This window comes from Maritimimonas sp. 2405UD52-3 (genome assembly GCF_056591715.1).
On the sequence record NZ_JBWQOL010000004.1, the window covers coordinates 1 to 57,671 of the forward strand.

Consider the following 57,671-nt stretch of genomic DNA (forward strand, 5'->3'; position numbering starts at 1 on the left):
TTGTACAGTTAGGAGGCGTTGGTGTTGCCGCTACAATGGTAAATGTTTCAGTGGTACATGATGTAGCATCACCAGCTGCATTGTAAGGAGTTATGGTTACAGACACGGTCTCACCATTATCGAAATCATTAGCAAAGTTGTAGGATGTTCCTGAGGTAACATCAAAGTTATTGAGGTTATTGGCAGTCGAAGAGCTCCCTGTGACTGTTAGTCTATATCCATCGGCAGCGTTTGCAGGATTCCATTGCAAGCTATTTAGGTTCATACTTACATTTGCACTTCCATTTAAAGGTGAAATTAATGTTGTACAATTTGTGGTTGTTAGTGAAGAATTTGTAGTAAAAGATTCTACTACACAACCTGTAAAATCACCGTCATCGTAATATGGAGTAATTGTTACATAATATGTTGTATTGGGTAGCAGATCACTATTGAAATTATAAACAGTTACTTTGCCTACATCTTCATTGTCCAATATATCTGTTCCTCCAGAAGTTGTTCCTACAGCAACTTTATAGCCACATGCACCTGGATTTTCATTCCATTCAATACCTGTATTGATAGGTACACCAGTAGCACCATTTATAGGGTTTGCTAAAGTAACACAGCCTTTAGTTGCATTTACTGTAAGTGTAATATCATTACGGATAAGTAATAAGTTTTTTCCATTTGTTCCAGGTGGATTACTATTTTCAAAAGGTACTAAATCGCTCGTTATTTCTGAATGATAAACTCCAGCATCGCAAGTGGTTAAATTTGTTAAAACTAACTCTGGTGAATCATGAGCATCAGTAATCTCAACTCCATCTTTAAACCATTTATAGTGATTTTGTGCACCTCTTACTGTCGTAACTAAGGTTATATCTTCACCAGCATTTCTTGTTGGGTTTTCTATAGCATTAACCTTAGCTTGTGGAGCGTAACTGTATTCTGAAAGAATAGGAATATTATATGCTCCTGGAGCATTTAAATAACTTATAAAATCTAAATGGTCTTCCTCGAGATCTCCGAAATGAAAATAATTATTGTCTATTGTCAATTCAAATCGTCTTGTCCACGGATCAGTTGTGTTAGGTCCTAAGAGAAAAAGATCTGCGAAGTTTTGAATTTTACCCGTTAATAGGTTATGACTAACTTCTAAGTTACCACCTCTTATACCATCGTCACCAGCTCTAATACTATAAAATTGATCTAAGATAGCTGTACCAGGAAACAAATTGTAGTTTAAAATTATAGTGCTTAACTCAAGATTTTGTGTAATATCTAATGATTCTATTTGATTTCTTTCAGCATTTAAATAAGTTAAATCAATATTTTGAGTTAAGTCTAAGCCTGTTGTTGTAAATAGATTATCATCAATGTATAGGGTTCTTAATTTTGTATTTGTAGTGATATCTAATGTTGGTATTTGATTCGTTCCTAAGTTAAGCACTTCTAATTCTGTATTGGTTGAAAGATTTATAGAAGGAAGCAGATTTGTATTTAAATTTAAGTTCTCTAATAAAGTATTTGTTGTTAAGTCGAGTGTAGTTATTTCATTACGACTAGCGTTTAAATCAGTAAGCAAAAGATTTTGAGAAGTATTAATAGTAGGTAAGGCATTGCTACTTACATTAACATCTAACAAATTAACATTTTGTGTTATATCTAAATTTGTCATATAATTACTCGTAGCTCTTAATCTTTCTAATTGAATATTTTGAGTAATATCTAAATTTAAAGGGGTTTGGTTCGAACCATTTTTATTAGATATATCTAGATCTTCTAGCATTGCAGCGTTCTCAAAAGAAATATTGTCAATATTGTGACCTGATATTCGAATTCTGGTAAGTGTATTTGTTATAGGTAGCTGTATGGTCTCAGTATTACTATTTTGAAAAGACAAGTATTCTAAGGCTAAACTATTCGATAAATCGGCATTGACAATATTACCACCTTGAAATGAAGCCGATCTTAAGGTGTTTGGATTATTTGGTAATGTTGCATTAATGACAAGTGTATTACTAAAATTGACACTTAAGGTTAAGGTTTCCAAATTATCATACCCTGAAAAATCTACATTTATATCAGCAAAAATGAGCATATATACATATTCAACTGTATCTGTATTAGGATATATAACAGTAAAAAGGTTTTTGAAATTATATATATGAATGCGTTCAAGTAAAAGATTATTTGATAAGTCTAAAGTGCTTATAGGTGCGCTGTTAGCACCTCCATTAGCTCTCATATCAATTACTCTTAAATTAGTATTAGATGAAACATCTAAATTTGCTAAAACAACGTTTTGATCAAAAACTAATTCTTCTAAGTCTGTAAGATTTGTTAAGGGTAGCGTAGCAAACTGATTGTTATTTAAATTGAGCGAGATCACATTCACAAAAGCTTCTAACCCAGTGAAATCAGTAATATCATTTCTTCCAGCGTTATAAACTGTTACGGCTTGTGCATCTGTATTTAAGATATTCCCATTAAGACCATTCGTGTCAAACCCTTGATCAATTAGGTCTTGTTCAAAATTAGCATCAGTAATTGGAGTAGTCTGTGCTATTAAATTAATAGTAAAAAGCAATAAAATTGCGAATAGACTCGGTCTAATCATGATTTGGTTAACTAGTTGTTATCTGTAAACGAATAGTGTTGAATAATATTTTAATAAATTGATTGTTACAGTCTACTTTTAAATAAACTTTTTAAATAGGTATAGTATGTATTAAAAGGGTTATGAAAACTAATTTTCAATCAAAATATATAAGGTAGTAATGAGAGTTTAAATTTTTGTTTTAAAGCACAGTTTAATTATGTTTTATAAAACCTATTCTTCTTTAGCTCAAAACTTTCTCCTAAATATACCTTACGTACCATTTCATCTTCCGCCAGTTCTTTAGGTGTTCCTTCTTTTAAAATACCACCTTCAAACATCAAATAGGTTTTATCTGTAATGGCTAGTGTTTCCTGAACGTTATGATCCGTAATCAGAATACCTATATTTCTATCTTTTAAGTGTGCTACAATACTTTGAATATCTTCTACGGCAATAGGGTCAACACCCGCAAAAGGTTCATCCAACAAAATAAACTTTGGGTCTGAGGCTAAAGCACGTGCAATTTCTGTGCGTCTTCGTTCACCACCAGATAAAAGGTCGCCTCTGTTTTTACGTACGTGCCCTAAACTAAACTCATCTATCAAAGATTCTAATTTGTCTTTCTGTTCTTTTTTTGAGAGACTGGTAAATTGAAGGACAGCCATAATATTGTCTTCAACGGATAGCTTTCTAAATACCGAAGCTTCCTGTGCAAGATAACCAACACCCTTCTGAGCGCGTTTATACATAGAGTCTTCTGTAATGTCTTCGCTGTCAAGAAAGATCTTTCCTTCGTTTGGTTTGACCATTCCTACTATCATATAAAACGAAGTAGTTTTGCCGGCTCCATTAGGTCCTAAAAGACCAATAATCTCGCCTTGCTCAACTTGTAACGAAATTCCCTTCACCACCTTACGACTTCCATATATTTTTTGAATATTCTCTGCTCTTAATATCATTTATCTGTACTTATCATTTAAACCAATATTATTTAAAATCATTGGTATAATTTTTTCTAATCTTTTCTTACGTGTTTCCTCTCTCTTAGCATTGGCAATATATTCTGAAAACTCTCTTTTTTTAGTAAGAGTTAGGCTATCAAATATATTGGCCAATTGCGTGTTTTCCTGAAATATATCCTGAAGCTCTTTTGGAATAACCAAAGGCTTCTTTTTAGGTTTTATCATTAGCCCTTTCTTTTGATTTTCAATTGCTTCAAGAGTATAATCTAAAATAATACTTTTATCAATTTGATTCATAGTTGTGAATCGTAATTGACGCATTCCTTTTGTTTTGTTTTCTTGGGCATTAATCAATAGATTATGAGGATCTGATAAAAATACGCCTTGAAAAAACCATAAACCGAAGTGAGACTTAAAGGCACTAATACTAACCACATTTTTCTTATCAATTGTGTAGGTAGGGATACCCCATTTTACTGTTTCTTGAAGTTCCGTCGTAAGCAAAAGATCTCTTAAAACCTCAAGTTCTTTTTCATAAGTATCTTGACTTTCTATATACTCTTCAACTGAACCCGCCATTTTCATGATCTACGCTTTTAAGATTAAGCAAAAATATAAAGTTTTAAGTTGTGTGCAGTCTCTTCTCCTTTTTAAGAATCATTTTAGAAATAGAAATGCTAATTTCATATAAAATGACCATTGGTATCGCCACAATAACCTGACTTATTACATCAGGAGGCGTGATTAAAGCAGCAAGTATAAGCACCAATACAAAAGCATATTTACGCTGCTTGCGCAGGAATTCTGGAGTAACCAATCCTAATTTTGTTAGAAAAAAGATGATGATTGGTAGTTCAAACATAAATCCGGCTGAAAGTACACAGGCACGCAACAACCCTATATAAGAACTTAAATCAATATTATTCTTTACCTGGTCTGCAACCAAATAATTTCCTAAAAAATTTACCGATAAAGGTGTAATCACATAATATCCGAACAAGACCCCAAGAAAGAATAAAAAAGAAGATACTATAATAAAGGTTTTTGCATTTTTCCTTTCTTTAGGATATAAGCCAGGTTTGATAAATTTCCATATCTCCCATAAAATATAAGGAAACGCCAAGATAAACCCGGCAGTAATTGACGTCCAGATATGCGCTGAAAATTGACCTGCCATTGTTCTACTTTGAACAATGAAAGGAATACTATCAATGCATAGTCCTTGAGTACCAAACTGCTTTGATACATTACATAAAAATCTATAGGTAGCAAAAGAAGCCTCTTTTGGCAGTAAAATTATTTTGTTGAAAATAAACTCTTTCATAGCAAAAGCCACACCTCCGGTAATAAATACAGCCAATGTTGAGCGTATAAGTGTCCATCTTAATACTTCAAGATGATCCAAAAATGACATTTCGTTTTGTTCGTTAGCCATCTTTAAATAATTCCCTCTTTAAGCAAATCATGTAGATGCACAACACCTAAATATGCATCATTATCAACAACCAAGATTTGTGTGATGTTATAAGCTTCCATGGTTTCCAACGCTTTGACAGCCATAGCTTCCGAAGTAATGGTTTTAGGATTTTCACTCATAATATCTTGAGCAGTTAAACCGTCAATACTTTGATTGTTTTTAAGCATTCTACGAATATCACCATCTGTTATAACACCAACTACTTTACCATTATTTATTACCGCTGTAGTACCTAATCGTTTTTCAGAAATTTCAATAATAACATCGCTAATGATTGCATCTTTTGGTACTTCTGGTTTAGCATCAGAATCAATTAAATCACCAACACGCAAGTATAATCGTTTTCCTAAGGAGCCACCCGGGTGATATTTAGCAAAGTCATCACTGCTAAACCCTCTCATTTCTAATAAGCAAACTGCCAGGGCGTCACCCATAACCAATTGAGCAGTGGTACTTGTTGTAGGCGCCAAATTGTTAGGGCATGCTTCCTGTTCTACATAAGAATTCAAAACAAAATCGGCTTGTTGCCCTAAAAAGGAATCTTTATTACCTGTTATTGCTATGATCTTATTACTAGAATTCTTTATTAATGGAATCAGTACTTTTATCTCTGGGGTGTTTCCGCTTTTAGAAATACACACAACTACGTCATCTTTTTGAACGATACCTAAATCACCATGAATGGCATCTGCTGCATGCATAAAAATAGCGGGTGTTCCTGTTGAATTTAAGGTTGCCACAATTTTATTGGCAATGTTTGCACTTTTACCAATACCAGTTACAACAACCCTACCTTTAGATTTCAGGATAAAATTAACAGCATTTTCAAAGTCTTTATCCAAAAAATTTATTAAATTCGCTATCGCTTTACTTTCAGTTGAAATAGTTTGCTTTGCTATGTCTAGAATATTTTTTTGGACAGTCAAAATTTAGAGATTTTCAAAATAAAATTATTCGTATCTTTAGTTGCAAATGTATCTAAAATAATAGATAAATTTTTATTCACGTGACAAAATTAGACTTACACGGTGCGCTAAAAAAATATTTCGGTTTTTCAAAATTTAAGGGATTACAGGAGCAGGTCATTAATAGTTTACTTGCTGGTGAAAACACCTTTGTAATAATGCCTACAGGTGGCGGCAAGTCTCTGTGTTATCAGTTACCTGCATTGGTAAAGGAAGGAACAGCAATTGTGGTATCACCCTTAATTGCATTGATGAAAAACCAGGTTGATGCTTTACGCGGAATTTCTACAGAGCATGGCATAGCTCATGTACTCAATTCATCTTTGAACAAGACGCAGGTCAACCAAGTGATGGATGACATAAGAAGTGGAGTCACTAAGTTATTGTATGTAGCTCCTGAATCTTTAACTAAAGAAGATTATATTGACTTTTTAAAAGATCAGAATATTTCCTTCGTTGCTATTGATGAAGCACACTGTATTTCTGAATGGGGACATGATTTCAGACCAGAATATAGAAACTTAAAGAATATTATCAAGAAAATTGATGATGTACCAATTATAGGGCTTACAGCAACTGCCACACCTAAAGTACAAGAAGATATATTAAAGAACTTAGGTATGTCTGATGCTACAACCTTTAAAGCTTCATTTAATAGAGCAAATCTTTTTTATGAAGTACGCCCTAAAACAAAAGATGTACAGAAAGATATTATCAAGTTTGTAAGAAAGTATACTGGCAAGTCAGGTATTGTTTATTGCCTGAGTCGTAAAATGGTAGAGGAAATTGCTCAGATATTACAAGTAAATAGTGTGAAAGCAATTCCGTATCATGCAGGCTTAGATGCTAAGACAAGAGCTAAACATCAAGATATGTTTTTAATGGAAGATGCTGATGTTGTAGTGGCAACCATTGCTTTTGGAATGGGCATCGATAAACCAGATGTGCGTTTTGTAATTCATCATGATATTCCTAAGAGTTTAGAAAGTTACTACCAAGAAACCGGTAGGGCAGGTCGTGATGGAGGAGAAGGGTATTGTTTGGCATTTTATGCCTATAAGGATATAGAGAAACTAGAAAAGTTTCTTTCGGGTAAACCTGTGGCGGAACAGGAAATAGGGCATGCTTTATTACAGGAAGTAGTTTCATATGCTGAAACCTCTATGTCTCGCCGTAAGTTCTTACTACATTATTTTGGTGAAGAATTTGACGAAGTGAATGGTGAAGGTGCTGATATGGATGATAACGTCCGTAATCCTAAAAAGAGAAAAGAAGCCAAAGATGATGTAAAGACTTTATTAGAAGTAATTAGAGACACCAATGAAGAATATAAATCTAAAGAGATTGTGAATACCATTGTTGGTAATGAAAATGCCTTATTAAAATCTCGAAAGACCAATGAGCAATCTTTTTTTGGTATAGGTAAGGATAAAGAAGCTGGTCATTGGATGGCGCTGATTCGTCAACTTTTGGTTGCAGGTTTTCTTAGTAAAGAAATAGAGCAATATGGCGTATTGAAGGTTACGTCAAAAGGTCATAATTTTATTAAAAGTCCGGTCTCGTTTATGATGACCGAAGATCACATTTATGATTCTGAAGATGATGCTACTATAGTAACAAATACTAAAAGCTCTGGAGGTGCTGTTGATGAGAAGCTAATGACTATGCTTAAAGACTTGCGTAAAAGTGTAGGTAAAAAGAAAGGAGTGCCGCCCTTCGCTGTTTTTCAAGACCCTTCACTAGAAGATATGACTTTAAAGTACCCAACAAGTATAGAAGAACTTTCAAATGTGCATGGGGTGGGTGATGGTAAAGCTAAAAAATTTGGTCAATCATTTATTGAATTAATCAATAGATATGTAGATGATAATGATATTGTAAAACCTGACGATCTAGTTGTAAAAAGTACGGGTTCTAATTCTGCAATCAAACTTTTTGTTATTCAGAATACCGATAAAAAAATCCCCCTTGAGGATATAGCTAAGGCCAAAGGCTTAGCAATGGCTGAGCTAATCAAAGAAATGGAACGCATTGTATATATGGGCACCAAGCTTAATATTGATTATAGTCTTGATGATCTTCTAGATGAAGATCAACAGGAGGAGATTCATGAATACTTTATGGAAGCTGAGAATGACCGAATACAGGAAGCTCTAGATGAATTTGATGGTGATTATGATGAGGAAGAATTGCGTTTAATGCGTATTAAGTTTATTAGCCAGGTAGCAAACTAGAATTTGTTATTTCAGATATCACAAGATTTGATTTAGTGTCCGATCAAAGTGCTTAAATAAGCCAATCCAAACCCTACCAATACAGCAATAAATTTTTTGATATTAAATTGATGATTTTGAGAACTTTCAAATAAAATGGCTGTGGCTATATGCAAAAAGACACCGATAACAATAGCTATTATTTCTGATTGGTAACTTTTGAAAAAAGCTATATACTCAGGTATGAATGCGCCTAGAGGACTCATGAGTGCAAAAGCGATTAAAATTCCATAAATGCTCATTCTTGAAAGCTGAGAATTCAATAAAAATGTCGTTAGTATTAGTGCAATGGGTATCTTATGAATGATAATACCCCATAATAAGGTTTGATCTTCACTTTCATATAAAGGAATACCCTCAACAAAGGCATGAATACCTATACTAATAAATAATAGCCAAGGAATGCTTTTCAAATCATTATGAATATGAATATGCCCATGTTCAGCACCTCTTGAAAAGTACTCCAGAATTGTTTGTAAAAGTATACCAACAAGTATAAATACCCCAATACCTTCTCTTTGACTTTCATAGGCTTCAGGTATTAAATGTAATACTGTAATAGATAGTAAATAAGCGCCACTGAAAGAGAGTGTTAGTCTTACATTTTTACTTTTAGGCTTAAAGAGAAAAGCTATTAAAAAGCCAATAAAAACGGCTGCTATTAAAACAAAATAGTTCATTCTAAAACCAGGATTAATCTAGGGGAATTTTCTGTATCAAAATCATTGAGATTATAGTCACCAAAAATATGCTTTAATTGTAAGCCTGCCTTAGAAAAATAATATTTAAAAGTGGTAATGTCAATATTACGGACATATTCGGTAAAATGATATTCTTTATTATCTATTTTGAACCGAATATCTTTCACAATAAAATCATCATTTATACTCCTATTGATATAAAAATCAATACCTCCTTTAGTCTGAACTTCCTCCTTAACAATCGTATTTTTTATAAAATCTACATTTAAAAAATCAATAACTAAAACACCACCTTTTTTAAGTCCTTTTTTTAAGATTCTTAAAACATCAATATTAGTTTCTTCATCATCAAAATAACCAAAACTAGTAAATAGGTTTAAAACTGCATCAAATCGGGTGTTAAATTCATGACGCATATCATGCACTTCAAACCTTAATGTATCATTTTCATATTGTTTTGCAAATGCAATACTATTTTCTGAAAGGTCTGCACCAATTACATCATAGCCCAGAGAGTTTAGGTAAACTGCATGTCTGCCCTTCCCGCAAGGAAGGTCTAATATCTTACTTCCTTTTTCAAGACTTAGAGCAGAAGTAAGATTTTGCATAAAAACTTGCGCTTCCTCATCATTTCTATCTTGATAAAGGATATGATAATAGGCTGTATTAAACCAACTTTGAAACCAGTCTTTTTGAACTTCCATGTAAAAAAATGAAGCACAAAAATAAGAAATCAATTTATAGCAGTTTTAATTAGATTACTTTTGTGTTTCAAAGGAAAAAAATGGATCAAAACTTTAAAATGCTGGCTAAGACCATGTATGGTTTAGAAGGTATATTGGCTAAGGAATTGAAAAATCTTGGTGCTATGCAAGTTGCAGAAGGTAGGCGAAGTGTGTCTTTTGTGGGCGATACCGGTTTTATGTATAAAGCAAACCTGGCATTACGTACTGCCATACGCATTTTAAAACCAATCAAGTCTTTTTTTGTTAAGAATGAGCATGACTTATATAAGCAGCTCCAGTTCATAAAATGGGAAAAATACCTATCTGAGAACGATACTTTTGCCATAGACGCAGCAATTTACTCAGATCATTTCACGCATTCACATTATGTATCTCTAAAAACTAAAGATGCTATTGCAGATTATTTTAGGAATAAAACAGGAAAGCGTCCTAGTGTAGATATAAAACACCCGAAAGTTCGATTAAATATACATATACAAAAAGATCAATGTACTGTTTCATTAGATAGTTCTGGTAGCTCACTTCATAAACGTGGGTATAGAAGCAGTACGAATATAGCACCAATCAATGAAGTGCTAGCAGCAGGATTGGTATTACTCTCTGGCTACGATGGATCACAACACTTTATGGATCCTATGTGTGGTAGTGGTACTATTTTAATTGAAGCAGCCATGATTGCCAATAATATACCTGCCAACATCAATAGAAGGGAGTTTGGGTTTGAGCATTGGAAAGACTTTGATGAAGATTTGTTTAATGTGATTAGAGAATCTTTACTAAATAAGATACGGTCATCTGATAAAGAGATTATAGGTTTTGACAAAGCACCTTCAGCAATCAGAAAGGCTGCCGGAAATATTAAAAATGCAAATCTATCTGAGTTTATAAAAATTGAGCATGAGAATTTCTTTAATACAGAAAAAGAAGTTGATGGTAAAACGATAGTATTGTTCAATCCACCTTATGGTGAACGCTTAGAGATTGATGTGCCTATTTTTTATAAGGAAATCGGAAACACCTTAAAGCACGGCTATACCAACACAGATGCTTGGCTAATTACTTCAGATTTTGAACAAGGCTTAAAAAGTGTTGGGCTTCGAACTTCAAAGAAGATTAAACTGTTTAACGGTAAATTAGAATGTAAGTTTGTTAAATACGAAATGTATGAAGGCAGTAAAAAAACCAAAAAACAATTCAATTAAACCATTGAGCATTAGGTGCTAATTTCTACACTAAAATCCTATATAGTTGATAGAAAGTTACGGTTCATAAATCACTTAACAAAAATGTTAAAATGTTGATTTGTTGATAACTAGTGGTTACTCAAAAAAGGAAAATATGAGTTTAAGTTATTGTTTATCAATAAGTTTTGGTGGTTTTAGAATTGAACATATTTAGATTTGTAATTAACAGTAATATTGTTAATAATTGCATTTTACGACACTTTTATCACCATTAGTATTCCACTATTTTTAATGAACGTAATTATGCTAAATGATTTTCACAATGTGAAGGAGTGCTTGTGAATCATTTAGTACCTAAAAGTTTATTGAAAAGAAAAAAATAACGTGAATTCTAGAAGAAAATTTTTTAAAAACTCCGCTTTTACAAGTATAGCAATTATAGCTGCCCCCAATTTAGCCTTTACTAATACTGAACTGTCAGTTACTTTTTCTGAAAACCTCTTAATAGGTAAAACACAACCTAAACTTTATGGCACAGGTTATAAGATGCAGAAAAAAGCGCATCAGGCTTTTTTAGAGATGAATTATGAAGCAAGGCGTCATGGTATGAACATTAGGGTGGTGTCTAGTTATAGAAGCTTTAATCACCAGAACCTCATTTGGACACGTAAGTATAAGCGTTACAGGTCTAAAAATTTGTCTCCTAAAAACGCAGTACTAAATAACATTCGATATACGGCTATTCCTGGAAGCTCCAGACATCATTGGGGTACAGAAATGGATGTAGTGAATGGAAAAATAAAGACATCTAGATATCCTTTAAGTACACGTAACTTTCATGGAAAAGGTATTTATAAATCTTTTAGAGAGTGGATGGATGGAAATGCACATAAATTTGGATACTATCAAGTATATACGAACGATCATACTAGAAAAGGTTTTAAATATGAACCATGGCATTATAGTTTTGCTGAATTAGCAAAACCCATGTTGAAAGATTATAGTGAGCGTGATGTTCAAAATATTTTAAAGAAACAGCCCCTATTAGGCAAACAACACTTTACAGAGTCTTTTCTAGATACCTATACTGAGAATAATATTATGGGAATCAATAAGAGTTTACTCTTCTAAATAATTTTACTATTCATTCAATTATTTGAGGAAAAAAAGCCCAAGTGAATTTACTTGGGCTTTTATTTTTTATAAGAAACGTGAATAAATATTATTTAATAAGTACGCCTATTAATTGCTTTCTAAGAGTTCTACATCATACATCAAATTTAATGATATTGTATTGTATCTCTCAGCGATCTCAGCGCTAATAGCATAAGTGTAATTACCATTGTCTAATGGAGTCTCTCCCACATAATCTATGGGTTGCAAGGTGTATATTTCATCATCAATATGTAACTCAACAAAAGCATATCTGTATGCCAATTCAAATGGTTTGTATTCATAGATTTCTCCTGAACTTAAATCTCCATAGCTTACCAACCCAGTAGAAGTGTCTACTTTAACATTTGAATACTCAAGTAAACTCGCATTTAGAATTCGAATATTTACCTGTTCAACGTTTTCATCGATATCGCTACTGCAACTTGAAAGTATTAAGATTAAAATAAATGATTTAAATAGTTTCATACTTTGGCTTTATGAATTAGACACAAATTCAAATAAAAGGTTGCTCATATTTCATTAAATTTTTCTAGCCTTTTGTTAAATTAAGAAGTGTCTAGAACCTTGGTAATTCTGTAAAATATTTCTTAATATAGCTTAATGCAACTAAGTTTTAGTTATCTCTTAAGTGTGAAAAATTCATATAAAAACTTTATAGCATTTTTCTTTCTTCTTACTTTTCTTAAGTTAAAAATAACAAGCTTTCATTTTTTTTTCGCATCTGGGTGAAGATCATATAACGCTTAACTGTGACGATTGCGAAATGATTTCTACAGCGTATAAGATTACTCCTATTTCCGATAACATTTCTGGGCATTCTTTCAATATTTTTCATAATACTACTTTGAAAGATAATTCTTTAGGTTGATATGAAGAGCCTATTTTTAAAAGTATCGCCTCCCAGACTTTCCTAAATAAACCACCACCTTCTAATTAATAAAAGGGAACTACTTACTTTTCATTTTTGATAGTTGGTTCTATCCTAGTGTCACTATATAATTACAGTTAATTATTTGATAAGCCTCAAAGGAAGTGACTAGAAGTAAGGAATAGCTAAAAATATACCTGTTAATAATTATGCCTATAGTTATAGGGCCATTTGTGTATTTACTTTCTCTTTCTAGGGAAAATAAATTAATAGCACTTAAATACTTAAAAATTATGATTTCAACTAACAATCTTACAAAAATATATGACGATCAAATTACTTTAGATAGACTTAATCTTAAGGTTAAAGAAGGAGAAATTTACTGCTTACTAGGTGCAAATGGCTCTGGAAAGACAACAGTCATAAACTTATTATTGGGTTTTATTGAACCCACTTCTGGTAATACATTTATTAATCAATTAGATATTCCTGAAAATTCTAAGGCAGTAAAAAAATTCATAGCATATATACCAGAAAATCTAATGTTATATCCAAGCTTAAATGCCATTGAAAACTTTGACTATTTCTCAGGTATTGTGGGGAAAAATCTATCAAAGCATGTCTTAAAAGATTATTTGATTGATGCAATGATACACAAACAGATATCTTTAATCCCACGCAACAAACATGTCAATTTATTAGTAAAATAACTTTCTTAAAACAGTTTTGATTTAGAATGTTTCTCCTAATATTCACAATATTGAATATTATGCTTAATCAAGCTTAAAACTAGAGACAAAGAATCACTAATACATTAACTTTTTGATATTATCTAAATAGCCTCTGCTTACCCTGACTACATCCTTGTTTTGCATCGTAATATCATAGCTCTTGGTGTATTTATTAAGTTCTTTAACCCGATTTAAATTAATAATAGATGAGCGATGTACTCGAATAAATACAGTACCATCTAATTTTTTTTCTAAGGTTGAGATGCCGTAATTACTCAGATATGATTTTTCTGAAGTTATCAGTTTCGAATAATCTCCATATGCTTCTATCCTAATGACATCTTCTAGAACTATCGTAATTAACTTGTTCTGTGTCTGTACTAAAATCCTTTCAGGATATTTAGATGAATTAAATAACAAACTTTCAGTTAGATTCCTCGCTTTATTTTCATTGTTATTTTCTACTAATCTATTTACCGCTAACTTAAATCGTTCCTTGGTATAAGGCTTTAGCAAATAATCAACGGCATGCACTTCAAAAGCCTTTAACGCATATTGGTCGTAGGCAGTTGAGAAAATGATCTGTGGCAATTCTTCAAGATGCCTTAACACATCAAAACCGGTGATCCCTGGCATTTGAATGTCTAAAAAAATTAGATCAGGTTTATATTCATTGATTATTTTAACTGCATCAACACCATTATTAGCTTCACCAAGTAGTACTAAATCTGTAAAATCCTTTAAGTACTCTTTGATTAGTTTTCTTCCAGCCTCTTCATCATCAATAATAATTACCTTCTTCATATTGCAAAACTTATTTTCAACCCTTTCGGTGTGTTATCTCTTAGTTGTAGTGTACTTTGATACATTTTTTCTAAGCGCAGGCGCGTATTATTAAGTCCTACACCTTTTTCGAAAGCTTTGATTTTATCGTCGATTCCCACTCCAGTATCAGTAATCTCAAATTGAAGTTTATGCTCTTTCTTTTCTATTTTTATTGTGATTGTGCCGCCCTCAATGAGTGATGATAGACCGTGCTTTACTGAATTTTCAACTAAAGGTTGTAACAACATAGGTGGTACCTTTTCATTTAAAATGCATGGTTCTACATTGATATTTATGTGCAAACGCTCTTGAAAACGTTCTTTTTCAAGGTCTAAATATTTCCTAACAAAGTCTAACTCTTCCTTAAGGGTCACTCTTTCGACTTGAGATGCCTTTAACTGGTAGCGAAATAAGTCAGATAATTCAGCAATCAGATGTCTTGTTTTTTCATTTTCTGAAGGTACCGAAGCGCTTATTGTATTAAAAATATTGTACAAGAAATGAGGATTTAACTGCGCCTTTAAAGCTGATAATTCACTTTTTAAAGCCATGGTTCTCAACTCTCCTTCAAGCTTTAATTTTTTTCTATTTTCTAAGTAGTAATTATAAGCATGTAAAATACTAAATTGCAATACATAAAATAATGCCGGAATGTAAATGTCCCAAACTTCCCCTCTTCCCGTTAAATGCCCAAAGTCTAATGCGTCACTAGCAATATAATAGAATTCCTTCCATACTATTACAAAGGTCGGAAGGAGAATAATATGTAATAATAATCGCTGGTATAATGTCCAACTTTTAAGTCTTCGAAACAGTATCCACCAAATCGGTATTGATAGGAGGAACTTTATTACATAGTCTAAGCCACTATCATCAAAAAAACTTACAGGTTGAAAAAGTGAGTCATCGTCATGTTTATATCCCGCTCTATTATACCATAATGTGGCATGATAGAAGGCAGAAAATATAGCATAAAATGCAATGAAAGAAAGTAATTCTCCATAGCGAATGCTAAAAATTTTTCGTTTCCAAAACGGTATTTTCATGCTATAATATTTGTTCAAATTTAAATGTACTATATTTTTTTCACACCATATTTTCGTTGAATGGGCCTATTTCTTGTTGAATTGTCTAGTCAATTCATCGACGTATTGGGGCATTCGTCCGAATTGAGATGTTTCGATTCTGAAATGATTGCATCTTTGAATTATTAAATTTTTTACGATGAAAACAATTGCTACTTTATTAATCAATCTATTTATTGTTTCTGCCATCTCTGCACAAGATATTCGTGGAAAAATTGAAGATGATAAGAATCAGATCATTCCAACAGCCGTGGTATCTCTGTTCAAAGAAGATGGCAAAACTTTTGTAAAAGCCGTTATCAGTAATGATCAAGGTATTTTTATACTTAAAAACGTTCAAGTGGGTACCTACAACTTGGTTATTGAAATTTTGGGATTTGAAAAGTATGCGTCACCAACTTTTACAATTTTAGAAACTGACAAAAATATGGGTACGATTAAACTAAAGGAAGTCAGTGAAACATTAAATGAGGTTAAAGTCAAAGCAGAAAAGCCTATGATTCAAGTTCAGGCCGATAAAACCGTATTTAACATTCAGAATACAATTAGTGCAGCTGGAGATTCAGGATTTGAGCTTTTACGAAAAGCTCCAGGAGTGATAGTTGACAATAACGATAACCTAATTGTGGAAGGAAAAACTGGCGTATTAATTTACATTGACGATAAACCTTCTGTTTTACGGGGTGATGACTTAGTCAATTACTTAAAAACAATTCAAGCTACAGATGTTGAAGCTATAGAAATTATAACCCAGCCCTCGTCAAAATATGATGCTGAAGGGAATGCTGGCATAATCAACATCAAGTTTAAACGTGATAAAAGTTTAGGCACTAATGGTAGTCTAGCTACAGGACTAACATATGGCGAATTTGCTCGCTATAATAGCTCAGTATCATTTAATAACCGAAACAAAAAAACCAGTTTTTACGGGTCTTTTAGCAATCGTTTTGGCGAAAGTCTCAATTTCATCAACCTCTATAGAACACAGAACAATACTATTTTTGATGCCCAAACAGAGACAATTTTTGATAACAATACTACCAATGCTCGATTAGGGTTTGATTGGTATGCAAGCGAAAAATCGACATTTGGATTTATCGCAACAGGAAATTTTAGTAGATCAGATGCTGACAGTGATTCAAGAACGCCAATCATTCCGATTGGGAATAGTCTACCCGACGAAATATTAGTCGCCGGTAGTGATTCTGAAAATGAAACCACTAATTTATACCTTAACGGAAACTATAAGTTTAAAACTAAAAAGAGTGTGAATTTCAATATTGATGTTGATTATGGTCGTTATGAGCGCGATCGTCAAAACTTACAACCCAATAGATATTTTAACGGAGATGAAACACAGGTCTTAAGTGAGGTTATCAATTTTATGATAACACCAACTGCTATTGATATTTTTACTTCTAAAATTGATTATGAACAGAACCTTTTAAAAGGAAAACTAGGTTTAGGCGTAAAATTCTCAAATATCATAACTGATAATCAATTTGATTTCTTTGATAGGATTAATGGTATTGATATTGTTAATGAAGAACGCACGAATGATTTTGAGTATGATGAAAAGGTAAGTGCAGCATATTTTAACTACAATAGAAAATTAAAAAAATGGAATATACAGTTTGGTTTAAGAATGGAACAAACGAATTCAGATGGTCAATTAACTAGTTTGATTGAAGTTCAAAATGATCGGGTAGAAAGAAAGTATACAGATTGGTTTCCTAGTGGGGGAATTACATATCAAGTGAACCAAAAGAATTCTATGGCATTGACCTATAGTCGAAGGATTCAAAGACCCAATTACCAAAGTCTCAATCCTTTTGAGTATAAAATAGATGAACTATCTTTTAGAAAAGGAAATCCTTTTTTACAGCCGCAATACACCGATAATTTAAAATTATCACATACGTATAACTATAGACTAACGACTTCTATAAGTTATAGTTTTATAAAAGATTATTTTGCGCAAATAACGGAAGCCGTTGGTGGTGATCAAAATTTTATAATTACCAGAAATGTAGCAAATCAAAAAGTGATTAATTTAGGCATTTCGTACCCAACGAAATTCAACAACTGGTGGAGCATCTATTTCAGTGTGAATGCATACAGAAGTATTTTTGAAGCTACCAATGAAGATTTTGTTCCTATCTCTCAGAATACACTTAGTTTATATGCACAAAACACATTTAAACTTCCCAAAGGTTTTCGAGCTGAAGTCTCTGGTTGGTATAGCTCTCCATCTATCTGGGGAGGTACGTATAGAACGAAAAGTTTAGGATCGCTCAACATAGCTTTTCAAAAGAAATTCTTTGATGAAAAGTTAACAGCACGTCTTGCTTTTAATGATATTTTATACTCGTCTCCATGGCAAGGCGACACACAATTTGGTGATCTAACCATTAATGGAGATGGTGGGAATGATAGTAGACAAATACGTTTTAATCTTACCTATAACTTTGGTCGAAATGAAATTAAGAAAGCCAGAAAGCGTAAAACTGGATTAGAAGATGAAAAGAATCGATTGGGAAGTTAAAATTAAAAATTTAATTTAATGAAAAATAATGTAGTTGTGATAGTTTTCTTCATCGTGAGCTTTAGTGCTTTCTCACAGAAAACGTATTTGAGGATTTATAAGAACAAGACGTTAACAGACTTAGTGATGTATCCTCCGGGGACTAAATTTGAGCTTAAAAATGAAAAGGGATACGTTGTTATGAAATATAGTGAAACGCCCAAAATCTTTACCATTGATGGCACATATGAACTTACAGTATTCCCGAAGTATAAAAAGCAAAAAGAAGTGATACGCTTAACAGAAGGCAAAGTTGAATTAGCATTAACTTCAGAATTCACAGACCACAAAAGTGAGAGTATTATGATTGGTAATAGAAAAATTACTGCTCAAAAAGTGTTAACTGATTCTAAAAAAAATAAAGGAAAAAAGAATTTAGTTTTTACCTTAAGTAATGGTATTATTTTTAAATATATAGATGGAAAATACGATGCTACTTTAGGAAATAAATATTTAAGTATTTCGGGAAAGTATATTATTACGAGTGAATTGGGAGAACTTAAATTGAGTTTTAGCCCAATTTCGGGAAGAGTATGGTGGTATTTTGAAGCAAATGACTAAAAAATAAAATATACAAGTTCATACGTTATTGCAAAAAAAATCGCAAATAAATCATAATAAATAGCATTAAAACCAATTTACTCAAATAAATTATTGAATTAGACTAAAGTATTGTACCTAAAAAGAAACCCAAGAGTGTAAATCTTGGGCTTTCGTTTTTGTAGCGAAGGGGGGACTTGAACCCCCGACCTCAGGGTTATGAATCCTGCGCTCTAACCGCCTGAGCTACCTCGCCTTTTTTGCGGTTGCAAATATAACAACATTCTTAGTTCAATCAAGCACCCCGCTTTAAATTTTTTTGAAAAAATTTTTTTTAAAACAAATATTCTATATATTGTCCATCAATGCTAAAAAGTAATACATGTCAGATAAAATAAAATTCGAATTAGAATTTCCTATACATTCTTCACCAGCCTTTCTATATCAATATTTATCAACTCCCGATGGGCTAGGAGAGTGGTTTGCTGATAATGTGAATTCTCGTAGTGACCTTTTTACATTTATATGGGATGATTCTGAAGAACAGGCAAAGCGTGTATCTTACAAAAATAATGAACGCATTCGTTTTAAATGGCTTGAGGAAGACGAGGATACATATTTTGAGTTTAGAATTCAAGTTGATGCAATTACTAAAGATGTTTCCTTAATTGTTACTGCTTTTGCAGATGAAGATGAAGTAGAAGAATCAAAAATGTTTTGGGAAAATCAAGTTGACGAATTAAAGCATACTATTGGTGCATAAATAACATAAATTTTATGATTGTAAAGCCTTGATTCTTCAAGGCTTTTTTTATGTAGTTTTGCAATCTAAATTTCTAAAATGATCAATTACAACGGTACTATTTTATCAGAAAATGAAGTGGCTATTTCTATTCAAAATAGAGCTTTTAAATATGGTGATGCTATTTTTGAAACAATAAAAGTGCAGAATGAAAAGGTTATTTTTTGTGAAGATCATTATTTCAGGCTGATGGCTTCTTCTAGGATGATTCGCATGGAGGTGCCAATGCATTTTACATTAGAATTTTTTGAAGAAGAAGTGCTAAGGCTTATTAAGACAACGGGTCTTAAAAATGCCAGGATTCGTTTTTCTATGTTTAGAAAAGAAGGAGGCTTGTATACCCCTACGTCAAATGTAGTTGATTACCTAATTGAAGCTTCTGAATTAGAAATTGTTATTAAAGATACGTATGAAGTTGAGCTCTATAAAGATCATTATGTTTATTCAGGAATGTTATCTACATTAAAAAGTAATAATCGTTTGATCAACATCATAGCCAGTATTTTTAGAGAGGAAAACGGCTATGATAATTGTCTTTTGCTGAATGAAAAGAAACAATTGGTAGAAGCAATTAACGGAAACATTTTTTTAGTAAAAGATAATTTAGTTTTAACGCCAGCTTTAAGTGAAGGCTGTATTAAAGGTGTTACGCGAAAAAAAATGATAGAAATTATTAAAAAGGATGCTAGTTTAAATATCCAGGAAACTGAAATTGCACCTTTTGAACTTCAAAAAGCAGATGAGGTATTTGTAACTAATGCCATTACAGGTATTCAATCAGTTACAAAGTATAGGAAAAAGTTATACGCTACTGCAATTGCAGCAGGGTTACATAAAAAATTAAATGCTTTAGCTTTATTGGCTTAGTTTAAGGAAGGGTTTTCAGGCGCATTTGCCCACAATTGATATTCACCACCAAATTTCATCAACTCATCTTTCCATAAAGATTTGTACGAAATATCAAAAATATTCTTGTAATTATTATCAATTACTTTCCAAGATGTAGTTTCTAATTCATCTTGTAGTTGATTTTTACTCCAGCCAGAATATCCTAAAAAAAAGCGAATATCATCACCTGAAAGTACACCGGTGTCTAATAAATTTTGAACAGTCTCAAAATCACCACCCCAAAAGATACCATCACCTATTTCAATACTATCAGGAATTAATTCAGGTAGTCTGTGCACAAAGTATAAATTTTCAGTTGCTACAGGCCCGCCTATATACACTTTAAGTTCAGAATTAATATCAGGAATAAGGTCTTGAATAGTAAATTCAGAGGGTTTGTTAATAATAAAACCAATAGCACCATTTTCATTGTGCTCAGATAATAGGACAACCGACCTGTTAAACGAACTGTCATTTAAGATAGAAGGTTCGGCTATTAGCAATTTTCCTTTTTCTGGTTTTAAGTCCTGCATAAACTCCTATTATTCAACTAATATAGATAAAAAATACATACAAAAAAATATCTGCAATAAATAATCCCGGCGAAATAACCGGGATTATATTATAAACGTTTATAATGTCACTATTCGTATTTTCTTTAGCTATTATTTAACATTTACTAATTCTACATCAAAGATCAAAGGGCTATTAGGAGGAATAACATTTCCTGCTCCTCTAGACCCATAAGCTAGGTCAGAAGGAATTACTAATCGTGCTTTATCACCAACTTTCAATAGCTGTATACCTTCATCCCATCCAGAAATAACTTGACCAACACCAATAGCGAAGTCAAGAGGCTGGTTTCTTTTATATGAAGAGTCAAAAACAGTACCATCTAATAACTGTCCTTTATAATGAACAGAAACCATAGCTCCTTTAGTTGCTTGCTTTCCTTCTCCTTCTTGAATTATTTGATAACGCAAGCCACTATCAGTTACTTTAAATCCGGCAGATGCTTCATTTAATGCGTCTTCTTGCGCTTGCCTTTCTGCTGCAATTCTAGCTTCTCTGTTTCCTTCAAAGGCTCTAAATGCTTCTACCGCATTAAAATTTTCTGCATCAGTACCTTTTCGGATAATTTCAACAGAATCAATAGCATCACCTTGTTGAATAGTATCAACGATATCTTGCCCGCTTACTACTTGGCCAAAAACGGTATGTTTATTATCTAACCATGGTGTTTCAACATGTGTAATAAAAAACTGACTACCATTACTACCAGGGCCAGCATTTGCCATTGATAAAATACCAGGTTTATCATGTTTTAGATCAGGGTGAAATTCGTCATCAAATTGATAACCTGGATTCCCAGTACCTGTGCCTTGAGGACAACCTCCTTGGATCATAAAATCTGAGATAACCCTATGGAATTTTAATCCATCATAATATGGTTTTCCTTGTGGTTTTACAGAATTTTCCAGATTACCTTCTGCAAGAGCAACAAAGTTACCTACTGTACCTGGCGTTTTTTCAAATTCTAAATTAATTACTATTTCTCCTTTTGAAGTATTAAACTTCGCATAGATTCCATTTTCCATATATCTTATTTAAGGCTGCAAAGATACTTCAATCTATGGCATAAAAAAAGTGCTTATCAGCTAATTGATAAGCACTTTTTGTAAGGCAAAGATTATTATTTTATTTTTTGAAAACTTTAAAAATTTCTGTTTGTTTATCCATTTCAACGCGTATAATATATGCACCTTGACTAAAATTATTCATTGGTAATTTTGTAGCCATAGTACTAGGTTGTTTTCTCATTATTAACTGACCAATACTATTAAACACCGTAATATTTTTAATATCCTTTCCTGCATGAATATTTAGTTCAGTATTTACAGGATTAGGAAAATAAACCAATTCACTTTCTAATAACTGTTGTGTTAATGCCTCATTGGTATTTATTAATTTATAATGGTCTATAGCAACTCCATATGTTCTTGTATTTTCATCATCATATGAAAAACGGACTTTAAAATTACTATTTACAAAATCAGAAATATCAATATGAGAAGTGGTAGATGCTTGATTGCCATCTTTGGCAGGGCTATCACTTTCAACTGTTAAAATGTTGTTCCATTCGTTCCCATCCCATGCATCTACAGTGAAAATACCTGAATCTACAAAAGCCTGATGATTGTAAGTCAATTGTATTTCTGCATTTACCACAGCTTTTGAAACTAAATCTATTTCAGGACTCTCTATTGATAATTTGTTGTTTTTAAAAGAACCACATTCGTTATCATCAAAAAGAAGGCTACCTGAAGCCAGCTTTACTGGTCTTTTTGGATTTATAAACGGTAGGTTTTCTAAGTAACCAAATTTCCAGGAGCAGTGACTATTTGAATCATCAATAGACCATCCAGAAGGTAATGCGTTTGTGTCAAAATTTTCTTCTTGTAATTGTGCATGAGCTAATAAGCAAGCAAAACATGCTATATAAACTATATATAATTTTTTCATTTTTTTCATTTTGATGATTATTCCTCTGTTTCTATACGCTGAATGAAAACTTGCGAGTTTCCTGCGGCGTCAGTTACAATCCATTCTCTAACAAGTAGTAATCCTCTTAGATTAACGCACATTTCTAGTGATGTGAACATTTCAATTATGCTTCCGTTACCTCCGATAGCACTGCCATTACTTAAGGTTCCGTTATATGCAAGTCTAAAAGCAGCTCCGTAATTACCTAATTCAGCCTTAGCACCAATTTCTATATAACTATCCGGGTTATTTTGTTCTAATGTTATGGAAGCATTTTCATAAGCTCCAAAACCATCAAAAGTGTAAGGTTGTGTAAAGTCTATTCTGGCATATTCACGCTGGTTGTTAAGAGCATCATTAGGTGTTTGTCCTCCAGCGGCTATCCATTGCGTATAGGGTGTAATACTTTCAAAGTAGATCTCGACTAAAAACCCTGAAGTAGGATCAGAGTTATTTACAACTCTACCATGTACTTTTGGGCGAATGTTTAATAATAATTCTACATACCCATATTCCCAGTGATGATTTTCATCAAACGGAATACCTTCAAAACGCATATTCGTATTTGGGTTCTCTGGACCAAATTCTGCCCAGCATGATTGTACTGCCTGATATTCTGTATAGTCTATTGTTACATCAGAACAATCATCACTGAAAGTTACCTCTGGTAATTCAGAAAAGTCAAATAATATCAGGTGATCTTCTAAATTATCTGCGGTAGGAGGTGTTACATCATTAACAATCACATTCTGTCTTTGAGTACTACTATTCCCTGCCGCATCCCTAAAGGTCCAAGTTATTACCGTAGTTCCTTGTGCAATTATTGGAAAAGTTGTAGTTGTAGTTCCTATAATTGATCCAGCATCACAGTTGTCAAGTGCGGTCGGTGCAGTTGGAGCTGCAACACTACATCCATCTGTTAAATCTGGTAAACTCGCTGCATCAGGTGTTGGTGCTGTAACATCATTAATAATGACATTCTGTGTCTGTGTGCTATTGTTACCCTCTGTATCTGTAAAGGTCCATGTAACTACTGTGGTGCCCTGTGTTGTTATTGGAAAGACGGTGGTTGTGGTTCCAGTAATTGTACCATCACAACTATCTGTAGCTGTTGGTGCAGTTGGAGCTGCAACACTACACTCATCCGTTAAATCTGCTAAACTTGCAGCATCTGGTACTGGTGCTGGGATACCGTCTATTATCACATTCTGTGTCTGTGTACTCATATTACCAGCTGTATCTGTAAAAGTCCATGTAACTACCGTAGTACCAGGTGTTGTTATTGGAAAAACTGTAGTTGTGGTTCCTGTAATTACCCCTGCACAGTTGTCTATGGCTGTAGGAGCCGTTGGAGCGTCAACGCTACAGCTATCGGTTAAATCTACTAAACTGGCAGCATCAGCCACAGGTGCCAAGTTATCATTAATGATTACATTTTGTGTTTGAGTACTGCTATTACCTTCAGCATCTGTAAAAGTCCATGTTACTATTGTAGTACCAGATGCAGTTATCGGAAAGGTTGTGGTCGTGGTTCCTGTAATTGCGCCAGCACAATTATCTGTAGCTGTTGGAGCTATTGGAGCATCTACACTACATTCACCTATTAAATCTGCCAAGCTTATAGCATCTGGTTCTGGAGGAGTTTCATCATTAAGACAAGAACAAAATACGTCCGTTTTTACAGATCCGCCCATTACCCACGATTGCCCGTTTACGGATTGTCCATTTTTCTTATTTCGAGTATCTATTTTAATTTCTATTTCATCTACATCACCAGCTACATCGGTCAACGATAAATCAAATATTTTTATACAGCACTGCCCATCAGGAAAGCTATTTATGTTTTCCGTAAGTTCTGTAAAACTACCATCGACTGCTGATACTTCAATATGAATATAGCGTCCATCTGGGGTTAATTCCGAGATAGGTAATTCAACATTAATTGTTCTTGGGCCTATATCTGTGCTAACGGGTATTTTAATGGTTTCAATGTTATTGTAACCACCAATAGCTGTGAAAGTACCTGAACTTCCAATGCCATTGTTCTTTTTTCTAAATACATAAGCTAACATAGACTGTGCCTTGTTAGCATTTGTAGTATTTGTATATTTTATTTGTGAAGTAGCAGGTAGCTCAGTTCTATAATACCATACATGTGAGCTTCCTCCTGCTGGAACTTCCCTAGTAGCCGTATAACTATTACCATCAGCATCTTGCACTTGTATGGTGCTTCCTGGGTTTTTTCCTTTATATACTATTTCAACTACCAACCTTTGTACATTCTCTACATCAGGAATGTTTATTTGGGCAGGCACATTACTTTTAATACCTAAGCTTAAAAGTTCTACTTCTATACCGTCTTCGCATGTATATGACCAGCCGGTATCATTAACACTATTAACATAAGTAGTGTTTTTGTCTTTCTTTTTTTCTAGAATTTTCTTTTTAGAATTGGCGTGCGTAGGGGAGATGATTAAAAGTGCACTTACCAATAAAAATAAAAGGTAACTTTTCTTCATCTTTTAATTTTTGGTTAATGGAACTTAGTCTTTTCCAAAACGCTCAAAATGTCGAAATATTTGAGAAATTGAGTGAATTGTTAGTTTAGCGACTGTTTATATAACACTTGAAAGTGCTAAATTCCCAGTCAAAAATTAAAATTTATCTTAAAAAAGTTTTAATTGGTTGTTTTTGTATACTTCGTAGAGAGAATAATTGTAAGCAGTCATTGATCTATCATTCATAAATTTTTTCTGGGCTAATCTAAATTGCATGGCGACTTGTTCAGCAATTTTACCTTCACCTCTCATACGTTTTCCAAATCTAGAGTCATTTAGTTGTCCATTATGGCACTCTTCAATCTGATGTAAAATTTTATTAGCCCTGTCAGGGAGGGTTTTCTTTACCCAATCGGTAAAAATTTCTCCAATAGCACCGTTTAATCGCACAATGGTATATGCAGCCGAAGATGCTCCAAATTCACTTACTTTTTTGACCAAATCAAAAACTTCATGACTATTTATTGCTGGTATAATTGGAGCCATCATGACATTCACTGGAATTCCATTTTCCGAAAGTACTTTTACCGTTTCTAATCGTTTTTTAATAGATGCTGTTCTTGGCTCCAGAATCCTTCTGGTTTCTTCTTTTAATGAAGTTATAGAAATGCTTACACGCACTAGGTTTAATTTGGCCATTTCTTTAAGAATATCAAGATCTCTAAGAATAAGTGCATTTTTAGTAATAAAGCCTACTGGATGTCTATATTTCCAAAGAACTTCTAGCATTTTTCTTGTTATCTCTAACTTTTTTTCAATAGGTTGATAACAATCAGTATTTCCTGAAAACATAATAGGCTGCGCTTTCCAGTTTTTACTTTTCAATTTTTCTTCAAGAAGTTCAGGAGCATTTCTTTTAAATAGTATTTTACGTTCAAAATCCAAGCCTGCACTATACCCCCAATATTCATGTGTATTTCTGGCATAGCAATAAATGCAGCCATGTTCACAACCTTGATAAGGATTCATAGAATAGACCATACCAATATCAGGGCTAGTGACTTTATTTAGAATTGTTTTCGGAAAAATTTCTATGTATTGGGTTCTGGTAGTATCTGGATTATCGCCTTCTTTTAGGCAATAGTTAAGAAAGTCGTTTTCTACACTGTATTCATGTTGTAAAAAACGATTATGTGTGTTAATTTGCGCACCTCTACCTTTTATGAAATCGGTATTTTTGATGCTTAAATTTACGTCAGAATTTCCGTTAAGCAATCAGAAATTATTAGATAAATTCAACAAATTTTTTTGTTGAAAACTTAGATTTTTCTGGTTTTATTAAGTAAGTAGAAGTCTACCAAGACCATAGCCGTCAATGCTTCAACAATTGGTACAGCTCTTGGTACTACACATGGGTCATGTCTACCTTTGCCTTGTACTTCAACACTATTACCTTTAGCGTCAATCGTATCATATTTTTGCAATAAAGTGGCAACTGGTTTAAAAGCTACTTTAAAATAGATATCCATGCCGTTAGAAATACCGCCTTGAACTCCTCCTGATAAGTTTGTTTTGGTTGAACCATCATTATTAAATGCATCGTTGTGCTCCGAGCCCCTTAGCTTTGTGCCATCAAACCCACTACCATATTCAAAGCCTTTTACTGCATTTAATGATAACATTGCCTGTCCTAGTCTGGCATGCAGTTTATCGAATATAGGTTCACCTAAGCCCACAGGCATATTTTGTACTACACAAGAGATTGTGCCACCAATGGTATCCCCTTGTTTTTTGATGACTTTTATATGATCTATCATTTGTTGTGCAATGGTATCATCTGGACAACGAACTGCATTATTTTCTATATTTCCAAGGTCTAAATCCTGATATTTTTTATTTAAAGCTATACTACCAACAGAAGATGTAAATGCGTTTATTTTTAGATCTTTAAATAACTGCTTAGCTATAGCACCAGCCACAATCCAATTGGCAGTTTCGCGTGCTGAAGATCTTCCGCCTCCTCGGTAGTCTCTTAGACCATATTTTTTGGTGTAGGTATAATCGGCATGAGATGGCCTAAAAGTCTCTTTTATATCAGAGTAATCTTTTGATTTCTGATTGGTATTTTTTATGACGAATCCTATAGATGTACCAGTAGTTTTTCCCTCAAAAATGCCTGACAAGAACTCAACCTGATCTGGCTCTTTACGTTGGGTAACAATATTTGATTGTCCGGGTTTTCTTCTGTCTAACTCATTTTGAATAGCTTCTAAATCTAATTCTAATCCAGCCGGACATCCATCTAGAATACCACCTATAGCTGGCCCATGAGATTCTCCGAAAGTTGTTAGTTTAAATAGTTTTCCTATAGTATTACTCATCTAGAAATGATAAAAGCACAAATTTAGGATAATTATAACTATTGATATAGTAATTAGATTGTTTAGTTTTATAAGATGAATTCAACACTGCATTATTCTATTAAAATCACTGGAAAAGTACAGGGAGTTTGGTTTAGAAAATACACTCAAAGCAAAGCAAGAGAACTAGGTTTAACAGGCTTTGTCAAAAATATACCTGATGGTAGCGTGTATGTTGAAGCCGAAGGCAATCAATCAAAGCTTGATGATTTCATCAAATGGTTGCATATGGGCTCTCCTTTATCAAAAGTAGAGAAAGTAATTTTTGAAAAGAAGGATGTGATTGTTTTTATCGGTTTTGAAATTAAACGTTAAAAAAACCATAGCTTAATTGCCATGGCTGAAACAATTACAATAAGCAGTATTCGCACAAATCCGTCACCTTTTTTTACAGAAAAACGACTCATAAACCAGCCTCCAGATGCGTTTCCTATAGATAAAATAAGGCCATATTTCCAGTTGATTAGTCCTCCTTTCTGAAATACTATAACTGCCGCCACTGAATAAATGAGTGCAACAAATACCTTTACGGCATTTGTTTTTACTAAACTTAAATGATTGAGGCCTGTTAATACCATGATCATTATAAAGCCAACACCGGCCTGAATCATACCTCCATATAAGCCTACAAAGAAAAAAATGATGATCCCTAACCATAAGAACTTTCCGGTAAGACGTTCTTGAATATGATCGGTTTTTACGTTTGGTTTTAGCAACATATATATTACGATCACAACCATGATTACTGCCAGGATTTTATTAAAAAGTTCATCAGGAATGTCTATGGCAATGTAGGCACCAATAATGGCACCAATAACGGCTGGAATAGCCAGATAAATACTAAATGGAAATGTGGAAACTCCTTTAGAATGAAAACCACGAACAGCAAATATGTTTTGAACTATGATAGCAATTCTATTGGTGGCATTGGCCACATTAGATGGTAAGCCCAAAAAGATAAGCATGGGTAGGGTAAGTAGTGATCCACCGCCGGCAACTATATTGATAACACCTGCCAGAAAGCCTACTAACACTAACCAAAGTAGGTCTATAGAAAAAACCATTTGAATTAAATAATGAACTCCTAAAAGTACATTTATTTTAGGATATTGACGTGCTTAAAAAACTTAGAATTTTATTTCAGTAACTAAAAAAAGCTTTCTATATTTGCACCCGCTTAAGCGAATTTTTAATTGCTTTTGTACATACTTGGAGAAATGGCAGAGTGGTCGAATGCACTGGTCTTGAAAACCAGCGAGGGTCACACCTCCGGGGGTTCGAATCCCTCTTTCTCCGCTGGGTAAATCCCAAAATTAACTAAAACGCTGTAAATAAAATGTTTACAGCGTTTTTCATTTTATTTAATCTCATTTGTCGTTAATTATTATCAAATAAAAAGGGGCTCTCAAGGTGTCACTTATAAAATTCTTCAACTGACACCTTCAACACATAAAATGTCAATAAATATAAGGCTTTCAGAGTTTTTTATTCAAGAATAAATTCTTATATTTAATGCAATTATGACGCAGTTATCACTGACACCTCGAACGAATACAATGTATTTGCTATTTTACTTAAAGAAAAGTAAGGCAAACTCTATCGGAGAGGCTAATATTTATATGCGGATAACGATAAATAGTAAAAGAGCGGAACTAAGTACCAATAGAAAGGTAAATACGAATAATTGGAGCTCTGCAGCTGGTAAGGTTAAAGGGCATTCAATGAAGGCAAGGCAAATTAACAGCTACTTAGATAATGTTCGAGCTAAGGTCTTTAGTATATATCAAGAATTTATTAAGAATGATGATTACATAACAGCAGTAAAGGTAAGGGATACTTATGTTGGTAAGGATAGCAAACCAATAATGCTTTTAGAAATTTTTCAGGATCACAATAATAAAGTGGAAAAATTAATAGGTAAAGATTATGCCGCTGGTACAGCAGAGCGCTATCGAACCGCTAAAAAACATGTTGAAGATTATATAAAAAAGACTTATAAGTTGAATGATATTCCTGTTAAAGAAGTTAATCATAAATTTATAACAGGTTATGAGTATTATTTAAAAACGGATCGTGATTGCAGTCACAATACAGCAATAAAGTATATTACAAACTTCAAGAAAATTATTCGAATTGCGTATGCTAATGACTGGATAACCAAAGACCCTTTTGTGAACTGGAGGGCAAGGCTCAAAGTGATCAATAGAGAATTTCTTACCGAGGATGAGATTCAAACTATGATGAGTAAGGAGTTTAGAATTCCAAGATTAGATCAGGTTAAAGATATTTTTATTTTTTGCTGTTACACTGGTTTAGCCTATGCTGATGTCAAAAAATTGACGGGAAATCACATAGAAAAAGGAATTGACGGTGATCTTTGGATAAAGACCCGCAGATCTAAAACGGACACAAGAAGTAATATTCCCTTATTACCAACTGCCAAGTTAATTATCGATAAATATGAAGGTTTTAGAAGAGAAAAAGAAGATAATTTACTACCGGTACTTAGCAATCAAAAGATGAATGCTTACTTGAAAGAAATCGCTGATCTATGTGGAATAGAGAAGAACTTAACTTTTCATTTAGCTAGGCATACATTTGCGACAACGATAACCTTGTCAAATGGAGTGCCAATTGAATCAGTGAGCAAGATGCTAGGGCATAAATCTTTAAGAACTACACAGCATTACGCTAAAATTCTTGATAGAAAGGTCTCAGATGATATGGCGGCATTAAAATCAAAATTGAGGGGCCAAGACATTAATCTGAAATAAGCCTAATAATTCATTTTACTCTTTCACTCACCATTCAAGCCTATTTACTCATTTGAACTTTTGTTTTAACATTTTAAGAGATAATTTGAAGTTGCTATGTGATAAGGCATAGTTTTTGTTAAATTTTAGTTAAGTAACCACTTTAAGCTAATCGATTTCATGTTCTGGGCATCTGCTAGTTATAAGCCAAAAAGTGGTTTATAATGGTTGTTCCTTATGCCTATGGATTTTGAAATGTTACTTCACCGATTTCATTCTGATTTAAAAGGAATCAAGAAACAAAATCCTGAAATAATCGCTCAGGCGAATCAAGCTATTCGTATATCTAGAAAGACCCTCTCAGATATGAGCCATATGGTTTCAACAACTTGTTTTATTAGTGAGAAAGACGAGATAGATTTTTTCAAAAGAATAAAATCACAACCACTAAATCAGTTGATCTATTTTAGTGAAATTAGATCAATGGAAATACAGTTTCCGAAAGCGAGTGTTAATTCCCAAAAGAAATACGTTAAACACAAGATCAGAAAAGCTAATAAGTTCTTTAATTATAACATAGAGTTTGTGCAATATGTTCGCAATAGAAGAAATCACTATGATGCACTTTATTTTACCAGAAAGAATTATAACTCTTTGACCATTACTGATACAAAGAATTACTATCGTGCACCAGAGTTCAGTACATCTCATGACATATTATACGCCAAGGTTAAGGCATTTGATTTGTTCTCTAGTTATCTGCAAAACAGGTTACATAACCTAATGAATCCTTCAACTCAAGTTTTGAATATGCATAAACGATCACGTCTTAAATGGACTTCATCAAAAGTAGCCCTCACAGAGTTAATTTACGCATTGCACAGTAGCGGTGCTATAAACTCGGGCGCTGTTGACCTCAAAGAGATTGCGTCTATTACTGAACGAATCTTTAATATTGAGCTTGGGGATTACTATAGAACCTACTTAGAAATTAAAATGCGAAAAAACGGCCGTACAAAGTTTTTAGATACTCTGAAAGCTTCTCTGGAAAGACGTATTGAAGATTCTGAACTCTGAACTGTCTAAACCGATTATCAAAAAATCCTTCCCAAGTTGGGTTTATATTGTGAATAAAACACAATAATTCACTTCAAATTTGTCATTAAACAATAAATCCGAGTAAAATGATTCATTAAATATTGTGGTCAATTTTGCTCTTTAAATTGAAAAGATATGAGAAGCGCATTTATTACAACTGAAGACTTCCATGAGTTTAAAAAGGAACTTCTAGACGGTCTAAAAGAAATTTTATCAAACCATAGTGGATTTTCAACCAAAAAATGGCTAAGATCACAAGAGGTACTGGATTTACTCGGTATTTCACCTGGGACACTACAAAACTTAAGAATTAACGGTACCATACCGTATAGCCGGATTAACGGCGTTCTGTATTATGATTATGAAGAAATACTTCATGTATTGGAACAAAATAGGGTGAATAATCAATTTTAGTTGCATAAAGGATGAAAAGATTGATCACCTACTCTATATGTTTAAGCGTTGAGTGACATCGCTTGATTTACTGAGGCCCTCAAATGATTGTGTCTTAACATGGAGTCAAATATATCCAATGCTTTATTTACATGTTTTCTATTCTTTTTTAAGTTCATGTTCAACTTGGTATAAATTCCCAGAATTATCTGTACAGGTTCTTTATCATAATGCCCCCGAAGCTGAATATTTGGTATACGGTCGAACTTTAAATTGTTTATTAATGTCAAACACTGGATTGGAAAATCTCTTGTACACGTTAACAGTAATTGAAAAAAGTAACTCGGTTGAGCCATGCATAGGTCACTTTTTGTATACTCTAGCAAAAAAGGATAAACACGTGAAAAATTTTCATTATTAAATTCTCTCAATATAATTCCGGAATAGGCAGAAGCAAAATCTTCTCCTTTTTCTTGAAGAAAGCTACTTAAAATTCGGAACGATTTTTTATTTGGATTTCCATTTTCATCAAATAGATTTGCCTCAGCAATTTTAAGTGCACATAGTTTAGCATCATCACTTAAATTGACAAATTTCTTGTATAGCTTTTCATCATTTATCTTTTCAATTAACCAACTTAATACTATTACGTTCCCTTCACTGTGCAATTCCTTGTGCTCCATTATTCTATAGAAGTAAGTAAGCATTTGATAATGAAATTTGTGATTAAAATATTGAGATGTTCTAAATGAGTTCCTTAGTAATTCAATGTTATCTTCACTGTCTATAAGTTCCATAAAAATTTTAAAACTTCTTTTTAAATCTAAATGATTCAAATAAGCTAAATTTTGCATTACCGCAACCTTAACAGAAATCTGTGGATCGGAAATTGCTTTTTCCGTAGTTTCAAATATTATTTCTTTGAACTCTTTATGTTCATAGCATTGCATTACTTTATGTACAGCAGCCCCTCTCACTGTATTCAAACTATCAAAAGAAGGGTCATTTTGATTCATGGGCTTCTCAGGATTTGGATGATTTTTGGCATTTTCACATAGAAACGTAATTATCTCATGATCAATTAGTTTATGTTGTATCAAGTATCTTGATTGCCACAGGGCATGCATAGTATTACTTTGATTTAAGTCTAATTGAATAAATTTTTTATAAAGAATTTTTACTTTTTCAGGACTAAATTTAGCTTCAATTAAACCATCAATGCCTTTAGAGATATAATCTATAGAAATACTTTCCTCAATGAACAAGCTATCAATAAAATCGAAATACTTTTCTGGGTCGTTTTTGACGGTTTGCTCAAATGCTCTTGAATGTTCAAGTTTACCACCTTTTGGACCATGTCCTTCTATATAATGGTCATCGAACTTAGTCATACTATTTTTCCAATTATCTAAATCCATATTTGAGTATGCATTATGAGATAAAGGAGCACCTACCGTATATGCACCAGAAGATGAAGAAATGTCGTGCGCTTCATTGCTATTTACATCACCAAATCGTCGATTAAATTCTTGATAAGCCTTTTTTAATTCAGGAATTTGGTTAATCTCTACGATTGGAATTTGCTTAATGAAATAATAGCGTTTCTTACCAAATCCATAGAAATACACTTTCTGTGCTCCATTTTTATCTTCATATTTATTGAATCCTAGATCGTACGGACTACGGATGGTCATTAAAATTTTGGCGATTAAATTTTTCTTTCCAGTTGAGAAATTAGAGAAAGAAGCTCCTATTAGTTGTCTCAGATATAGTTGAAATGTATCGTCGTATCCATTTAGACCATTCTTTAAATGAATTATGGAAATTAATTCAAATATTTCTTTAAGAAATAAAGTATTCGTGCCATTAAATGTCAATGTCAATATTCTAAGAATGAATACCGAGTCAGAGTTTTTATAATTGTTAAAAAACACTTTTATATAATCCTTATCATCAAGTTTTGACTTCAAATGCTTCACTAAAAATTCCTCCAAAAAAATATGTGCATCTTTTAAAGAGCTTAGACCATCTATAAACTTAGTGCAGTGGTATAAAGGGCTATTTATGCTTTCAAAATTTGTACTATCTTTATTATCATTTATTACTTCTTGGAATAAACTAAAAGCGAAATCAAAAGTCTTGTCAGGAAAACGATCATATAGCTTCTTTAGTAATTCTTCTTCGTCGTGAGTAAATTCATTGCGATGCCATGAGTTGCCATTGTAGAAAGCTCCTTTAAATATGGGTTTAAGAATATCGTAAACATAATCCTCATGATATTCGGAGATTTTTCCGATAACTTGATAAAACCAAAAATTATCCCTTCCTTTAGGTTCTTCTCTAAATGGAATGTATTTCTCAAAATAAATCAATAGAGATTCATCATTCCAATCGTCAAGGTTTATTAGTATTCTTTCTATAAAATGTTCCTTATTCGGAAATGAAGGTAATTCGTCCAGATAATTCATTATTAAGACCGGGGCATAATGAATATTATTTCTAAAAAATATCCAAGCAACATTCTTTCTATAATCTATTATATTCTCAAGATTATACCTTTCTAGAAAATTGAATCTAACTATTGATTGTTTTTTATAAAATTCATAGAACTTATTCGATAAAGTCTTTTGTGGGAAAATATATTTATCAAGTACTTGATTTTTCAAAAGATACTCAGTCCATCTTTTGGACAGAACTGAATGAAGAAAAATATCTTCATAAAGAGAATTCTTTAGCACCAGCTTATTGACAAGTTTTTCTTCTTTTTTGGATGGATTATACAATATGCCCAGATTTCCAATTATCAACGCTTTTATATGGAACCGATACTTGGACGAGTTAATAATTGAAATAGTATTTGATATGTATTTATTGTGGTCATACTCTCGCAAATATTCAAAAACCATTTTTATTATAGATCTAATCTCCAAATTCTGCTCGTTCTCATTCAGATATTGATAAATATCTGTTGAACTCTCAACAAATTGCCTTGAAAAGCAATAGTCGTAAAATGTTTGATGGAAAAATTGAATATTCGAATTTTCAATTATAATAAGTTGATTACTTAGCAGATATGTAATTTCTTTGTCAAACTCAACAGAAAATCTATTTTTGATTATAATTTGCTGATTGCTATACATTTCAGTAGAAATTTTATACAGCAGCTCAGCAAGTTTTGGGTTACCTCGTTTAATAATTAGTTCCTCCCACAATACATCATATAAATCTTTTAGTGACGAAATTGTATTTAAATTTATCTTGTCTCGATTTGGAAGTTTACTAAAAATCTCCAAATGATTAGGGGTTCTAAGTAATTCTATTACATTTTTCAGTGAGCATTTGACTTTCAGTTTTTCTAAAGTCTGAGTAACTTCTTTTTCACTTAAATATGATGCTTTTAAGCTGTGAAATTCATTTGATTTATAAATGCTTAATTCAGCATCATATTTAAGGTCATAACTTCTAGAAGAAATAATGATTCTGATATTATTTTCGTCAATTAGTTCATTAATTAGTCGATTATAAGTTTGAATGTATTCCCTATTTGTGGACAGAGTTTGAGAAAGAGCATCCAGTTGGTCAATTACCACAACTAATCTTTTCTTATGAGTATTAAGTGCCTTAATAATTTTAGGGAATGTGATATTTTCATTTAAGAAAATTTTATTTTCAAGCTCTTTTGGACTGGTAGCATAATACTTATCAGCTTTAATACCTAGGACTAAATAATTTTCATCTCGTAATCCCTGAAAGACATCCTTAAGTATTACGGATTTACCCATTCCTTTTTCACCTTCAAGAACAAGAATATTTTTTTTTGGGTGAACTAGGTCAGATTTTACCCAATTAATAATTTGTTTTGTCTCTTTCCTAGTAATATGAGTGCCTGGTTCATTTTCAAAATAGTTCTTTACCCTTGATAGGAAAAGAGAAGCTTTATTTAAGGACTGCTTTATTGAATCCAAATCAAAACTAATGATAGCATCGTTGTAAACTTCTTCTCCACAAAAAATTTTACACCACTCTTTACCAAAGAAATCATAAACAATTTGGGGATAAGTCTTGAGAATTCTATTTATTATAGAATAATCCCACTTTTCAACTTCGATCTTTTTACTATGAAAGGTAGATCTTATTTCCTCAAATTTTTTTTGCAGCTTTATGTCTGAAAAGTCTACAGAGGTACATAAGTAGAATTTTTTCGTTTTTGAAAACCAATCTCCTTTTTCGAAATCCGAAAATATTTTTTCTAATTCGGTATCGGTAAATGATTTGTATCGCTTACATTGAAATGTGTGGTAAGTGTTATTATCTCTCCGAGCGAAAATGTCAATTCCGTCTTGTTTTTGCCCTGGTCTTCCAAAAATTTCACAATCTTTCCTGTCAAAACCTTCTACTGATTCTATCATCCTTAAACAAAGTTTTTCGAAATTTTCCCACGACATTTTCTCCAAAGGTAAATTCATTTGGTTTCCATCAATTGGGGGAATATAATCTTGATCTGGATGAATATCCAAGTAGCTTAAGTTCATTTAGTTTTTATCTATTTTTATTTTTTCGGACAATACTTTTAATATTTCTAATGCTTTAGATTCATTTTTTATTTCATCATATATTTTTTCCGCGTACCAAATAATTAGGAGTTTTTCGAAATCAATTTCAAGAGCTCTTGATAATTTTTTTAATTGTGACTTCGTAGGTCTTCTGCCATTATTTTCAATTTTGCTTATTAACGCGGTGTCAACCCCAATTTTTGACGCCAACTCCCTTAGCAGCATAACTTTTTCTTCTCGTTTAGATTTCAATAATTTAGATAAATATTCCATTTGTCAAAAAATATCTTGTCAGAATATGTCAAATTTATGACTAATTAATAAATTTAATTAAGACTATCTAAAAGACTTATCAACTTCATAACTCTATGAACACTTGATAATCTAAATGAGTGGGATCTTTTACACTTCGAACACTGAAAAATCAATTATGCCAATTAATATGGACAATGCTAATGCTCTAATCTTTTTAAGTTTTATGAGATGATGAGCTTCATCTAGATTTGATAAGAATCCTGTTTCAATAAGTGTAGATGGATAGCTTTCACCTTCTCTTAGCACTTGAAAATTATAAAATTTTACACCTCTATTTATGAAACCTAGTTTTTTAGTAGTTTCATTTAAGATTGACGTTCCTAACATTATAGATTTTTTTGAATTCGACGAATTCGAATTGTTAACGTAAACCTCAATTCCTTTAGAAGCAGTTTTAGATGCATTGCAATGAATAGAAATAAAAGCATCAGCTTTTAATACACTTGGGATTTTTGTTCTGTCTGAGAGTGAGATTAAGGTGTCTTTGTATCTTGTTAGGTAGATATCGAATTTGTTATTGAATAGGGTTTTGTTTAGATGTAATATTTGTTCTGCAATACTGAGTGTGACATCTTTTTCTTTAATGCCGTTTATGCCGATGGCTCCTGAATCTACTCCTCCATGACCGGGATCAATAACAATTACTTTATTTTGAGAAAAGATCGTGGAGAAATTTAGGAGAAGCAGCAGCAAAACGACGTTTTTTAGGGTCTTGCTTTTCTTTTTTGTTGTATTTGTTAACATATCATTTTTATTTTTTCATTTTTATTGTTGTCATTTATTGTGATTTAATTTCAATTGAAATCAATAAATATTTTATTAACAAAATACTGATTATCAGTGTTTTGTATAGCAATATACAGTATTTTTCTAATATCAAAATCAGGTTCAATTTTAAATCTATTCGATATGAAAAAATCACTGTATTTATTTGTTGTATTAGTCTTCTTGTCGAACTCCTTATTTGCTCAAATAGGAGGGATCGAAGACTCTGTGGATGATATCTCTGATACCATCCGGGCTATTTTTCCCATTATTCTTGGGGTAATCTTTTTAATAGGCTTCTTATTTAATGCCGGGCATTTCTTTGGAGAGAATGCAGACCTTAAAAAAGGAATCACACGTGTATTAGTCTTCGTACTCATTGCGGGTGCTGTTGTAGGCATCTTTACCTATCTCATTGGAATTGTAGTGTAATGAAACAGTACGAAGTATATAGAAATATTCGAAAGAAAGCTATGATCATGGGCTTGCCCGTATCGTCTTTTGCGGTCATGATGACATCTGTTATAGGGTCACTATTGGTAATCATCTTTTCCTTTAGTCTGAAGATCATTGTGGGTGTATTTCTATGGAATTTGAAGCTCTTTGCTTCATTGTCTTACCTCGTTAGAAATCCATCTGTGTTGAATTTCAAGAGGGTATTTCCGAAAGTAATTTCAAATAAGAAAAACAACGGTCTGGATTATGAATAGTATTAATTTAAGTACATATCATCCCATATTAGATATCCAGGATAATTTGGTCTTTGCCAGTAATGGTAATGTATTACTATGTTATAAGGGAGAACTTCCGGAAATCTACTCGTTGTCTTCGAAAGATTTTGAGGGTTTGCATGGAGTTTGGTTTCAGGCTTTGAAATCATTACCGAATACGACGGTTGTGCATAAACAGGATATCTATGAAAAGGTAACCTATGATGCGAATGTATTGCGTGGAGATTCTTATTTGCAAAAGGCTACAAGAGGCTATTTTGAAGGTCGGATGTATTTGAAGCATCAGTGCTTTCTCTTCTTTACATTACCCTTGAATAAAGCCATGAATTCATCTCGTTTTTCGAACCCGTTTCGAAAAGTAGAGAAGGGGATTCATAAAAAGTTGGATCATTCGGTTACGGAGTTTGTAGGAGCGGTTCAGGACGCTATTGCTTTTTTGAATAATAGTAGAAAGCTGCGGTTTGTGGCACTTTCATCTAAAGCATTATTCGAGGTTACTTCTCGGTACTTTAATGGCTTTAATGAAGGATACGATACCGATATTCAATTAAAGAAGAAACATATTGATATTGGTGATCATTATTTTGATGTACTAGCTGTCAATAGTGAATTGTGCTTTGGTGAAACTGTTTCTAGTAGTAAAACCAATGATAAGTTTACTTCAGATGACTTTGTGTTTCATCAAGGGTTTGTTGATGGTATTGGTTTGAATTTGAACGAAAACCATATGGTCAATCAGATTATCTATCTGGATGACAATCACAAATGGCGTAAGATTCTGGAGAAGCGAATTGAGGAGCTTAAAAAGAGTTCGAATTTCGGGACGCAGAACAAAGTTATTCTTACTAAGATCGAGGACATCCTTCAGAAGATTAATGAAGATGATAGCTCCCGTATTATTCGAGGACATTTGAACGTGATCTTTTGGTCTAAGGAAGTATCTGAATTGAGTAGGATTGCATCCAAGATCAAAACTGAATTTAAAGAACTGGATATTGTTCCGTATTATCCAAAAGGGGAACAGCGTAAGCAGTTCTTTTTAAACTCTTATTGTTGCTTTTCATCGAACTATTCGAATGAAGATTTGTATGTCACGGATTTGAAGCATGCTCTGTGTTTACTCATCAATAACAGTAATTATAAATCGGATAAGGAAGGAATCGTTTTTAATGAACGGCAATACAATATCCCTGTTTTAAAGGATGTATGGGATGCTGAAAAGAAACGAATTAAAGCACGGAACTTTGCCATTTTCGCCCCTACAGGTGAAGGAAAATCCTTTTTAGCCAATAACATATTACGTCAATACTACGAAAGTAATGTACGCTTGGTCATTATTGATCTGGGTGGGTCGTATTCCAAGTTTGCCAAACTATATCCCAATGATCATATTATACTTCGTTATGAGCAGGGTAAGAATTTGGGGATTAATCCTTTTTATATAGCAAATGCTAAGGACGTAGGGCCTGAACGCTTGGAGGATTTAGCCTTGTTTTTATTGGAATTGTTAGCTTTTGGTGCCGATGCTTCCAAAGCTGTGGAAGTGGCGTTAAAAAAGATCATTCGACTGTATTATAAGTCCGTAATATCAGATCATTCCTTAGCTGGGTTTTATGAGTTTGTTCTGGAACGAAAGAATTCATTATTAGAAGAATTGGGTATAGCTAGTACACATCTAAACTTGGAAGATGTGTTGCACATTCTTTCTGAATATATAGGAGATGGCTTATATAGTTTTCTCTTTGATGTCAATGAAGATCAAACCTATCGAATTGAAGATAAGAGACTCATCATCTTTGAACTGGATGAGGTCAAGGATAATAAAGAGATATTATCTGTGATGTTGAAGCTAATCAAATCAGCGATTCAAAGAACCATTTGGAGGAATCGGTCCGAGCGTGGTATTATCTTATTTGATGAGTTTGCCAAACAATTGAAGTTCGGTAATGTCTTGGAAAGTGTGGAATTCTACTACCAGGCAATCCGTAAACAGAATGGTGCCATCGGAATCATACTGCAATCCATCAATCAACTGCCTAAGAATGCGACTTCAGCGAGCATCCTTGAAAATACACAGGTTATCTATAGTCTTCGCAATGAAAAGGGCTATGAAGAACTAAAAAACAGATTGAATCTGTCTAGTCATGACCTGAATCAATTAAAATCCATTCGTAACAATCTTTCCGGTGATCGTAAATACACGGAGATATTTATCAAGATTGGTAAGGAAAGTAATGTATTTCGGTTGGAAGTGCCACCTGCGGTGTATGCAGCCTATTTAACGGATGGTAAAGAAAGTGAGGAACTTCTACGCCTTTATGAAGAACATGAATCTATGGAAAAGGCGATTGACATATTTATTAATGCTTAAAACGAAGTAGTATGAAAAACAAGATTAGAAAACTAATAATTGCCGGCTTATTGATCTTATTGCCGGCAGGCGCTACCAGTCAAGGTATGCCGGTGTATGACAATACCAACTTTTTATCCTTAGGGAAGTCTTTGATTGAATCTGCCAAGCAGACCTCTGAACTCTTAAAAACGGTGAAGTTTTTAAAAGAACAAAAGGAACGGATTGAAAAGGTGAGCAACGTAATCAAGCAGCTAAGGGCTGTGCGAGAGTTAACACGTAATAATCAACGCTTATACAATATGGTACGTGATGATCTCCGGGATATTTTGAATTCACCGTATATCAAAGCAGATGAAGTGGAACGGGTATCGGAATCCTTTAATCAGATCATTGAGAACTCTTTGGAAAGTCTGGATTACATCGGTCAGATATTATCCAGTGATTATCTGAAAATGACTGATGCCGAACGAGCTACTATACTTAAAGAAAAAGAATTAGAATCGAAAGAAATGGTAGCTGAAATAGAAGCGAAGACACGTAGATATCGTGAGATTATTGCGTTTCGTCGTATGCAGGATATTATCAATAACAGAGAAGCAAATTATTAATTATGTATTTAGGAATAGGATTGGAATATGTAGATGCCGTCTTTACGACCATCAAGAACAGCGACTTCGCCCAGTACACCATAAATGGGATGAAGGCACTGGCCATTCTATTCTTTCTGGTGAATATTATTAAAAAATACAATGAAGGGATCGCCGCCACCGATGGGCATACATGGGGATTGACACCTACGGAACTGGCAAAGAATTTTGCCATTGTATTACTGGTGATCTTTTCAACACAGGTATTGAATGTATTTGATGGAATTTTAGTCGCTATTGAAAGTCAATACCGCGATACGGCTCCGGCACTCCTTCCTTTGCAAATGCAAGATGTGGATTTGGAACAGGATGTGGGTGCTTTGGAAGCCGCTAAAAAAGCAATGGCCTTATTATATGAAGCCTTGGTAACACCTTTGTTCGGGTTAAAGATCATTGCTTTTATTTTGGCGATTTTTCTTTGGTTATTGGATTTGTTCATCTATCCCTTATTCCTGGCGGAGCGCTTCTTTTTACTGGGAATCATGCAAGCCTTTTTCCCACTGGTAATTAGTCTGGCTGTTTTTGAAAAGTTTCGGAGTCTGGCCTATAACTTTTTTAAGCTTTATGCCGGGGTGTATATGTTGGTACCGGCCTTCTTTTTAGTCAATGTATTTGTGAACAATCTGTATACGGAAATTAATACCAACTTTTGGAGCAGTCTCTTCGGAACGGATTGGGGAAGTCAGTTTTTTGCACCGATCATTGAATTTGGTTCAATAGGATTTATTGTACTGCTGAAATTCAAGCTGTACCGACGTGCGACCTCCTTTGTATTTAAACTCTTTACCGCTTAATTATGAAAACACCTTTTAAAAATATCTATCAGGTCTTAAAACTCAACCGCTTTGTTGTTTTGGCTGTGGTCATTGTTTCTTCATTAGCAGGATTAGCAAGCGTAGCGATGGTCATCAAACTACATAAAGAAACGATGAATAAGGCCTTTGTGGTCAATGGTGACGGTGCTGTCTTGCCTCTGAAATTGGTGGACCAATATGAAAATCTTGGCGTGGAGGCCCTGGCCCATTTGGAACTATTTCATCGGTATTTCTATGGGATTGATGCTAGTAATCTCGAAAAGAATTTGGAAAAAGCGCTATGGTTGGGGAACAGTTCAGTGGATGATTTGTATCGGCAAAAAAAAGCGGATGGAGTTTACAATCGATTGGTGCAATATTCACTGGTTCAAAAGATATTAGCTATTGATTCTAAGGTTGATGTTCAAAGAACACCTTATCAGTTTGAAACCACTATTGTATTTGAGATCAACAGGGGATCGGTAGTCGACACCTATCGGTTGGTCACCACCGGGAACTTATTACATGTAGATCGCAACTTTCCAAAGAATACGCATGGTTTATTAATTACAAACTTTTTTGAAAAAACATTACAAAAACTGGAAGATTATGAATACGAAGAAAAATAAGATTGTATTTGGCGGGATTGTCTTGACAGTCACCCTGTTTATTGGGGTATACGCTTATTCCTTATTAGGAAAAGAAGATCAAGAGGAAGTGGAAGCAAATCGTATCCCCATTCCTGAATTGAAAGATGAACAAAAGACCTATGAGTCGAAATTGGAAGCTTTGGATGATTTGAAGGAGGTTCGAGAATCCAATGCTCCGAGCATTTACGATGAACGCTTGTTGGATTCTGCTGGTGTATATGATCCGGATTTATTGGATAAGGAGAAAATGCGCATTGTGGACAGCATTTATCGACAAGGAAGAATTCAATATTCGGAAACGTCGGAATCTATAAAGATTACGAAACCTGAGAAACTGAAAAAATCATTGGTTTCGAAGTACGATGCTGCTGCTTCTGGAACTGTTGAGGTCACTGGTGATCATGCCTCATTCTTTTTGGTGAAGAAGCTGACGGATAACTCGGTTGATAAAGATCAACTCGTATATGCTAAGGTGAATGGAAAGCAGCTGGTGAAGCGAGATTATCGTTTGGAATTGATATTAACCAAAGAGGCTATAGTTGACGGTCATGTCTTTCCAAAACATACGGCTGTTTATGGTTTTGTCTCATTCAAACCCAATAGAGTACATATTGAAATAACCAATATAAATGGGCTTGCTGTAAAGTTGAAGGCGTATGATGTACAAGACGGGAATGAAGGGATTTATGTGCCCAACAACTTTAGAGCGGAAGCTAGTAATGAAGTGGTGGATGACGCCATTGACCAGATCAACATACCGTCGGTTCCTTCCGCAGGAGTTTTGAAGCGCGTATTTCAACGGTCCAATAAACATGTGCGGGCAACCATTACAGATAATTATGAATTAGTATTAAAACCATCGTTATGAGAGCAGTAGTTATTTTGAGTATGTTGACTATGAGTCTATTGGCTCATGGTCAGGAAAAATTAGACACCATCTATGCGAATGAACGGGAAGTAGTCGGGTTGTTTTTTCCTGAAACGATTCGGCAGGGGGTTGTAGGACAGTCCAATTATAAATTTTCCTTTAATCAAACACAGGAACAGCATTTTGCCTTATTGCAGGCGACACCTGGTGCCGGTAGTAATCTGTTGACCATTACGTCAGACGGAAGAGTGTATTCCTATGTACTGAAGTATGCTGAGAGACTGCCAAAGCTGAATTATTTTATTAAGGCCGAAGAAAGTATCGGTTTTGAGAAACCTCATTTTCCTAAAAAGACCATACGTAATGAGATTAATAATAATTATAAGGATCGAAGCACCTATTTTGAGAAATTTAGTAAATACCTATTGAATTTACCACCGAAACGGTTGGCTCGAAAAAGGGTGAAAGGCCTAAAAATGCACGTTGAACAAAAGGTCTATGAACAATCAGAGCTGTACCTGGTGCTGTCACTGGGAAATAATTCTAAGATGGATTTTGAAGTAGAGGATGTCAAGATATTCTTGAAAAATAGCGTTCGAGGAAAGAAAGCTTCCCATCAGGAACTGGAACAGGGAATTATATATAAGTACAAATTTCCTGAGATCGTAGAGAAGGGAGCAAAAAAGCGAATGGTGCTGATGATCCCCAAGAATGTTCCCGGGTTTAAGGAACGATGGGAGGTAAAAGTTCGTGAAAAGAAGGGGAATCGTTCGATGTCACTGAGTTTTAAGTAGATTGCATATAATAATATAAAAGTATACTTATTTGTATACTTTTTTTATATTAAATATACGTATTTGTATATTTTATTGTATTTTTGTATACATATATGTATATTTTATACGTTATGATAATATTAATAGTTGAGTCATGAGGAACAAGAAAAAATTATTGGTAACACAATTGGATCAAAAACTGACTCCTTTTCTGGGGTTGGAAAAAGTATTGGTACCTGAACAAGGTTGGATCGCAGCGATCAGAACAGCCTTGAATATGACCATGGAACAGTTAGGAATGAAGATGGGTGCCACGAAAGGCGCAGTACAGAAAATTGAGGAACGAGAGGTCACAGGTCAAATATCTTTGAAGAAATTGAAAAAGGCAGCGGACGCCCTGGACCTAGATTTTGTGTATGGCTTTGTGCCCAAGGATGGAACACTGGAGGATCAGATAGATCGGAAAGCTATTGAGGTAGCACGCAAAATAGTCTTGCGTACGAACCATACCATGCAATTGGAAGATCAGGGGATCGCTGATGAAAAATTGAAAGCGTCCATCGCTGAATTGGCCGAAGAACTCAAACGAGAGATGAAACGATCGTTATGGGATTAAACCTGAACTATAGCGAAGGACAAACACCGATTAACGAGGAAGAGAAGGAAGGTCTTTTGATCAAAAATATAAGCCTTCAAAAAGAACTCGATGAATTTGAACAACTGAATATTGAAAAAGCAATTGAATGGACCATCCATGCCAAATTTAAAAAAGAAGAAGTGCTTACGGAGGCCTTTGTGAAAGATGTTCATAAGCGTATGTTTGGCGATGTTTGGAAATGGGCCGGTGAATTCAGAACATCTCAAAAAAATATCGGTATTCAGTGGCCTATAATTGGAGTTGAGTTGAAAAAATTGTTGGATGATACCAATTATCTAATCGATCATGAGGTTTATGTACCTGAAGAAATTGCTATTCGATTTAAACATCGCATCGTACAGATACATTGCTTCCCGAATGGGAATGGTCGGCATTCCAGATTGATGGGTGATATTCTGATGGAAGGGGTCTTTAAAAAAGAACCTTTTACTTGGAGTCGTTCTCAGGGGTTGGAGGTTTCCGTCTTGAGAAACCAATATATTACTGCACTTAAAGAAGCGGATCAGGGAACTATAAAACCTTTGTTAGAATTCGCTACGAATTAGTCATTACGTATTTGAATTGTATAGTTGAGGGCCTCGATACCTTCTGAACGGTGTATGCCTCCCTGTTGAAGTTGCTACTTCTTTTTCACCGTGCTTCCCTTTTTTTGCTAGCAAAGCACCAATATGGAGCCTAAACAGACTGCATAATCAGGCTCCTATGTCGCTCTTTTTATAAGTCCTTATTAGGCGTCCATCTTGAAATGTGTACGCATCAAAAAAAGTTAACAGCGACGGCTCTATGGGAAGTAAAGCAATAATATATCACATGAAACCAATACAACAGTTCATAGCAGAAGGTATCCGGTCCGAATCAAAAAAGGAAAACGCTCCGGATATAATAAGTAAATCAAGCCTTCGGGTTGTGGGCAAAAAAGTGAAGTTTAATTTAAATCTATATATCATGAGTACAGTTAAAAACAATGTGAAATTAATCGGAAATGTAGGGCAAGAGCCTACCATTACGAAATTGGACAACGGAAAGAAAGTGGCGCGGTTTTCTTTAGCCACAAATGAGACCTTTAAAAATTCAAAAGGTGAAAAGCAGACCGAAACGAATTGGCACACGATTGTTGCCTGGGGGAAAGCCGCGGAGATCGTAGAAAAGTATGTCAACAAAGGCAAAGAACTCGCCATTGATGGGAAATTAACGTCTCGTTCGTATGAAACGAAAGAGCAAGAAAAACGCTATGTAACAGAAGTGATTGTCTATGAATTATTACTAATGTAAGTACAAAAAAAGAGGGCTTGATTACTAACCCAATGCCCTCTTTCATTTCTCATTTTAATTCGCAAAAAAATGGACTATAAAGTTAACGAAATAAAAATCTCTTATCAAGAAAAGTTGCTAACACTGTGTTCCGAACATATCAAGAGTTCACAGGATGCTGCCGATTTATTGTTCGATTATTGGGATACAGATACGATCGCTTTACACGAATGTTTTAAAGTGATCTTGTTAAATAATGCCAATAAAGTACGTGGCATTTATGACCTCTCATCAGGAGGAATTACCGGAACGGTGGTGGATGTACGACTATTATTCGGTGTGGTGCTCAAGAGTATTTCCGTCGGGATTATCTTGGCACATAACCACCCGAGCGGAAAATTACAGCCGAGCGCATCCGATAAAAGGCTGACACAAAAAATTAAAAATGCTTCGGAATATTTGGATATCAATGTGCTGGATCATATCATCTTGGCACCGAATGGTGGCTACTTTAGTTTTTCAGATAATGGTTTGCTATGATCTATCTTAATTATAACAACCTCGATTCGGAAACCCAACAACGACTGTTGGAACAGTCCAAAAAAGATGTGGAACAGATCTTTGGTCATGAATTGAAAACCTATGCCCAAGAATTCCATTTGAACTATGATACGCTCTTATACGAAGAAGCGGTTAAGAACCTCTATAATTATCATTATGTATTTAACATTTAAAAAATAGAACCTTTGATTTTTTAAAGGTTTTTTAATGCACTTGACGTTCTAAAACCCGCACAAACTTATATCCCTATTCATTAATTTTAAATGAACTCATTTGAGATCAAATCGCGTTTTTACTTCACTTAAAATTGCTGTAACTTCTAAAGAGAATCTGTCCACCTCGGGTAGGCATTTTTGGTCCCGATCCCGGGACAAAAAGGAATAGCAAGAGGGCAACATGCTAACGCAGTGTTGCAATTATTAATAAATTGATTTTCAATCAATTAAAAAAATAGAGATTAAAATAGGGCCTTGTTTTTTACTAAAAAATGGTTGCCGCCCCTTTAAAAACAAGGATTTTTTTACTAAAAAATGGATAAAGGATACGAAAAAGAACCCTTTGAGACCTTTAAGATTAAGGCATCAGTAGCGAAGAAATTTAGACGCTACTGTAAAGCCATTTCAACCTCTCAATCAATGACGCTATTGTTAATGTTAGAGTTCTTTGAAAACAATGAAATTTCTCCAAAAGAAATGCTTGGCCCTAATATGCGAACCTTGGCAAACTTGATAAGAAAAAGAAATAACGCCGTCATCGCCATTCTTAAAACCATGGAGAAACACCAAACCTTACCGGCAGTATCCATGTTACAATTGCTTTTTGAGCAAGCACCTGACAAACCTACCGGACCTAAATTCGTAGAAGTTAAACAACAAAAAGAATAGCATGTACATTACTATCACAAGACAACATATGGGAACCACTTTTTCACAAAGTGCCGAAGATTACGTGACCTACCTGGAGAAAGAAAATGAAGAACACTCACAGGAACACCATGAGCATTTCTTTGATCAATATAACGATCGTATTTCTCCTCAACTCGTTGTAGAAGAGATCGATCGGAATACCTCTAAACTGAGAAAACATGAGCCCAAATTTTATGCACTCACTATTAATCCCTCTCAGCCCGAATTAAAACATATCAAGAGTGATCCGGAAAAATTAAAGAAGTATATCCGCGAAGTCATGAAAGACTATGCAAAAGCCTTTTATCGGGACAGGCCGGTTTCGGTGGATCAGATCAAATATTTTGCAAAAGTGGAGTATGAACGGACTTATAAAGGTTTTGATAAAGTCATTCAGAAAAATCAACCCTATATCAGTAAGATTGCCAAACTCAAACATGATCTAGTTAAAATCCGAAATCATGAACTGGAAGGGAATGCTCAAGAAATTAAGGAGAAGATTCGAAAATTAGAACGAGAAGCCCCTCATCAATTGAACGGTAAAATGATCGTTCAAGGCATGAAAAAGGAGGGAAGCCAACTGCATGTCCATATTATCGTTAGCCGTAAAGATGTCACGAATACGTATTCTTTATCTCCCGGAAGTTCCTATAAAGCCTCCGAAGCCGAATTCAATGGTAAACTGGTAAAGCGTGGTTTCCATCGCAATCAGTTTTTTGAAAATGCTGAAAAAACCTTTGATCGTTTATTTGATTACAAACGCAATTTTGCAGAAAGCTATGCAGCACGAAAACTCTATAAAGACAATACCCATAAATATTTTGCGTACCTGTTGGGCTTGCCCACCAGTGAACGAAGTGCTGCCTTAAAACTCTTAGGAAAATCAGGAATACCAATTCCGAATATCCCAACCAACAAAGTGCAATTCGCTTTACAAGCCATCAAACAAGTAAAACGTGCTGTTCAGATTTCGAAATCTGCCAGCTCTTTAGAAATCTAGTTATGCCTATTCTTATAATCTACATATTCGGAAGTATCACTTTGGCTCTTATCATTAAAAAGGTAGAGCACGGTTTTTGGCTGAATTGTACCTGTATCGGATTACTAGGGTGGATCAGTTTCGAGGTATTTCAGGAATACTTTTTAGAATTATTACTTTATGGCTATATCCCTTTTTTCGGGATCAATTCAGCACTTTTAGGCCTATTACAAAAAGAACCGGAAAGTATCCCTAATAAACGGTTTCAAGTACGATTGAAAACAAAAGGAAAAGACCTGGTATTGAATAATATTCGACGCGGAGTTTCGATTATCGGATCTGCAGGTAGCGGTAAAACGGAATCTATCGTCTATCCCCTTTTAAAGCATTTTTGTAAGGAGCAATTTTCAGGGATTATCTATGATTATAAAAACTTCGAGATCACAGAAATGGCACTTCCCTTATTCAATGGCAAGGAAATACCTTTTCATATTGTTTCGTTTGATCAGATGCACTCCAGAGTCAATCCTATTGCGCCCAGATATATTCCTGATGTTGAGAGTGTGAATGAAGTATCACGAGTATTATTACATAACTTATTGGAATTAAAAGACACAAATGTTTCAGGACCGACACAATTCTTTCATGACGCTGCAGAAGGCTTGCTTGGAGCCCTCATTTGGAAATTAAAAACGGATTACCCATCCTATTCCACATTACCACATTTGATTGCTATTTATCAATATTTGGATTCAGAAAGTTTGATGAATTTCGTGAGTTCAAACTCAACGTCCAAGGCTTTAGCAAGCGCATTTTTATTGGGAAAAGATTCCGAAAGACAGACTGCTGGAGTGTTGAGTACTTTAGCGAACGGATTAAAAAAGATTAGCACCGAGCGTATCTTTTATGTGCTCTCGGCAGATGAGATTTCATTGGATATTAATAATTCAGAAAATCCATCTGTAATTTCAGTAGTGAGCAATCCGAAATTTGAAAGTGCCCATTCACCTGTAATTGCCTTAACAATACATACCGTCATCAAACAAATGAGCATCCGAAATCAAAGACACTCTTTTATTTTACTGGAAGAGGCACCGACTATTCGCTTATTAAATATGCATCGAATTCCAGCAACACTAAGGAGTTATGATATAGCTACTATTTATGTATTGCAGGACAAAGTTCAGAATGATTTGCTATATGGAGATAAAGCAAGTAGAGCTATTTTAAGCAATCTTTCCTATCAATTTTTCGGAAAGGTGAACGACCCAGATACCGCTAAATATTACGAACGCTTTTTTGAATTAATAAAGCGCCCAACAAAAAGTATTAGTAAGACGCATACATTGAATTTTGATACTCGCATTACCAAAGGAGAGAAGGAGGTTAGTAAAATTCGATCGGACGAATTTTTTCGGTTAAAACAGGGAGAGTTTATTTCCTTTTCAGATGGAAAAGAAAGAAGAGTGAGATTTCATATTCCTAACATTAATAAGCAACATTTGGAATCAGAAAGAACTGAAAGAGATAAAGAGGTCCTTGAACAATACAATAAAATATACCAAGACATAAAACGACTTTTCCGAAATCATTAATGCGTTGAATAGCTGTCTAATCACTTTCTAAATAGATAAGGTGAGTAATTTGGTTAGCTATTTTGAAAATTTATTTACTCACGTCAACAATGCATACAATTAATTCCTCAGCGCTTCGGTTATTATTTTGTTTATTGCTCTTATATTCTCGATCTTTGAAAATAAACTTTCATATCTCTAGATAATCACAAAAAATTAGAAAGTACTCACATGAAATTTCAAATTTTAATTTTTGTAGCACTATTGTTATCAATCAGTTCTTGTAGAAATAACACATCAATAGAAAATAAACCCAACATTGTGATCATAAACGTTGATGATATGGGCTGGAAAGATCTAGGATTTATGGGTAGTGAATATTATGAGACGCCTAATATTGATCAATTGGCCAGTTTAGGGATGGTGTTTATGAATGGATATGCAGCATCTGCAAATTGCGCTCCAAGTAGAGCTTCTTTAATGACTGGCAAATGGACGCCTCGTCATGGAATTTACACGGTGAATTCATCTGAAAGAGGAGCTTCGAAGCATCGGAAACTTATACCCACTGAAAATACAAGAATATTATCTAAGGAGCATAAGGTAATTCCTGAACTATTAAATAAGAATGGCTATATAACTTTTCATGCCGGAAAGTGGCATTTGAGCAAAAACCCTTTAGATTATGGGTTCAATATTAATATTGGTGGCGGATATAATGGTCTTCCAAATAGTTATTATCCACCGTATAAGAATGTTAAAATTGAAGGTGGAAAAAATCAGCATCTAACTGATTTAATTATGGAGAAAACCTTAGAAATTATAGATACAGTACAACATCCATTTTTTCTTAATTACGCCCCCTATGCTGTACATACGCCAATACAACCCATAAATGAGCTATTAGAAAAATATAAGCAAAAACCTACCTGGAATGGTCAAGGAAATCCAGATTATGCCACCATGGTGGAAAATCTCGATAGAAATATTGGGTTGTTGGTTTCAAAATTAAAAGAAAAAGGGATATTCAACAATACTTTTATTGTTTTCACTTCTGATAATGGCGGTTTATATGGTATTACCCAACAATATCCCTTAAGAGCAGGTAAGGGAAGTTATTATGAAGGAGGTATTCGAGAACCCTTTTTCTTTGTAATGAATGACAGGATAAGAGCAAATTCCACAAGTGAAGTGCCCATTACGAATCTGGATATATTTCCAACTATTTTAAATTATGCCGGAATCAATAATGATCAATTAAAATTAGATGGAACTGATCTTTCTCTAATTTTAGAGGAAAAAGAGGATACATTAGACCGTCCGCTATATTGGCATTTCCCTATTTATTTGCAAGCATATAATGTTCATGATAATGAAAACCGTGATTCATTATTCAGAACAAGACCAGGTTCTGTAATAAGATATAAGAACTGGAAGCTACACTATTATTTTGAAAATGATGAAGTTGAACTTTATAACTTAGCGCAAGACATCGGGGAAAGAAATAATCTTGCAACAAAAGAACCTGAGAAAACAGAAGAAATGTTGAATTATCTTAGAAAATGGTGGGATGAAACAAAGGCACCAATTCCGAAGCAATTAAATCCTGAATATCAAGATTGAAATGTAAAAAAACCAATGCACCACAATTTGTAAAAGGGAACAACCGAAAAAGTGCGTGTTCAAGCGGTTTTAACCCACTCTAAATTTGTAGACCGATATGGAAGAGTAGCGCTCTTCTGGCTTGAGTAGGACTGAAGGGAAATTTGATTTATTTGGGCTATCCGGAAAATGCTGGGTTTCTAAACAAAAGGCACTTCTATAGGAATGCAATACTCCTTTTTTTCTATCTGTTTTTCCGTCAAGAAAATTACCTCCATAAAAATGAACTCCCGGTTCACTGGTAAAAACTTCTAAAATTCGACCACTAGCAGGCTCCTCAACCCTCGCGGCAAAATTCAACCCTTTTTCATTCGTAGTATGGGTATTTAGAACAAAGTTGTGATCATAGCCATTTCCATATGAGAGCTGCTGATCTTTTATTCCTAAATGTTCACCAATTACTTTTTTGAATCTAAAATCGAATGGTGTTCCTGCAACTGTTCTTATCTCACCTGTTGGGATTAAATTTCGGTCAATTGGAGTAAAATGATCGGCATTTAAAGTTAGTAGATGATCGTTGATCGTGCCTTTGCCTTCACCTTTTAGATTGAAAAATGTGTGGTGCGTAAGATTGATTATGGTTGTTTTGTCTGTAGTAGCATGATAATGAATATATAATTCGTTATCATCTGATAAGTGATAGTTGACTTTTACTTCTAAATTTCCAGGATATCCCTCTTCCTGATCATTTGAGACTCTATTGAATTCAATTTCATTCGTACTGATTTGATTTGCATCCCAAACAACGTTATGAAATCCGTGAGTACCACCGTGCAAATGGTTGTTTCCATTATTTGTTTCCAATGAATATTCTTGATTATCAATGCGAAATTTTCCTTCAGCTATTCGATTGGCATATCTACCAATAACTGCTCCGAAATAAGAATCACTATGCTTCATGTTTTCTTCTATATTCGAATAACCTAAAACAATATTATCAAAGGCTCCATTTTTATCAGGAACTAATAAAGATACCAAGCGTTGCCCATAATTCGTAAATACAACTTCCAGCCCATTTTTATTCCTTAACCAATAAAGGGCGGTCTTTTTTCCTTTTACTTGTGTCTTAAATTTCTTAGGATCAATCCCTGATTTTAAACCCATTTATTTTGATTTTAATAGGTTTTTATTAAGAAAATAAGTTTTGAATAGGGCTATTATTGATACCCAATTGTGAAGGATTAAAACTCATTTTATCTTGTAATAAGCTCGCATAGACACTTCTAAAATCGATATCAAAAATTAAATCTCCTTTATCTAAATGAGTCAAATTGGGGTTTTTACCTATAATCTTACCATTTGAATTACCGTTGATTATAAACATAGGAGCCGCAGTACCGTGATCAGTTCCATTACCATTATCTTTAACCCTTCTGCCAAATTCAGAAAAGACAACGAGCGTGACCCCTTGCATTAGATTTACACTTTTTAAATCATCGTAGAAGCTTTTTACAGCTCCATTTAGTTCAGTGAGTTTTCTGTTATGAAGTGGTAATTGGTTGTCATGAGTATCAAAACCACCTAATGAGGTGTAGTACACTTTAGAATTTAGATTCCCCTTAATAAGCCTTGAAATCCATTTTAAGTTTCTCGCCAAGGCTGTTTTAGGATATGAGATATCATCTTTAGATTTTGAAAGCGCTTTTTGTATGTCCTCAGATCCTTCAGATACTGATTCAGCTACCTTTAGTACAAAGTCCAATTGCGGATTTTCAGCCAGTTTTGATTTGGAATAATACTTCTTACGGGTTTTAAAATTGCCTGGATTTTTTACCGTTATTGAATTGGGTTCCTCACCTTTTAATACGAGGTTATCTATAGAATCAATATTAATACCTGCCGTTGGTTGATGATCTCTGCACTGTAAATCCAAGTATCTTCCTAGCCAACCATTTGTTAGGTATTGATTTGCATCTGAGGCCGTTTGCCAAATTTCTTGACTTCTAAAATGAGAACGATTCGGATTCGGATAACCAACATTTTGTAGTACATATAAATCGCCATTTTGCTGGATGTCTGCAAAACCTTTTAGCGCAGGGTGGAAGCCCATTCCTTTATTTTTACTGATAATTGCATCTTTAGCTAAAGCGACTTTTGGTCTTAGCGCATAGTATAAGGGGTCATCAAATGGAATAAAAGTATTGAGGCCATCATTCCCTCCATTAAGTTGAACGAATACCAAGCACTCATTTGCAGCACCCAACGTTTTCTCATTGCCTATAGTGCCAAAGGCATGTAAGAACTCCGGTAATAAAAGTGCTCCGCCTGTAAATGTTCCTGTAATGGATAAAAAATTTCTTCTTTTCATAAACCTATAATTAATATTCTCACATCAAACGAGCTGAAATTCAGGAGTTTTAGCGATATAATTAAATAGTCGCAACAATGCATTTTGCGCACCCATACTTTTTGGATCAAAGTCATATTTTAATAAAGTTTCCATGTCTTCTCTAGAAGAGTTGTTCACTTCAAATAACAGTCGATCACACATTTCACTAATAATCTTTTTATTATCAGTAGCTGTATCACTAAGTGTTATTTTTGGTTTGAATTTTACCGGTTTCATCTTTTTAGCCATAACCGCCTTGCCTTTTTTATCAATATTAAAGCCTCTGCACAGTAAATCAACTGTTCTTGTTCTCTGTAGATATGTCTGTGGAGTCAGCCATGATTGACCCCCATCCCATCCTTTTACATTGGGCTGGTTAAAGAGATCCATACTATGTTGTCTTAAAAAAGCAACAATAGCATTCGACCGGACTTCGTTTAATGACAATTCATCCAACAGTTGTAATATAAAAGATAAAGGATCTTTAATCTTAGTACCTGCATTTTCCTTTTCATATTCTTCGGTAAATAGTTTTAGCAAGAATGGACGAATTTCAAAATTTTTCTTTTTAAGAAAATCTCCATAATACTTTATTTGCTCCTCCGAAGGAATATCATAAATAAACCATTTTAAAATTTTCTCGGTAATGAGGTACGGAATGTTATCTTGTTCGAAAATTATATCTACGAGTTCATCTGCCTTGAAATTACCTTTTTTACCAAAGTAGGTGATGATGCTGTCATCTTGTTGTCGCTTCCTGTATTGAGCACCTTTGGTTCCCAATCCAAGCCCAGCCAGCCCTTTTGCACCATTCTTAATATCATTTTCGGTATAGTTTCCGATACCAAGAGTAAATAATTCTAGTAATTCTCTACTTAAATTCTCATTGATCTTACCTTTTTTATTATCGGTATTATCGAGATAGCGCACCATTGCATTACTCTTTACGACTTTCTTTGTCAACTCTCTAAAGTTACCAAATGCATGCTCTTGTAATATCATATGATGTTCATACAACCAATATGTATTTTTAACTTTCTGTGCAGCTGATACGAAGTGATTATGCCAAAAACAAACCATTTTTTCTCTTAAAGGAAAATCTTCAGAACGCATTTTGTCAATCCACCAACTTTTCAACGCATTTGCATTTTGGTATTTCTTTCTAAATGCTTTCTTTTCTTCAGGTGAACCATTTCTATATACTTTTCTGAGTTCACGATATTCTATAAAGGTCTTTGGAAAATCTTCAAGAAATGTAGGAAGGGTTTTGTCAACCTTTGATGTAAAAGATGTTTTTAAGAATTTTGAGATACCATTCTTATCAATCAATGTAGCTTGGCGCGAAGAATACCCAAGACGTAGAGACCATAAAACATTTTTATTCATAACGGGTTATTACATTATTAGACGCTCTAATTTTCAAATAGTTTAAAATCTTTTGTGTTTTAATTTCACTTTATATTGAAAAATTTTTAAGATTTTATTTTATAAAATATCCATTTTTCTTAATGTTTACTTTCTAGCATATCGATGGTAGCCACGGTTCTAAATCCAAGATGTTCTAAACCGGTGTCAATACTAGAGGCCATTCTAGCAGAAATTCTATAACTGGCACAATAGGAATCATGACATAGAAATGAACCGCCTCGTATCGTTTTTTCCTTGGCATATGGATTGTTTGGATTAAATGGCACCTCAGGACCAACCGGGTTCTTTTGTATGTCGTTCACCTGTGCTAACTTTTTGTAATAATTATAGTCATACCAATCTTGAGTAAACTCCCAGACATTACCGGCCATATCATATAAGCCATATGGATTCGGAGGATATGACTTCACAGGTGCTGATCGTTCATGCCCATCCTTATTAGAATTTTCCGTTGGAAAAACACCCTGCCAGGTATTAGCATGACTGTATAATAATGTTTCATCATCTCCCCAAGGGAAAATCATATTTTTTCGTCCACCCCTGGCTGCCAGTTCCCATTCTGCTTCTGTAGGTAATCTTCTGTTTGCCCATTTACAATATGCTTGAGCATCTTCATAGGATACATGAACAACTGGATAGTTCTCTTTTCCAGAAATAGTACTTTCCTTTCCTTCAGGGTGTTTCCAATTGGCACCAAGCTTCCATTGCCACCATTGCGAATAATCATTAAGGTTAATAACTTCACGCGAGTTGCAATGAAATGAAAGTGACCCCGGTTGCAACAGCGAATCATGTGGCTTTTCTACCCCTTCAGGGAGCTGTTTTTTTAGTTCATTCCAGTCTACCTTTCTTTCAGCAGTTGTTACATATCCTGTAGCATCTATGAATTTTTGAAATTGCGCATTCGTTACTTCGGTTACATCCATAAAAAAACCATCAACTGCAATAGTATGAATTGGTTTTTCATCAAAACGTGCAAGCGAATCGGCCAACGCTGCCCCTCGTTCGTAAATCTCACCTGGTATCCAAACCATGTCTTTTGGCGTGTCAATTCCATCAGGAATTTTTGAAAGAACCTCTATTGCTATTTTTGAAGATTCAGTATTATTCTTGCAAGAGAGCATGCAAGCAATTATGACATATATAGCTATATTGAATGTAAAGAACTTCATCAATTTATAAAGATATAATTTATAAAGTGTAATAATTATTTGTCATAGTGAATATCTTCATACTATTACTCATTTTCAATATATAAACTAACTATTCACAAGGCAAAATGTAAAGCGAGAAATCGCATCATTAGTCATGATTACTATTTTACGTAGTTATTTTATTATGATGAAATTAGGATATTGAATGTATTGGACTGTCCTGTACTATAATGTTCAATGGCTCTCTAATAGGGTGTCAGGATTAAAAAGTATCTTGAATACTACGACTTACAAGAAATTTTGTTTGATCTGCATACACATATAACATGATAGGGCAGGATGCCCAACGATATTATGTCTGTTATTTTTAGCAAGCATTTCGTACATTCATAAAAACAATTGAATAGATAATGAATAAAGTTGTTGTATTAACTGGAGCAGGTGGTGTTTTGTGCAGCAGGTTAGCCCTGGCTCTTGGTGAACAAGGTTATAGTATCGCCGTGTTGGATCTGCGAAAGGATGCTGCTGAAAAGGCAGCAGAAGAAATCACCGCCAACGGAGGCAAAGCTATAGGTTTGGCAGCGAATGTTCTTGAGAAAGACACCTTAGTTAAAGCCAAAA

53 protein-coding genes, 2 tRNA genes and 1 pseudogene (1 of these 56 running past the window's edge) are annotated in these 57,671 nt (G+C 34.0%); 31 read left to right on the plus strand and 25 right to left on the minus strand.

Annotation, left to right across the window (positions count from 1 at the left end; translation table 11 throughout):
- The 5 genes and pseudogenes from AC1EU5_RS10255 to AC1EU5_RS10275 all read right to left on the minus strand — a co-directional run.
- A pseudogene (locus AC1EU5_RS10255) lies at positions 1-2,602 on the minus strand (hypothetical protein); the annotation flags it as partial.
- Between the two features lie 197 nt (positions 2,603-2,799).
- Entirely contained in the window at positions 2,800-3,543 is a 744-nt protein-coding gene (lptB, locus tag AC1EU5_RS10260) for an LPS export ABC transporter ATP-binding protein (protein ID WP_480192297.1), read from the minus strand.
- Positions 3,544-4,125, minus strand: a complete 582-nt coding sequence (locus tag AC1EU5_RS10265; protein ID WP_480192298.1) for a YdeI/OmpD-associated family protein — start codon at positions 4,123-4,125, stop codon at positions 3,544-3,546.
- A 43-nt stretch (positions 4,126-4,168) separates the two neighbouring features.
- Positions 4,169-4,981, minus strand: a complete 813-nt coding sequence (gene tatC / locus AC1EU5_RS10270; RefSeq protein WP_480192299.1) for a twin-arginine translocase subunit TatC — start codon at positions 4,979-4,981, stop codon at positions 4,169-4,171.
- A gap of 2 nt (positions 4,982-4,983) precedes the next feature.
- Positions 4,984-5,949, minus strand: a complete 966-nt coding sequence (locus tag AC1EU5_RS10275; RefSeq protein ID WP_480192300.1) for a KpsF/GutQ family sugar-phosphate isomerase — start codon at positions 5,947-5,949, stop codon at positions 4,984-4,986.
- A gap of 74 nt (positions 5,950-6,023) precedes the next feature.
- Here AC1EU5_RS10275 and recQ point away from each other — a divergent pair, with 74 nt between their 5' ends.
- Positions 6,024-8,222: a DNA helicase RecQ gene (recQ, locus tag AC1EU5_RS10280; protein WP_480192612.1), complete on the plus strand. Its 2,199-nt coding sequence runs from the start codon at positions 6,024-6,026 to the stop codon at positions 8,220-8,222.
- Positions 8,223-8,254: 32 nt separating this feature from the next.
- Here the strand turns inward: recQ and AC1EU5_RS10285 are convergent, their stop codons facing one another.
- Entirely contained in the window at positions 8,255-8,941 is a 687-nt protein-coding gene (locus AC1EU5_RS10285; protein ID WP_480192301.1) for a ZIP family metal transporter, read from the minus strand.
- On the minus strand, positions 8,938-9,666 hold the full coding sequence (locus AC1EU5_RS10290; protein WP_480192302.1) for a class I SAM-dependent methyltransferase: 729 nt from the start codon (positions 9,664-9,666) through the stop codon (positions 8,938-8,940). Before AC1EU5_RS10290 ends, AC1EU5_RS10285 begins: the two co-directional genes overlap by 4 nt.
- 80 nt (positions 9,667-9,746) lie before the next feature.
- On the opposite strand from AC1EU5_RS10290, the gene AC1EU5_RS10295 reads away from it, so the two are divergent.
- Positions 9,747-10,910 carry a THUMP domain-containing class I SAM-dependent RNA methyltransferase gene (locus AC1EU5_RS10295; protein WP_480192303.1) on the plus strand — a complete coding sequence of 388 codons (1,164 nt, stop codon included), beginning with the start codon at positions 9,747-9,749 and terminating at the stop codon, positions 10,908-10,910.
- A gap of 366 nt (positions 10,911-11,276) precedes the next feature.
- On the plus strand, positions 11,277-12,023 hold the full coding sequence (locus tag AC1EU5_RS10300) for a M15 family metallopeptidase (RefSeq protein ID WP_480192304.1): 747 nt from the start codon (positions 11,277-11,279) through the stop codon (positions 12,021-12,023).
- Between the two features lie 111 nt (positions 12,024-12,134).
- On the opposite strand, the gene AC1EU5_RS10305 is transcribed toward AC1EU5_RS10300, so the two are convergent.
- Positions 12,135-12,533, minus strand: coding sequence for a hypothetical protein (locus AC1EU5_RS10305; RefSeq protein WP_480192305.1), 399 nt, complete (start codon positions 12,531-12,533; stop codon positions 12,135-12,137).
- A gap of 612 nt (positions 12,534-13,145) precedes the next feature.
- On the opposite strand from AC1EU5_RS10305, the gene AC1EU5_RS10310 reads away from it, so the two are divergent.
- Positions 13,146-13,646, plus strand: a complete 501-nt coding sequence (locus tag AC1EU5_RS10310) for an ATP-binding cassette domain-containing protein (protein WP_480192306.1) — start codon at positions 13,146-13,148, stop codon at positions 13,644-13,646.
- 96 nt (positions 13,647-13,742) lie between these two features.
- On the opposite strand, the gene AC1EU5_RS10315 is transcribed toward AC1EU5_RS10310, so the two are convergent.
- Both AC1EU5_RS10315 and AC1EU5_RS10320 read right to left on the minus strand, forming a co-directional pair.
- Positions 13,743-14,471 carry a LytR/AlgR family response regulator transcription factor gene (locus tag AC1EU5_RS10315; RefSeq protein WP_480192307.1) on the minus strand — a complete coding sequence of 243 codons (729 nt, stop codon included), beginning with the start codon at positions 14,469-14,471 and terminating at the stop codon, positions 13,743-13,745.
- Positions 14,468-15,538, minus strand: a complete 1,071-nt coding sequence (locus tag AC1EU5_RS10320; RefSeq protein ID WP_480192308.1) for a sensor histidine kinase — start codon at positions 15,536-15,538, stop codon at positions 14,468-14,470. The genes AC1EU5_RS10315 and AC1EU5_RS10320 overlap by 4 nt, the downstream gene beginning before the upstream one ends.
- 178 nt (positions 15,539-15,716) lie before the next feature.
- Between AC1EU5_RS10320 and AC1EU5_RS10325 the strand changes: the two genes are divergently transcribed.
- Positions 15,717-18,122, plus strand: coding sequence for a TonB-dependent receptor domain-containing protein (locus AC1EU5_RS10325; protein WP_480192309.1), 2,406 nt, complete (start codon positions 15,717-15,719; stop codon positions 18,120-18,122).
- Positions 18,123-18,140: 18 nt separating this feature from the next.
- Complete coding sequence (locus AC1EU5_RS10330) at positions 18,141-18,722, plus strand: hypothetical protein (protein WP_480192310.1); 582 nt, start codon at positions 18,141-18,143, stop codon at positions 18,720-18,722.
- A gap of 161 nt (positions 18,723-18,883) precedes the next feature.
- On the opposite strand, the gene AC1EU5_RS10335 is transcribed toward AC1EU5_RS10330, so the two are convergent.
- Positions 18,884-18,957: transfer RNA gene (locus AC1EU5_RS10335), tRNA-Met, on the minus strand.
- A 126-nt stretch (positions 18,958-19,083) separates the two neighbouring features.
- Between AC1EU5_RS10335 and AC1EU5_RS10340 the strand changes: the two genes are divergently transcribed.
- Positions 19,084-19,464: an START-like domain-containing protein gene (locus AC1EU5_RS10340; RefSeq protein ID WP_480192311.1), complete on the plus strand. Its 381-nt coding sequence runs from the start codon at positions 19,084-19,086 to the stop codon at positions 19,462-19,464.
- Positions 19,465-19,542: 78 nt separating this feature from the next.
- The gene (locus AC1EU5_RS10345; RefSeq protein ID WP_480192312.1) at positions 19,543-20,370 is read left to right on the plus strand and encodes an aminotransferase class IV; all 828 of its coding nucleotides are present in this window, start codon (positions 19,543-19,545) and stop codon (positions 20,368-20,370) included.
- On the opposite strand, the gene AC1EU5_RS10350 is transcribed toward AC1EU5_RS10345, so the two are convergent.
- The 6 genes from AC1EU5_RS10350 to aroC all read right to left on the minus strand — a co-directional run bounded on the left by AC1EU5_RS10350 (position 20,367) and on the right by aroC (position 27,814).
- Positions 20,367-20,924 carry a YqgE/AlgH family protein gene (locus tag AC1EU5_RS10350; RefSeq protein WP_480192313.1) on the minus strand — a complete coding sequence of 186 codons (558 nt, stop codon included), beginning with the start codon at positions 20,922-20,924 and terminating at the stop codon, positions 20,367-20,369. The genes AC1EU5_RS10345 and AC1EU5_RS10350 overlap by 4 nt on opposite strands.
- 132 nt (positions 20,925-21,056) lie before the next feature.
- Positions 21,057-21,989 carry a peptidylprolyl isomerase gene (locus tag AC1EU5_RS10355; RefSeq protein WP_480192314.1) on the minus strand — a complete coding sequence of 311 codons (933 nt, stop codon included), beginning with the start codon at positions 21,987-21,989 and terminating at the stop codon, positions 21,057-21,059.
- A gap of 100 nt (positions 21,990-22,089) precedes the next feature.
- Complete coding sequence (locus AC1EU5_RS10360; protein ID WP_480192315.1) at positions 22,090-22,914, minus strand: T9SS type A sorting domain-containing protein; 825 nt, start codon at positions 22,912-22,914, stop codon at positions 22,090-22,092.
- Between the two features lie 17 nt (positions 22,915-22,931).
- Positions 22,932-25,454, minus strand: a complete 2,523-nt coding sequence (locus tag AC1EU5_RS10365) for an HYR-like domain-containing protein (RefSeq protein WP_480192316.1) — start codon at positions 25,452-25,454, stop codon at positions 22,932-22,934.
- A gap of 147 nt (positions 25,455-25,601) precedes the next feature.
- On the minus strand, positions 25,602-26,708 hold the full coding sequence (locus AC1EU5_RS10370; protein ID WP_480192317.1) for a PA0069 family radical SAM protein: 1,107 nt from the start codon (positions 26,706-26,708) through the stop codon (positions 25,602-25,604).
- A gap of 44 nt (positions 26,709-26,752) precedes the next feature.
- Complete coding sequence (aroC, locus tag AC1EU5_RS10375; RefSeq protein ID WP_480192318.1) at positions 26,753-27,814, minus strand: chorismate synthase; 1,062 nt, start codon at positions 27,812-27,814, stop codon at positions 26,753-26,755.
- A gap of 75 nt (positions 27,815-27,889) precedes the next feature.
- Here aroC and AC1EU5_RS10380 point away from each other — a divergent pair, with 75 nt between their 5' ends.
- A complete protein-coding gene (locus AC1EU5_RS10380) occupies positions 27,890-28,168 on the plus strand; it encodes an acylphosphatase (RefSeq protein WP_480192319.1) in 279 nt (92 codons plus the stop codon).
- Here the strand turns inward: AC1EU5_RS10380 and AC1EU5_RS10385 are convergent.
- Complete coding sequence (locus tag AC1EU5_RS10385; RefSeq protein WP_480192320.1) at positions 28,165-28,917, minus strand: sulfite exporter TauE/SafE family protein; 753 nt, start codon at positions 28,915-28,917, stop codon at positions 28,165-28,167. The genes AC1EU5_RS10380 and AC1EU5_RS10385 overlap by 4 nt on opposite strands.
- A 147-nt stretch (positions 28,918-29,064) precedes the next feature.
- On the opposite strand from AC1EU5_RS10385, the gene AC1EU5_RS10390 reads away from it, so the two are divergent.
- The 4 genes from AC1EU5_RS10390 (at position 29,065) to AC1EU5_RS10405 (ending at position 32,118) form a co-directional block, all read left to right on the plus strand.
- Positions 29,065-29,149 (plus strand) — tRNA-Ser (locus AC1EU5_RS10390).
- A gap of 224 nt (positions 29,150-29,373) precedes the next feature.
- Positions 29,374-30,627: a site-specific integrase gene (locus tag AC1EU5_RS10395; protein ID WP_480192321.1), complete on the plus strand. Its 1,254-nt coding sequence runs from the start codon at positions 29,374-29,376 to the stop codon at positions 30,625-30,627.
- 234 nt (positions 30,628-30,861) lie between these two features.
- Complete coding sequence (locus AC1EU5_RS10400; protein ID WP_480192322.1) at positions 30,862-31,683, plus strand: RteC domain-containing protein; 822 nt, start codon at positions 30,862-30,864, stop codon at positions 31,681-31,683.
- Positions 31,684-31,839: 156 nt separating this feature from the next.
- Entirely contained in the window at positions 31,840-32,118 is a 279-nt protein-coding gene (locus AC1EU5_RS10405; RefSeq protein ID WP_480192323.1) for a helix-turn-helix domain-containing protein, read from the plus strand.
- A gap of 41 nt (positions 32,119-32,159) precedes the next feature.
- Here the strand turns inward: AC1EU5_RS10405 and AC1EU5_RS10410 are convergent, their stop codons facing one another.
- The 3 genes from AC1EU5_RS10410 to AC1EU5_RS10420 all read right to left on the minus strand — a co-directional run bounded on the left by AC1EU5_RS10410 (position 32,160) and on the right by AC1EU5_RS10420 (position 37,658).
- On the minus strand, positions 32,160-36,629 hold the full coding sequence (locus AC1EU5_RS10410; RefSeq protein WP_480192324.1) for a restriction endonuclease: 4,470 nt from the start codon (positions 36,627-36,629) through the stop codon (positions 32,160-32,162).
- Positions 36,630-36,923: a helix-turn-helix domain-containing protein gene (locus tag AC1EU5_RS10415; RefSeq protein WP_480192325.1), complete on the minus strand. Its 294-nt coding sequence runs from the start codon at positions 36,921-36,923 to the stop codon at positions 36,630-36,632.
- A gap of 129 nt (positions 36,924-37,052) precedes the next feature.
- On the minus strand, positions 37,053-37,658 hold the full coding sequence (locus AC1EU5_RS10420; RefSeq protein ID WP_480192326.1) for an N-acetylmuramoyl-L-alanine amidase family protein: 606 nt from the start codon (positions 37,656-37,658) through the stop codon (positions 37,053-37,055).
- Between the two features lie 216 nt (positions 37,659-37,874).
- Here AC1EU5_RS10420 and AC1EU5_RS10425 point away from each other — a divergent pair, with 216 nt between their 5' ends.
- The 17 genes from AC1EU5_RS10425 to AC1EU5_RS10505 all read left to right on the plus strand — a co-directional run bounded on the left by AC1EU5_RS10425 (position 37,875) and on the right by AC1EU5_RS10505 (position 52,100).
- Positions 37,875-38,162 carry a hypothetical protein gene (locus tag AC1EU5_RS10425; protein WP_480192327.1) on the plus strand — a complete coding sequence of 96 codons (288 nt, stop codon included), beginning with the start codon at positions 37,875-37,877 and terminating at the stop codon, positions 38,160-38,162.
- Positions 38,162-38,440, plus strand: a complete 279-nt coding sequence (locus tag AC1EU5_RS10430; protein WP_480192328.1) for a hypothetical protein — start codon at positions 38,162-38,164, stop codon at positions 38,438-38,440. The genes AC1EU5_RS10425 and AC1EU5_RS10430 overlap by 1 nt, the downstream gene beginning before the upstream one ends.
- Positions 38,433-40,832: a TraG family conjugative transposon ATPase gene (locus tag AC1EU5_RS10435; protein WP_480192329.1), complete on the plus strand. Its 2,400-nt coding sequence runs from the start codon at positions 38,433-38,435 to the stop codon at positions 40,830-40,832. Before AC1EU5_RS10430 ends, AC1EU5_RS10435 begins: the two co-directional genes overlap by 8 nt.
- Before the next feature lie 11 nt (positions 40,833-40,843).
- Positions 40,844-41,422 (plus strand): conjugal transfer protein, encoded by a 579-nt coding sequence (locus AC1EU5_RS10440; protein WP_480192330.1) that lies wholly within the window; start codon positions 40,844-40,846, stop codon positions 41,420-41,422.
- 2 nt (positions 41,423-41,424) lie between these two features.
- Positions 41,425-42,255: a hypothetical protein gene (locus AC1EU5_RS10445; protein ID WP_480192331.1), complete on the plus strand. Its 831-nt coding sequence runs from the start codon at positions 41,425-41,427 to the stop codon at positions 42,253-42,255.
- A 2-nt stretch (positions 42,256-42,257) separates the two neighbouring features.
- A complete protein-coding gene (locus AC1EU5_RS10450; RefSeq protein WP_480192332.1) occupies positions 42,258-42,884 on the plus strand; it encodes a conjugal transfer protein TraK in 627 nt (208 codons plus the stop codon).
- A gap of 22 nt (positions 42,885-42,906) precedes the next feature.
- Positions 42,907-43,773, plus strand: coding sequence for a conjugative transposon protein TraM (traM, locus tag AC1EU5_RS10455; RefSeq protein ID WP_480192333.1), 867 nt, complete (start codon positions 42,907-42,909; stop codon positions 43,771-43,773).
- Entirely contained in the window at positions 43,770-44,567 is a 798-nt protein-coding gene (locus AC1EU5_RS10460) for a DUF4138 domain-containing protein (RefSeq protein WP_480192334.1), read from the plus strand. Before traM ends, AC1EU5_RS10460 begins: the two co-directional genes overlap by 4 nt.
- A gap of 136 nt (positions 44,568-44,703) precedes the next feature.
- A complete protein-coding gene (locus AC1EU5_RS10465; RefSeq protein WP_480192335.1) occupies positions 44,704-45,165 on the plus strand; it encodes a mobile mystery protein A in 462 nt (153 codons plus the stop codon).
- A complete protein-coding gene (locus AC1EU5_RS10470; RefSeq protein ID WP_480192336.1) occupies positions 45,156-45,752 on the plus strand; it encodes a mobile mystery protein B in 597 nt (198 codons plus the stop codon). Before AC1EU5_RS10465 ends, AC1EU5_RS10470 begins: the two co-directional genes overlap by 10 nt.
- A 400-nt stretch (positions 45,753-46,152) precedes the next feature.
- On the plus strand, positions 46,153-46,479 hold the full coding sequence (locus tag AC1EU5_RS10475; protein ID WP_480192337.1) for a single-stranded DNA-binding protein: 327 nt from the start codon (positions 46,153-46,155) through the stop codon (positions 46,477-46,479).
- A gap of 69 nt (positions 46,480-46,548) precedes the next feature.
- Positions 46,549-46,998, plus strand: coding sequence for a JAB domain-containing protein (locus AC1EU5_RS10480; RefSeq protein ID WP_480192338.1), 450 nt, complete (start codon positions 46,549-46,551; stop codon positions 46,996-46,998).
- Entirely contained in the window at positions 46,995-47,192 is a 198-nt protein-coding gene (locus AC1EU5_RS10485; RefSeq protein ID WP_480192339.1) for a hypothetical protein, read from the plus strand. Before AC1EU5_RS10480 ends, AC1EU5_RS10485 begins: the two co-directional genes overlap by 4 nt.
- Before the next feature lie 357 nt (positions 47,193-47,549).
- Positions 47,550-47,903, plus strand: coding sequence for a BfmA/BtgA family mobilization protein (locus tag AC1EU5_RS10490; RefSeq protein ID WP_480192340.1), 354 nt, complete (start codon positions 47,550-47,552; stop codon positions 47,901-47,903).
- A 1-nt stretch (position 47,904) separates the two neighbouring features.
- Entirely contained in the window at positions 47,905-48,924 is a 1,020-nt protein-coding gene (mobB, locus tag AC1EU5_RS10495) for a MobB family relaxase (protein WP_480192341.1), read from the plus strand.
- 2 nt (positions 48,925-48,926) lie between these two features.
- Entirely contained in the window at positions 48,927-50,498 is a 1,572-nt protein-coding gene (locus AC1EU5_RS10500) for a type IV secretory system conjugative DNA transfer family protein (RefSeq protein WP_480192342.1), read from the plus strand.
- 210 nt (positions 50,499-50,708) lie between these two features.
- Positions 50,709-52,100 carry a sulfatase gene (locus AC1EU5_RS10505; RefSeq protein ID WP_480192343.1) on the plus strand — a complete coding sequence of 464 codons (1,392 nt, stop codon included), beginning with the start codon at positions 50,709-50,711 and terminating at the stop codon, positions 52,098-52,100.
- 69 nt (positions 52,101-52,169) lie between these two features.
- Here AC1EU5_RS10505 and AC1EU5_RS10510 read toward each other — a convergent pair whose 3' ends face one another.
- From AC1EU5_RS10510 to AC1EU5_RS10525, 4 genes are all read right to left on the minus strand, one after another.
- On the minus strand, positions 52,170-53,243 hold the full coding sequence (locus AC1EU5_RS10510) for an aldose epimerase family protein (RefSeq protein WP_480192344.1): 1,074 nt from the start codon (positions 53,241-53,243) through the stop codon (positions 52,170-52,172).
- A gap of 25 nt (positions 53,244-53,268) precedes the next feature.
- Positions 53,269-54,447, minus strand: a complete 1,179-nt coding sequence (locus AC1EU5_RS10515; RefSeq protein ID WP_480192345.1) for a DUF1501 domain-containing protein — start codon at positions 54,445-54,447, stop codon at positions 53,269-53,271.
- 24 nt (positions 54,448-54,471) lie between these two features.
- On the minus strand, positions 54,472-55,854 hold the full coding sequence (locus AC1EU5_RS10520) for a DUF1800 family protein (RefSeq protein ID WP_480192346.1): 1,383 nt from the start codon (positions 55,852-55,854) through the stop codon (positions 54,472-54,474).
- Positions 55,855-55,973: 119 nt separating this feature from the next.
- Complete coding sequence (locus AC1EU5_RS10525) at positions 55,974-57,020, minus strand: formylglycine-generating enzyme family protein (protein ID WP_480192347.1); 1,047 nt, start codon at positions 57,018-57,020, stop codon at positions 55,974-55,976.
- A gap of 440 nt (positions 57,021-57,460) precedes the next feature.
- On the opposite strand from AC1EU5_RS10525, the gene AC1EU5_RS10530 reads away from it, so the two are divergent.
- A protein-coding gene (locus AC1EU5_RS10530; RefSeq protein ID WP_480192348.1) for an SDR family oxidoreductase crosses the window boundary here: on the plus strand, positions 57,461-57,671 show its start. The gene runs 617 nt beyond the window's last position; the window shows 211 of its 828 coding nt (coding positions 1-211); the start codon lies at positions 57,461-57,463; its stop codon lies beyond the right edge, outside the window.

What these genes read in the sequence shown, in the direction of transcription:
- lptB (WP_480192297.1), bottom strand. Translation starts at nt 3,543, where the DNA reads ATGATATTAAGAGCAGAGAATATTCAAAAAATATATGGAAGTCGTAAG.
- AC1EU5_RS10265 (WP_480192298.1), bottom strand. Translation starts at nt 4,125, where the DNA reads ATGGCGGGTTCAGTTGAAGAGTATATAGAAAGTCAAGATACTTATGAA.
- tatC (WP_480192299.1), bottom strand. Translation starts at nt 4,981, where the DNA reads ATGGCTAACGAACAAAACGAAATGTCATTTTTGGATCATCTTGAAGTA.
- AC1EU5_RS10285 (WP_480192301.1), bottom strand. Translation starts at nt 8,941, where the DNA reads ATGAACTATTTTGTTTTAATAGCAGCCGTTTTTATTGGCTTTTTAATA.
- AC1EU5_RS10290 (WP_480192302.1), bottom strand. Translation starts at nt 9,666, where the DNA reads ATGGAAGTTCAAAAAGACTGGTTTCAAAGTTGGTTTAATACAGCCTAT.
- AC1EU5_RS10295 (WP_480192303.1), top strand. Translation starts at nt 9,747, where the DNA reads ATGGATCAAAACTTTAAAATGCTGGCTAAGACCATGTATGGTTTAGAA.
- AC1EU5_RS10305 (WP_480192305.1), bottom strand. Translation starts at nt 12,533, where the DNA reads ATGAAACTATTTAAATCATTTATTTTAATCTTAATACTTTCAAGTTGC.
- AC1EU5_RS10310 (WP_480192306.1), top strand. Translation starts at nt 13,146, where the DNA reads ATGCCTATAGTTATAGGGCCATTTGTGTATTTACTTTCTCTTTCTAGG.
- AC1EU5_RS10315 (WP_480192307.1), bottom strand. Translation starts at nt 14,471, where the DNA reads ATGAAGAAGGTAATTATTATTGATGATGAAGAGGCTGGAAGAAAACTA.
- AC1EU5_RS10320 (WP_480192308.1), bottom strand. Translation starts at nt 15,538, where the DNA reads ATGAAAATACCGTTTTGGAAACGAAAAATTTTTAGCATTCGCTATGGA.
- AC1EU5_RS10325 (WP_480192309.1), top strand. Translation starts at nt 15,717, where the DNA reads ATGAAAACAATTGCTACTTTATTAATCAATCTATTTATTGTTTCTGCC.
- AC1EU5_RS10330 (WP_480192310.1), top strand. Translation starts at nt 18,141, where the DNA reads ATGAAAAATAATGTAGTTGTGATAGTTTTCTTCATCGTGAGCTTTAGT.
- AC1EU5_RS10340 (WP_480192311.1), top strand. Translation starts at nt 19,084, where the DNA reads ATGTCAGATAAAATAAAATTCGAATTAGAATTTCCTATACATTCTTCA.
- AC1EU5_RS10345 (WP_480192312.1), top strand. Translation starts at nt 19,543, where the DNA reads ATGATCAATTACAACGGTACTATTTTATCAGAAAATGAAGTGGCTATT.
- AC1EU5_RS10350 (WP_480192313.1), bottom strand. Translation starts at nt 20,924, where the DNA reads ATGCAGGACTTAAAACCAGAAAAAGGAAAATTGCTAATAGCCGAACCT.
- AC1EU5_RS10355 (WP_480192314.1), bottom strand. Translation starts at nt 21,989, where the DNA reads ATGGAAAATGGAATCTATGCGAAGTTTAATACTTCAAAAGGAGAAATA.
- AC1EU5_RS10360 (WP_480192315.1), bottom strand. Translation starts at nt 22,914, where the DNA reads ATGAAAAAATTATATATAGTTTATATAGCATGTTTTGCTTGCTTATTA.
- AC1EU5_RS10365 (WP_480192316.1), bottom strand. Translation starts at nt 25,454, where the DNA reads ATGAAGAAAAGTTACCTTTTATTTTTATTGGTAAGTGCACTTTTAATC.
- aroC (WP_480192318.1), bottom strand. Translation starts at nt 27,814, where the DNA reads ATGAGTAATACTATAGGAAAACTATTTAAACTAACAACTTTCGGAGAA.
- AC1EU5_RS10380 (WP_480192319.1), top strand. Translation starts at nt 27,890, where the DNA reads ATGAATTCAACACTGCATTATTCTATTAAAATCACTGGAAAAGTACAG.
- AC1EU5_RS10385 (WP_480192320.1), bottom strand. Translation starts at nt 28,917, where the DNA reads ATGGTTTTTTCTATAGACCTACTTTGGTTAGTGTTAGTAGGCTTTCTG.
- AC1EU5_RS10395 (WP_480192321.1), top strand. Translation starts at nt 29,374, where the DNA reads ATGACGCAGTTATCACTGACACCTCGAACGAATACAATGTATTTGCTA.
- AC1EU5_RS10400 (WP_480192322.1), top strand. Translation starts at nt 30,862, where the DNA reads ATGTTACTTCACCGATTTCATTCTGATTTAAAAGGAATCAAGAAACAA.
- AC1EU5_RS10405 (WP_480192323.1), top strand. Translation starts at nt 31,840, where the DNA reads ATGAGAAGCGCATTTATTACAACTGAAGACTTCCATGAGTTTAAAAAG.
- AC1EU5_RS10410 (WP_480192324.1), bottom strand. Translation starts at nt 36,629, where the DNA reads ATGAACTTAAGCTACTTGGATATTCATCCAGATCAAGATTATATTCCC.
- AC1EU5_RS10415 (WP_480192325.1), bottom strand. Translation starts at nt 36,923, where the DNA reads ATGGAATATTTATCTAAATTATTGAAATCTAAACGAGAAGAAAAAGTT.
- AC1EU5_RS10425 (WP_480192327.1), top strand. Translation starts at nt 37,875, where the DNA reads ATGAAAAAATCACTGTATTTATTTGTTGTATTAGTCTTCTTGTCGAAC.
- AC1EU5_RS10430 (WP_480192328.1), top strand. Translation starts at nt 38,162, where the DNA reads ATGAAACAGTACGAAGTATATAGAAATATTCGAAAGAAAGCTATGATC.
- AC1EU5_RS10435 (WP_480192329.1), top strand. Translation starts at nt 38,433, where the DNA reads ATGAATAGTATTAATTTAAGTACATATCATCCCATATTAGATATCCAG.
- AC1EU5_RS10440 (WP_480192330.1), top strand. Translation starts at nt 40,844, where the DNA reads ATGAAAAACAAGATTAGAAAACTAATAATTGCCGGCTTATTGATCTTA.
- AC1EU5_RS10445 (WP_480192331.1), top strand. Translation starts at nt 41,425, where the DNA reads ATGTATTTAGGAATAGGATTGGAATATGTAGATGCCGTCTTTACGACC.
- AC1EU5_RS10450 (WP_480192332.1), top strand. Translation starts at nt 42,258, where the DNA reads ATGAAAACACCTTTTAAAAATATCTATCAGGTCTTAAAACTCAACCGC.
- AC1EU5_RS10460 (WP_480192334.1), top strand. Translation starts at nt 43,770, where the DNA reads ATGAGAGCAGTAGTTATTTTGAGTATGTTGACTATGAGTCTATTGGCT.
- AC1EU5_RS10465 (WP_480192335.1), top strand. Translation starts at nt 44,704, where the DNA reads ATGAGGAACAAGAAAAAATTATTGGTAACACAATTGGATCAAAAACTG.
- AC1EU5_RS10470 (WP_480192336.1), top strand. Translation starts at nt 45,156, where the DNA reads ATGGGATTAAACCTGAACTATAGCGAAGGACAAACACCGATTAACGAG.
- AC1EU5_RS10475 (WP_480192337.1), top strand. Translation starts at nt 46,153, where the DNA reads ATGAGTACAGTTAAAAACAATGTGAAATTAATCGGAAATGTAGGGCAA.
- AC1EU5_RS10480 (WP_480192338.1), top strand. Translation starts at nt 46,549, where the DNA reads ATGGACTATAAAGTTAACGAAATAAAAATCTCTTATCAAGAAAAGTTG.
- AC1EU5_RS10485 (WP_480192339.1), top strand. Translation starts at nt 46,995, where the DNA reads ATGATCTATCTTAATTATAACAACCTCGATTCGGAAACCCAACAACGA.
- AC1EU5_RS10490 (WP_480192340.1), top strand. Translation starts at nt 47,550, where the DNA reads ATGGATAAAGGATACGAAAAAGAACCCTTTGAGACCTTTAAGATTAAG.
- mobB (WP_480192341.1), top strand. Translation starts at nt 47,905, where the DNA reads ATGTACATTACTATCACAAGACAACATATGGGAACCACTTTTTCACAA.
- AC1EU5_RS10500 (WP_480192342.1), top strand. Translation starts at nt 48,927, where the DNA reads ATGCCTATTCTTATAATCTACATATTCGGAAGTATCACTTTGGCTCTT.
- AC1EU5_RS10505 (WP_480192343.1), top strand. Translation starts at nt 50,709, where the DNA reads ATGAAATTTCAAATTTTAATTTTTGTAGCACTATTGTTATCAATCAGT.
- AC1EU5_RS10510 (WP_480192344.1), bottom strand. Translation starts at nt 53,243, where the DNA reads ATGGGTTTAAAATCAGGGATTGATCCTAAGAAATTTAAGACACAAGTA.
- AC1EU5_RS10515 (WP_480192345.1), bottom strand. Translation starts at nt 54,447, where the DNA reads ATGAAAAGAAGAAATTTTTTATCCATTACAGGAACATTTACAGGCGGA.
- AC1EU5_RS10520 (WP_480192346.1), bottom strand. Translation starts at nt 55,854, where the DNA reads ATGAATAAAAATGTTTTATGGTCTCTACGTCTTGGGTATTCTTCGCGC.
- AC1EU5_RS10525 (WP_480192347.1), bottom strand. Translation starts at nt 57,020, where the DNA reads ATGCTCTCTTGCAAGAATAATACTGAATCTTCAAAAATAGCAATAGAG.